Source organism: Streptomyces sp. NPDC017056 (genome assembly GCF_044332485.1).
Classification (GTDB): domain Bacteria; phylum Actinomycetota; class Actinomycetes; order Streptomycetales; family Streptomycetaceae; genus Streptomyces.
Genome location: NZ_JBIRPD010000020.1, coordinates 113,825 through 169,069, shown reverse-complemented (window position 1 = coordinate 169,069; position 55,245 = coordinate 113,825). Strand labels below are relative to the sequence as shown.

Genomic DNA, 55,245 nt, shown 5'->3' with positions numbered 1-55,245 from the left:
TACCAGATCCGTTCGGCGTTTCCGCTTTCCGTTTCCGGCCCCCTGTTGGAGCGGGGTGGCCGTCCGGCTTTCGCTTTTCGGCCTTTCCGACTCTAGCAGATCCGATTTGCAGTCCGTTGCCGGGCTGAATTCGTTTCCGATGATGTCGGAGGGGGTTTGCCTTTCGGCTGTTCCGACTTTATCAGAAGTGTTTCGCCGATCTGAATCGGCTCACATTTTCCGGATAAAGGTTCGGAAGTGCTTCGCGGAAGTATTTTCCGGCGGAAGCAGACGAGAGACTAACTGTTGCGCTCGAACATGTCTAGTCCGTGGCAACCGTTCGAATCTACCTCCCCGCCTCACCCGTGTCAACGGGTTTCTTGGGGCGATGAGGAGATTAGCAGGTCAGAGGGGGTGCCTGCACATCAGGCGGCCGTCGGGAGGAAGGCTGCGCGATCCGACTCGTCGACATCCCCCGTTTCGCCTGTTCGGACGGCACGGCCGCCGAGCACGTACACGTAGACGAGGAACGCCACCTCTGCTGCGGCACCGATGGATATGCGGGCCCAGGTGGGCAGACCGGAGGGGGTTACGAAGCCTTCGAGGGCGCCCGCGACGAACAGGACGGCGGCCAGGCCGATCGCGACGCCGAGGGCGGTGCGGCCCTCCTCGGCCAAGGCGGTGCGGCGGGTGCGCGGGCCCGGGTCGACGACCGTCCAGCCGAGACGCAGGCCGACACCGGCCGCGACGAAGACTGCGGTGAGTTCCAGGAGGCCGTGCGGGATGAGCAGGCCGAGGAAGGTGTCGAGGCGGCCGGCGGCCGACATCAGGCCGAGGCCGATGCCCAGGTTGAGCATGTTCTGGAAGAGGACCCAGAAGACGGGCAGGGCGAGGAAGGCGCCGAGGACCAGGCAGAGGGCGACGGCTTGTGCGTTGTTCGTCCAGACCTGGGCCGCGAAGGAGGCGGCGGGGTGGCTGGAGTAATACGTCTCGTACTCGCCGCCCGGGCGCGTCATGGCGCGGAGGTCTTCGGGGGCGCCGATGGCGGCCTGCACCTCGGGGTGGGCGGCTACCCACCAGGCGATGAGCGCGCCGGCCGCGATGGACAGGAGGGCCGTCGGTATCCACCAGTGGCGCAGGCGGTAGACCGCGGCGGGGAAGGAGACCGTGAAGAACCGGGCGACGTCGCGCCAGGATGCCTTACGTGCGCCGGTGACCGTACTGCGGGCGCGCGCCACCAGAGAAGTGAGGCGTCCGGTGAGGACCGGGTCCGGGGCGCTGGTCTGGAGGAGGGACAGGTGGGTGGTGGTCCGCTGGTAGAGGGTGACCAGTTCGTCGGCCTCGGCGCCGGTGAGACGGCGTCTGCGGCGCAGCAGTTCTTCGAGCCGGTCCCACTCCGCGCGGTGGGCCGTGACGAAGACATCGAGGTCCATGGGGTTTCGCTCCTGGCGGCGCCGTGAGGTGAGTGTCTTGTCAGCTTGGCAGACTGGGCGGGTCGGCAGTGGGGCGGGCAGCGGTACGGAACGGTTCGTACGGCCCGGGGTATGGGAGGACGGCGCGTGAACGAGCTCGTAACGGGCGAAGCGGTGGTGTTGGGGCTGCGGCCTGCCCGGTTGCCGAGCCGGGCGCTGGCGGTGCTCGTGGATCTCGCCGCGGCCTGGAGTACCTACCTCCTGGTGTCGGTGCTGATGCTGAATGCCACGGGGTCGATGGACGAGGCGGCGGTGGCCGCCGTCCAGGTGGCGTTGTTCGTGCTGGTGCTGGTCGGGGTGCCGATCGCGGTCGAGACGCTGAGCCGTGGCCGGTCGCTGGGCAAGCTGGTGTGCGGGCTGCGGGTGGTGCGCGAGGACGGCGGGCCGATCCGGTTCCGGCACGCGCTGGTGCGGGGCGCGATAGGTGCCGTGGAGATCGTGATGACGATGGGCGTGGTGGCGTGCATCGCCTCGCTGGTGTCGGCGCGGGGGCGGCGGCTCGGCGACGTGTTCGCGGGGACCGTGGTCGTACGGGAGCGGATACCCACGCCGCGCGGGATGCCGGTGCTGCCGCCTCCGCCGCCGTGGCTGGCGGCGGAGCTGGGCGCGCTGGACCTGTCGCGGGTTCCGGACGGCTGGTGGCTTACGGTGCGCCAGTTCCTGAGCCGGATGGGCCAGCTGGATCCGCAGGTCGGCGGGGGGATGGCGGCTCGGCTGGCGGGGGATCTGTGCGGTTGGACGGGGGCGTCGGTGCCGGCGGGGATGCCGCCGGCGGTGTATCTGGCCGCGGTGGCGGGTGAGCGGCAGGCGCGGGAGGCGCAGCGGGCGTTCGGCGCGCCGCTGGGGGCTCCGGGGCCGGTGGCCGCCGGGCCCGGGGGTGGGGACGGACGTCCGGGCGGTGGGCCTGCGGCGGCTTGGGGCGGGCAGCAGGGTACGTGGGCTCCGGCGCCTGGTCCCATGGCAGCCCCGTATGCGGCGCCTGGGCCCACGGCAGCGCCGTACGCGGCTCCTGCGCCCTCGGTGGCGCCGTACGCGGTGCCTGCTGCCGGGCATGGGAGCGGCGCTACGGCCGGGCCGGTCGGTGGCGGCGAGGCCGGGCCGGTGCGGTCCGAGCGCGGGCCGGAGGGTGGCGGCGAGCGTCGTTCGGGGTTCGCGCCGCCGGCGTGAGGGCCGGCGTGAGGGGGCCGGTGTGAGGGGGCCGGTGTGAGGGGGCCGGTGTGAGGGGGCCGGCGGGCTGGGGGTCGCCGGTCAGGTGAAGGTCGAAGGCGGGGTTTCCAGGTCTTCGAGTTCGATGCCGGGTGCGGACAGGACGACGTCGCCGGCGAGGTGTACGGCGTGCTGTTCACCGGTCTCCAGGTCGTTGACCTGGTATTCGTCCGCGGTCAGCGGGCCGTTGTCAGTGGCGTGTGCTGTCCTTTTCACCAGGGCCCAGGACTGGTCGAGCGTGCGGGGCGCGAGGACGGGGGGTGTGAAGGCCACGAGGCGGGTGCGGACGGCTCCGGCGCCGGGGGCGGGGCGGAGCAGCCGGGCGGTGGCGACGAGAAACGCGGGGGACGCGCCGGTGAAGGCGTGGGCGGGGACGTTGCCTTCGGTGGCGTGGTCGCCGGCCGGGTCGGTGCGGACCCAGGTGACGCCTTCGAGGGCGGCGCCGCGGACCTGCCAGCCGCCGGCGTGGAGTTCGAGACGGATGGGGCGGCCGAGGTCGTCGAGGGTGAGGTCGACGGAGCCCGCGTGGTCTCCGGAGGGAGTGGTGAGCTGGGAGACGTAGCGCCAGCCCGACGGGCCGGTGGCGCAGTGGAAGTGTTCTTCGCCGAGGGGGGTGTGGTCGTGCGGGTCGTGCAGGGAGTATCGGCCGCGGGGCATGGGGGTCCTTGGTCGGGTCCGGTAGTACGGGTCAGGCCCCCGCCGTGGTGCTGGACGGGGGCCTGGTTCACCGGCTGCCGGTGGTGGTGCCCGCCGTGCGCGGTGGCAGGGCGGGCGCCGGGGTCACCGGGATCAGTAGCGGTAGTGGTCGGACTTGTACGGGCCCTCGACCGTGACGCCGATGTAGGCGGCCTGCTCGGGGCGCAGCGTGGTGAGCTTGACGCCGAGGGCGTCGAGGTGGAGGCGGGCGACCTTCTCGTCCAGGTGCTTGGGCAGGACGTAGACGTCGGTCGGGTACTCCGCCGGCTTGGTGAACAGCTCGATCTGGGCCAGGGTCTGGTCCGCGAAGGAGTTGGACATCACGAAGGACGGGTGGCCGGTCGCGTTGCCGAGGTTGAGCAGGCGGCCCTCGGACAGCACGATCAGGACCTTGCCGTCGGGGAAGGTCCAGGTGTGGACCTGCGGCTTGACCTCGTCCTTGACGATGCCGTCGATGGCGGCGAGGCCGGCCATGTCGATCTCGTTGTCGAAGTGGCCGATGTTGCCGACGATCGCCTGGTGCTTCATCTTGGCCATGTCGGAGGCCATGATGATGTCCTTGTTGCCCGTCGTGGTGACGAAGATGTCGGCGGTCTCGACGACCTCGTCCAGGGTGGTGACCTGGTAGCCGTCCATCGCGGCCTGGAGCGCGCAGATCGGGTCGATCTCGGTGATGATGACGCGGGCGCCCTGGCCGCGGAGCGACTCGGCGCAGCCCTTGCCGACGTCGCCGTAGCCGCAGACGACGGCGGTCTTGCCGCCGATGAGGGTGTCGGTGGCGCGGTTGATGCCGTCGATCAGGGAGTGGCGGCAGCCGTACTTGTTGTCGAACTTCGACTTGGTCACGGCGTCGTTCACGTTGATCGCCGGGAAGAGCAGCACGCCGTCGCGCTGCATCTCGTACAGGCGGTGCACGCCGGTGGTGGTCTCCTCGGTGACGCCGCGGATCTCCGACGCCAGCTTGGTCCACTTCTGCGGGTTCTCGGCGAGGGTGCGGTTGAGGAGCTCCAGGATGGCGCGGTGCTCGTCGTTCTCCGCGGTCTCGACGGCGGGGGCCTTGCCGTCCTTCTCGTACTCGACGCCCTTGTGCACCAGGAGGGTGGCGTCGCCGCCGTCGTCCAGGATCATGTTCGGGCCGCCGGTGGGCGAGTTCGGCCAGGTCAGCGCCTGCTCCGTGCACCACCAGTACTCTTCGAGCGTCTCGCCCTTCCAGGCGAAGACCGGGACGCCCTGGGGGTTCTCGGGGGTGCCGTTCGGGCCGACCGCGATGGCGGCGGCGGCGTGGTCCTGGGTGGAGAAGATGTTGCAGGAGGCCCAGCGGACCTCGGCGCCGAGGGCGGTGAGGGTCTCGATCAGCACGGCGGTCTGCACGGTCATGTGCAGCGAGCCGGTGACGCGGGCGCCGGCCAGCGGCTGCGCGGCGGCGTACTCCTTGCGGATCGCCATCAGGCCGGGCATCTCGTGCTCGGCGAGGGTGATCTCCTTGCGGCCGAAGGCGGCGAGGGACAGGTCGGCGACCTTGAAGTCCTGGCTGTTGGCTGCGGTCGACATTCGGGCTGCTCCCGTGGTCGAGGGTGGTTGGCTGGCAGTCTGCGGCGCGGGCAGGTGGGGACGTTACCGCCCGGTGGGCCGCGCGCGGACACACCGCGTCGGCGGCGCACCGCTCGGAGCGGCGTGCCGTTCGGGCGGTGCCGCGTGCGCGGACACACTTCTCCCCTGGCCGCAGCGCAGTCCGTCGGAGGCCCTCTCTCCCTCGGCCGGTCCGCGGGGCGGGCCGCCCGACCGCCATCAGCAGCGACGTCTGGCACTGCTCTCGAATCTACACCGGACGCCCGGGGGAACCCCAGCCCGCCCTTGGAGTCGGTGGCCGTCCGGGCCTGGGGCCGGTGGCCGTCCGGGCCTGGAGCCAGTGGCCGTCCGGGCCTGGAGCCAGTGGGTGTCCGGCCTTGGGGCCGGTGGGTGTCCGGCCTTGGGGGCGGCGGGTGTCCGGCCTTGGGGGCGGCGGGTGTCCGGCCTTGGAATCGGTGGGCGCCCGGCCTTGGGGGCGGTGGGCCTCCAGGTGGGCTCGCGGGCCGCCCGCCGGCGCGGGCTCGCAGGTCGGGGCGGCAGGCCGGGGCAGCAGGTCGGGCGGCCGGCCCGTGGGCCGGAGTGGCTTCGGGCACTGTGCACGGGTCCTTCTCTGTTGCAGGATGCGAGGAGCGCGGGAAAGCTCGCACGTCACCTCGTACGTCACCTCGTACGTCACTGTGCACATCACCTCGTACATCACCTCGCGCGCTCGTTCGTTAGGAGAACCACGTGACCACCAGTCCAGCTGATCCCCCCGAGGGCGTGGGGAGGAGCGGGCGCGGGCTGAGGCTGCTCGCCGTGACCGCCTGCCCGACCGGTATCGCCCACACGTATATGGCTGCCGAGAAGCTGAGCCAGGCTGCCGAGTCGCTCGGCCATGTGATGAAGGTCGAGACGCAGGGCTCGATCGGGGCCGAAAACGTCCTGTCTGACAACGATGTCAAAGAGGCTGACGGCATCATCGTCGCCGCGGACAAGGACGTCGATCCGGCGCGCTTCGTCGGCAAGCGGCTGCTGGTGGTCGGGGTGGCCGAGGGCATCCGCCACCCCGAGGAGCTGATCGAGCGGGTGCGGAGCGCGCCCGTGTACGGCGGCAGCGGTGACGCGAGCGGCGGCGGCACGGGGGCGCCGAGCGCGCGGTCCGGCGGTTCCGGCGGCGGCAAGGAGCGGAGCCTCGCGTACAAGGCGCTGATGAACGGCGTCAGCTACATGATCCCGTTCGTCGTGGTCGGCGGCCTGCTGCTGGCGCTGTCCCTGGCGGTCGGTGGGGAGCCGACGCCGAAGGGGCTGGTGATTCCCGAGGGCTCCTTCTGGGCGCACGTCAACGACATCGGCACCATCGGGTTCCAGCTGATGGTGCCGATCCTGTCCGGCTACATCGCGTACGCGATCGGGGACCGGCCCGCGCTGGTGCCGGGCATGATCGGCGGCTGGATCGCCAACACCGGCGAGCTGTACGACTCCAAGGCGGGCGCCGGGTTCATCGGGGCGATCGTCACCGGCTTCCTGGCCGGCTACCTGGTGATGTGGATCAAGAAGGTCCGGGTCCCCCGGTTCGTACGGCCGATCATGCCGATCATCGTGATCCCGATCGTGGCGACGGCGGCGCTCGGGCTGTTCTTCATCTATGTGCTGGGCAAGCCGATCTCGTGGGTCTTCACACACCTGACGGACTGGCTCAGCGGCATGACCGGCACCAGCGCCATCGCGCTCGGCGCGGTCCTCGGCCTGATGATCGCGTTCGACATGGGCGGGCCGGTCAACAAGACGGCGTTCCTCTTCGGTGCGGGGCTGATCGCGTCCGGCAACCAGACCGTCATGGGCATGTGCGCCGCCGCCATCCCGGTGATGCCGCTCGGCCAGGGCCTGGCCACGCTGATCCGCCGTCGGCTGTACTCCGAGCAGGAGCGGGAGACCGGCATGGCGGCGCTGTTCATGGGGCTGTTCGGCATATCGGAGGGCGCGATCCCGTTCGCGGCGGCGCGGCCCGCGCAGGTCATCCCGGCGAACATGCTCGGCGGCGCGGTCGCCGGTGCCGTCGCGGGCATGGCCGGGGTGACGGACGCGGTGCCGCACGGCGGGCCGATCGTGGCGGTGCTGGGCGCGGTCGGCGGGGTGCCGATGTTCTTCGTGGCCGTGGCGGTCGGCTCGGTGGTGACGGCGCTGGCGACGGTGGCGCTGGTGAACGTGTCGGACCGCGGGAAGGGCGGCGCGGCGGGCGCGCGCGTGGCCGCGGCGCCGGAACCGGTGCTGGCCGGGGTCGGCGCGGCCGTGGCCCCCGTACCGCCGACGGCCGGGGCGACCGCGGCGATGGCGGAAGCCGGAGCGATGGTGGCGGGAGCCGGAGCGATGGTGGACGGGACCGGGGCATCGCCGGCCGGGGCCGGGGCGACCTCGGCCGGGGTGTCCTCGGCCGGAGCCGCGTCGGCCGAGGAGCCGGTGGTGCTGTCCGGCCATCTGACGCGGGAGACCGTGCGGGTGCGGCTGGCGGCCACGGAGAAGGAGGCCGCGATCCGCGAGATGGCGGAGCTGGCGGCGCGTTCCGGCAAGGTGACGGACGTGGAAGAGCTGGTCAGGGTGGCGCTGGCGCGGGAGGCGCAGGGCACCACCGGGCTCGGCGAGGAGATCGCGATCCCGCACGCCAAGACGGACGCGGTGACCGCTCCCGTCGTCGGGTTCGCGCGTTCGGCGGCGGGTGTCGACTGGGACTCGCTGGACGGTACGCGCGCGAAGCTGGTCTTCCTGATCTCCGTGCCGGAGGCCGCGGCGGGTGACGAGCACCTGCGCATCCTGGCGCTGCTGTCGCGGAAGCTGATGGACCCGGACTTCCGGGCGCGGTTGCAGGGCGCGCCGGACGAGTCGGCGGTCCTGCGCGTGCTGGGCGAGGTCGGGTAGCCGTACGGCCGTCGGGTAGCCGTACGGCCGCAGAGGCCGCCGGGATCCGCCCGGTACGCGGCGGGGCCCCGCGCCCTCGCCGGTACGCGGCGGGGCCCCGCACCGGCAAAAGTGCGGGGCCCCGTCGCGTACCGCAGGTCAGGCGCCGCCCGGGGTCTTGGCCGGGTTGCCGCCCGCGGCTGCCGCGGACTCGTTGAAGATGTCCGGTTCCAGGTAGATCACGCGGGCGATCGGCACGGCCTCGCGGATGCGGGCCTCGGCGGCGTTGATGGCGTCCGCGACCTCCTTGGCGGTGTCGTCGTGCTGCACCGCGATCTTGGCGGCGACGAGCAGTTCCTCCGGGCCGAGGTGGAGGGTGCGCATGTGGATGACGCGGGTGACGGTGTCGCCGTCGACCACGGCCGCGCGGATCTTGGCGACCTGTTCGGGGCCGGCCGCCTCGCCGAGCAGCAGGGACTTGGTCTCGGCGGCGAGGACCAGGGCGATCAGGACGAGGAGGGCGCCGATGCACATCGTGCCGATGCCGTCCCACACGCCGTTGCCGGTGGCGAGGGTGAGGCCGACGCCGCCGAGGGCGAGCACCAGGCCGACGAGCGCGCCGAAGTCCTCCAGGAGGACGACGGGGAGTTCGGGCGCCTTGGCGCGGCGGACGAACTGGGGCCAGGTCTGCTTGCCGCGCAGTTCGTTGGACTCCTTGATGGCCGTACGGAAGGAGAAGCCCTCGGCGATGATCGCGAAGACGAGGACGCCGACCGGCCAGACCCAGTTGTCCAGCTCGTGCGGGTCGTGGATCTTCTCGTAGCCCTCGTACAGGGCGAAGACGCCGCCGATGGTGAACAGGACGATGGAGACGAGGAAGCCGTAGATGTAGCGCTCGCGGCCGTAGCCGAAGGGGTGTTCCTCGGTGGCGGCGCGCTTTGCCTTCTTGCCGCCGAGCAGCAGCAGTCCCTGGTTGCCGGAGTCGGCGACGGAGTGGACGCCTTCGGCCAGCATCGAGGACGATCCGCTGAAGGCGAAGGCCACGAACTTCGCCGCCGCGATCGCGAGGTTGGCGCCCAGCGCCGCGACGATCGCCTTGGTTCCGCCTGATGCACTCATGGGTGGCGCATGTCCCTTCCGTCGACCGGCTGCGGTGCGCAGCCTGCTCCGAGGCCGCTCCGAGGGCCCTCTTTACGAACCCTTTAGGCGGGTCATTGTTGCAGCCCGGTCGCCGGGGCGCGCACGGGGCCGCCGGCCGGACGCCATGGGGGCTCCCCGACTCCGCCCGTACCGCCCTGCCCCCGCCCGTACCGCCCCAGCCCCACCCGTACTGTCCTGTCCCGCCCGTATCGTCCTCAGGCCGTCACGGTGGCCCGGAAGACCGTGCCCTCCCCCGTGAGTCCGACGCGCTCGCCTGCCGGTACGTAGGCCGACTCGCCGGGTGCGAGTGTCAGCTCCCCGCCGGCCGCCTCCCGCAGCGCGACCGTTCCGGCGGTGCACAAGAGGATCTGCGGCGTGCGGTCGCCGGGTGTCCGGGGCTCGGCGCCGGGGGCCAGGACGTACCGGGAGAGCCGGAATTCGCCGGTCGGTGTGTCGTAGACCTCCTCGCCGGACGCCGTCGCCTCCTCAGGGCGCAGCACCTCCGCGTCCCCCGCCTCGAAGCGCACCACGCGCAGCAGTTCCGGTACGTCCACGTGCTTGGGGGTCAGTCCGCAGCGCAGCACGTTGTCGGAGTTGGCCATCAGCTCGACACCGAGGCCGTCGAGGTAGGCGTGCGGCATGCCGGCGCCGAGGTAGAGGGCTTCGCCGGGCTGGAGCCGTACGTGGTTGAGGAGCATGGCGGCGAGCACGCCGGGGTCGCCCGGGTAGTGGTGGGCGATGGCGGCGTAGGCGGCGCAGGCGTCGGCGTGCGGGCCGCCCTCGGCGGCGAGGCGCCGGGCGGCGGCCGCGGCCTGTGTGACGGTTTCGGCCGTCTCGTCGTGGCCGGCGCCCAGTACGGCGGTGAGGACCTCGCGCAGCGCGGCGTCCTCGGGGGCGGCGCGCAGGATGTCGGCGTACGGCTTGAGGCCGGCCACGCCGAGTGCGTCGAGGAGGTCGGCGGTCCCGGCCGGGTGCCGGAAGCCGCAGAGGCCCTCGAAGGGGGTGAGGGCGCAGATCAGTTCGGGTTTGTGGTTGGCGTCCTTGTAGTTGCGGTGCGGGGCGTCGAGCGGGATGCCGCGCCGCTCCTCGTCCGCGTAGCCCTCCTTGGCCTGTGCCAGGTCGGGGTGGACCTGGAGGGAGAGGGGGGAGCCGGCGGCGAGCAGCTTGAGCAGGAAGGGCAGGCGGGGGCCGAAGGCCCGTACGGTGTCCGGGCCGAGTTCGCCTTCCGGGTCGGCGGCGATGACGTCGGCCAGTGAGACCGGCCCGGTGTCGCGGTCGAGGCGGGAGGGGGCGCCGGGGTGTGCGCCCAGCCACATCTCGGCCTGGGGTTCGCCGGTCGGCTCGGTGCCGAGGAGTCGCGGTATGGCGGTGGTGGAGCCCCAGGCGTAGGGGCGCACGGTGTTCGTGAGGCGGTCCATGGTGGCGGTTCCTGATTCTTCGCTCGGGGCTGCGCGGGGCGCCGCAGCCGCGCCGGGTCTAGGGCGTGCGGTGCCGGCGGGCCGTGCCTCGGGGCGGTGCGGTGGGCGCCGGCCGGGGCCTCATGCTCCCCCGGTGCCGGCGAGCGCCAGGTAAACGGCGGCGAAATCCGTGACGGCGAGCAGTTCGGCGGCCTTCTCCAGGGCGCTGCCGTCCTCCGGTTCCAGCTCGCTGACCGGCGTGTCGTCCTGTAGCGCCAGGTCGCGGGCGGCGGGCGCGGCGGAGAGCGGGCCCGGGGCTTCCTCGCGGAGCAGGACGACGCGGGCGTGCAGGGCGGTGGGCTGGTCGACGCGGTCGCGGAAGAAGTCGTCCGGGTCGGCGCCGGCCGCGAACGGGCCGGCGAGCAGCGCGCCGTGCGTGGTCATCGCCTCGGGCAGTTCGCCGGCGAGCGCGGGCCGGCCGGCGAGTGCGGCCAGTACGGTCGCGAAGTGCCGGCCGACGGCGCCGGCGACGGTGCCTTCGGTCCAGATCAGCGGGAGCGCGTCGGCGAGTTCGGCGGCGAGGGTCTTGGCGGGGTTGGAGTACGTCTCGATGGCGGGGCCGCAGCGTTCGGCGACCTGGTCGAGGCGGTCGGCGAGCTGCCCGAGCAGCTCGGCCGGGGCGTTGAGCAGGCCGATCCGGTCGGCGAGCGCGAGCATCGGGATGAGCAGCGACCAGAGGGTGCCGGGGGCGGCGGGCGGTGCGCCGGCCACGTCGAACTCGGCGTCGTACGGGGTGGTGGCCAGGGGGACGGTCAGGCCGCGTGCCTGGACGACGGCGTCGGCGAGCGGGCCGCCTGCGGGGGTGACGGCGACGACGGAGCAGCCGCGGCGGTACGCCTGCTCGACGAGCTGGGCGAGGCCGGGGTCGGTGCCGTCGGGGCCGGCGATGAGCAGCAGGTCCAGCGGGCCCGACCAGCCGGGCAGGGTCCAGCGCAGCGCGCCGGGCCGGGCCGCGACGCCGGTGGGCCGGATGAGGGTGACCGGGCAGGTGCCGCCGCCGAGGGCGCCGAAGAGGTCGGCGACGCAGGCGGCGGCCGGTGCGGGGCCGGCCACGAGGACGGTGCGGGGCCGGCCGTCGGGCCGCAGGTCGCCGATGCCGGATTCGGCGGCGTTGCGGGCCGCGGTGCGGACCCGTGCCCCGGATTCGGCGACGCCGCGCAGCAGTCCGTAGCGGTCGGCGCCGGACAGCGCTTCGGGTGTGTCCAGAAGGGACTCGTCGAGCATGGTGAGCGCTGCCTCCGATCGCCGGTGCGGGCGGGGTGGGGTCCGGGTCAGGCGGGGCGCCGGGCCTCGTCCACCAGGAGGACGGGGATGCCGTCGCGTACGGGGTAGGCCAGGCCGCATTCCTTGCCGGTGCACTGCAGCTCGGCCGGGTCGGCGTCCGACCGGTCCGCCAGCGGGGCGTGGCACGCCGGGCAGGCGAGGATCTCGATCAGGCTGGCGTCGACCGGCATGGGGGCTTCTCCTTCGGCGTGGCTACGGCACTGCCAGCGTACCGCCGGGCGGGGCGCGGGGACGCGCCGCAGGGGCCCGGCGGGGTGGGCGGGGGCGCCGGGCCGGGCCCGCGCGCCCCCGTCGGGTGGGCGTCCGTGCCGCGTCAGGCGCGGACGATCGCCAGGACCTCGTCGCGTACCCGCTCGACCGTCGCGCTGTCCCGGGCCTCGACGTTCAGGCGCAGCAGGGGTTCGGTGTTGGAGGCGCGGAGGTTGAACCACCAGTCGGCGGTGGTGACCGTCAGGCCGTCCAGCTCGTCCAGTGCGGTGTCCTCGCGGCCCTCGTAGGCGGCCTTGATCGCGTCGAGGCGGCCGGTCTGGTCGCCGACGGTGCTGTTGATCTCGCCGGAGGCGGCGTACCGGTCGTACTGGGCGACCAGTTCGGACAGCGGGCCGTCCTGGCCGCCGAGTGCCGCCAGGACGTGCATGGCGGCGAGCATGCCGGTGTCGGCGTTCCAGAAGTCGCGGAAGTAGTAGTGCGCGGAGTGTTCGCCGCCGAAGATGGCGCCGGTCCTGGCCATTTCGCCCTTGATGAAGGAGTGGCCGACGCGGGTGCGCACGGCCGTGCCGCCGTGCTCCTTGACGACCTCGGGGACGGACCAGGAGGTGATGCAGTTGTGGATGACCGTGCCGCCGGGGTGCTTGGCCAGTTCGCGGGCGGCGACCAGGGCGGTGATGGCGGAGGGGGAGACCGGGTCGCCGTTGCCGTCGACGACGAAGCAGCGGTCGGCGTCGCCGTCGAAGGCCAGGCCGATGTCGGCGCCGGACTCGCGGACGCGGGCCTGGAGGTCGGTGATGTTGGCCGGGTCCAGGGGGTTGGCCTCGTGGTTGGGGAAGGTGCCGTCGAGTTCGAAGTACAGGGCGTCGAGGTCGATGGGCAGGCCCGCGAAGACGGTGGGGACGGTGTGGCCGCCCATGCCGTTGCCGGCGTCCACCACGACCTTGAGGCGGCGGATGCCGGAGAGGTCGACGAGGCCGCGCAGGTGGGCGGCGTAGTCGCCGAGGACGTCGCGCTGCGTGATGGTGCCGGGGGCCGCGGCGGGCTCCGGGGCGCCGCCGTCGCGCCACTGCTCGACGAGCGCGCGGATGTCGGCGAGGCCGGTGTCCTGGCCGACCGGGGCGGCGCCGGCCCGGCACATCTTGATGCCGTTGTACTGCGCGGGGTTGTGCGAGGCGGTGAACATCGCGCCGGGCAGGTCCAGGGCGCCGCTGGCGTAGTAGAGCTCGTCGGTCGAGCACAGCCCGATCTCGGTCACGTCCACGCCGAGGGCCGCGGCGCCGCGGGCGAACGCCCGGGACAGGCCGGGCGAGGAGGGCCGCATGTCGTGCCCGGTCACGATCGCGGTCGCGCCGGTGACGCGGGCGAAGGCCGCGCCGAACAGCTCGGCCAGTGTCTCGTCCCACTGGTCGGGGACCACACCGCGCACGTCGTACGCCTTCACGATCTGCGACAGATCAGTCACAGCCAGCCCTCCTGATGTCATTACGGGGTTCCCAACCTACCCGTAGGAGCCCGTGGGGAGGCCGGTGCGGGCGCGCCCCGGTCAGGGCAGCATCCACCCCAGTGCCGCCGTGCTCTGTCCCACCACGATCAGGCACATCACCAGCAGCAGTCCCAGGCTCCACGGCAGCACCTTGCGCAGCAGGTCGCCCTCGCGTCCGGCCAGTCCGACCGCCGCGCAGGCGATGGCCAGGTTCTGCGGGGAGATCATCTTGCCGAGGACGCCGCCCGAGCTGTTGGCGGCGGCGAGGAGGGCGGGCGAGAGCCCCGACTGGCGGGCCGCGGTGACCTGGAGGGCGCCGAAGAGGGCGTTGGCGGAGGTGTCGGAGCCGGTGACGGCGACGCCGAACCAGCCGAGCACGGGTGACAGGAAGGCCAGTCCGGCACCGGCGGCGGCGACGAAGTGGCCGATGGTGGCGGCCTGTCCGGAGAGGTTCATGACGTAGGCGAGCGCCAGGACCGAGGTGACGGTCAGGATCGCGTGGCGCAGTTCGCGTACGGTCGCGGCCCATTCCCGTACGGCGGTCCCGGCCCGCACGCCCAGCACCGCGGCGCTCAGCGCGCCGGCCAGCAGCACCAGCGTGCCGCCGGTGGCGAGCAGCGGCAGCGTGAAGACGTTGCCGGCGACCGGTGCGCCGTCCGGGCCCGCGACGTCCAGGAAGGGCCAGTCGACGGTGCGGGTCGCGTGCGCCGACAGGTCTTTGACGGGCGGGGCCTGGGCGAGGGAGAAGACGGTGACGATGAGGGCGTAGGGCGCGTAGGCGCGTACGACGTCGGCGCGGGAGTCGCGGACGTCCAGGTCCTCGCTGCGTGCGCCGGTCAGTACGGCGGCCCGTACCGGCTCGGAGGCGGGCCTGCGGGAGCTGGGGACCGCGACCAGCGCGGCGGCTCCGGCGAGTGCCGCGCCGATGTCGGCGAGCTGCGCCGACACGTAGTTGGCGGCGGCGAACTGCACGGCGGCGAAGGCCAGTCCGCAGGCCAGCGCGGGCGCCCAGGTCTCGCGCAGGCCGCGCCGCCCGTCGACCAGGAACACCAGCAGCAGCGGTACGACCAGGGCGAGCAGCGGCGTCTGGCGGCCGACGACCGCGGCGACGGTGTCCAGTGGCAGGCCGGTGACCTGGGCGAGCGTCACGACGGGGGTGCCCATGGCGCCGAAGGCGACCGGCGCGGTGTTGGCGACGAGGGCGACGACCGCGGCTTTGACCGGGGCGAAGCCGAGCGCGACGAGCATCACCGCGCTGATCGCGACGGGGGCCCCGAACCCGGCGAGGGCTTCGAGCAGGGCGCCGAAACAGAAGGCGATGACCAGGGCCTGGACGCGGGGGTCGGCGGAGAGTCCGGAGAAGGAGCGGCGCAGTACGTCGAAGTGGCGGGTGCGGACCGTCATCCGGTACACCCACAGGGCGTTGACGACGATCCACAGGATCGGGAAGAGGCCGAACAGCGCGCCCTGGGCGGCGCCGGAGAGGGCCTGGCCCGCGGGCATGCCGTAGCCGAGGCAGGCGGTGGCGAGGGCGACGGCGAGGCCGGTGAGCCCGGCGTGGTGGGCGCGCATGCGTACCGCGCCGAGCAGGACGAGGACGGTGACCAGCGGAGTCGCGGCGACGAGCGCGGACAGGGCGAGCAAGTCGGCTACGGGCTCCAGTTGCTGTACGAACACACGGCCTCCCGGTGGACAGCTCCCCCGTCACCTTCCGCGATACGGAAGCGGATCATTCGGGAGTGGAGGCATGGTGGTGTCCGCGCGGAGGCGGCGTCAATGCTCAGGGAGAAAGTGACCGCCCGGCGGACGGGCCCGGCGGCGGCCGTCCGCGCGCGGGTCAGGAGTCCGGCGACCGCAGGACGCGCAGGTGGCCACGGCGGGCGACCTCCATCGGGTGCGCGTCGCGCCCGTTCGGTCCGCTGACCTGGGGGCCGTTGCCGCCCGCCGCGCGTTCCTGCGGACGGGCCGCCTCGCGCACCGCGTTGGCGAGCGCTTCGAGGTCGTCGCCGCTGGGGCGGGCGGGTCCGGTGTCGGTGGCCAGGCGCACGACCTCCCAGCCGCGCGGCGCGGTCAGCCGCTCGGAGTGCTCGGCGCACAGGTCGTAGCAGTGGGGCTCGGCGTAGGTGGCGAGCGGTCCGAGCACGGCGGTCGAATCCGCATAGACGTACGTCAGCGTTGCGACGGCGGGGCGGCCGCACGCAGTGCGCGAACAGCGACGTACAGGGCTCACGACGTTGGACGGTACCGCACTCTTGAGCGGGCCGCGATGACTCTCCACGACCTCACCCGACCGTGTCGTCCCGGTTCGTCCGGTGCGCCTGACCTGCGGGCGCTCGGGCCGGCCTGCGCCGGGAACGCTGCGCCGGACGGCGGAGCGTCCCAAAAATCGTTACGACTGTGTGCATTCCGTGTCATTCCTCATGCGATTCCTGGTCCGATGCAAGGTCACAAACGAACGTAACGAGACTCTGACCGGTCAGTCGACGACATGGCACCGGATCCGCCGCTCTCCCGTCCCCTACGGGCCCGGACGGTTACGCTCGGTCCTGATGGACAGCCCCGTACCTGCCCCCGGCGACGACGCCGCGGGACCTCCCGTACCGACGGAACCGCGCCCGCGCCACCGCGACCGCCACGGCCGCGGCATGCGCGGCCCGGTCGCGCCGCCCCAGGTGCCGCTCTCCGTGAGCCGAGCGGACGCGTTCGTCGACCTCGTCTACGACTCGCGGGACCGGCTGGAGCGACGCTGGCCGCAACTCGCGGACGTCGACTTCCTGGTCGTGGAGGTACCCGGGTTCGGGCCCGGCGGGCCCGCGGAGGACGAGGACACGGTGCCGCTGGGCCGGCTGCTGCCCGCGTCCGGCGACCAGCGCGACCGCGTGGTCGTCTACCGCCGCCCCGTCGAGATCCGCACGAAGAACCGCGACGAGCGCGCCCTGCTGGTGCACGAGGTCGTCGTCGAGCAGGTCGCCGAACTCCTCGGCCTGGCCCCCGAGTCGGTCGACCCGCGCTACGGACAGGAGTGAGGCCGCCGGGCCGTGACCCGGCGGCCCGCCCGCTCACCGCGTCAGCAGCGACAGGTCCTCGCCCGCCGTCGGCACGACCACCGTCCCCCGGTCGTCCGGCAGCGTCTGGACGGTGAACGCCGGCAGGCCGCCCTGCGGCAGCGCCAGCGTCCGCGCCGCGTAGACCGGGCCGGTGCCCGCCGCCGGTTCGACGGTCAGCGCGTAGGAGCCCTTGAGGCCCTGGGGGCGCGGTGGTTCGACGGCGAGGGTGCTGCCGCCCTTGACGGTGTACGTCTTCGAGACCGGCTCGCCGCCCTCGCTGCCCGCCGACGCCGTGACCGTGACCTTGGCGTCCTTGCCCTTCTCCGGCGCCACCAGGGACAGCGTGCTGCCCTTGTCCCGGTTGTCGGCGGCGGTGGCCCGCTGCCCGACCGGCCGGGCCGCCGGGATGAAGGCCGACTCCTGCTTGTCGCCCTTGCCCCGTACGACGCGCAGGGCCGCCGCGACCGGCGCCCCGGAGCCGTTCGCCGGCGTCAGCACCAGCGAGCCGGCCTCGCCCTTGGTCACGTCCTTGAGGTCGACGGACGCCGTCATGCCGCTCTTGACGTGCAGCGTCTCCACGCCGGCCGGGGTGATCAGGCCGTTCGGGGTCGCCAGCCGCACCGTGAGGTCGGCGTCCGACCGGCCGGGCGCCACGGCGACGAGGCGGACGGAGGTGGCGTCGGCGGGGATGCCGGGCAGCACCGCGCCGGGCGCGGGGTCGGCGGCGGCCGGCAGCCAGTCGCCGCCCAGCTTCGCGTCGGCGGCCTGTACGGAGGCGCCGACCCGGCCCTCGCGGGCGATCACGTGCAGCGCCGCGTCCGGGGTGGGCGTGCCGGCCAGCGTGGAGAGGAGCACCGGCACGGTGGAGTGCGGCGGCACGGTGATGTTCTCGCCGGAGGCCGACTTCAGGGGCCCCTCCTTGCCGCGCAGGTCGAGGTCGACGACGGCCGGGGTGTTGTCGGGGTTGGTGAGGTGGACGTAGTCCTGGCGGTCCTTGTCGGTGCTCACGCCGGGGAACCAGAAGTCGGTGTCCGGCGCCGGGCAGGTCAGGCCCAGCAGACCGCGCCCGCTGCCGGCCGCGACGCTGGTGGTCTGCTGGACGGTCCAGCCGGGCGCGAGGGCGCCGTCGGCGGACCCGACGAGGGCGGGTGCGCCCGCCTTGTCCGTGCTCACGGTGACCGGCTTGCCGGCCTCCTTCAAGGGCGCGACGGGCTGCACGCCCGGCGCCGCCTGCGGGTTCTTGCCGTCCTGCGGCTTGCCGCCCGGCTGCGCGGGCAGCAGCCCCGCGGTGCCCTTGGCACCGGCCTTGCCGCCCGCCGTCCTGGGCGTGAAAGCGGTGTACGCCGTGTCGCCAACCTCCGAAGAAGTGGGCGGCGGGCACAGCAGCGCGGAGCGCTCGACGGGCAGCCGGGAGGCGCCCTTGGACGCGGTGTCCCGCGGCCCGTCCGGGGCGGTGACGGCGGCGACGCCGGTGACCGCGCCGAGCGCCGCGGCCGCGCCGATCAGGGAGATGATGGTGCGCTTCACTGCTGGTCGCTCCCGTCGCGGCGGGGCTCGGGGTAGGAGCCGCGGTACGTCGTGCCGTCGTCGTAGGGCTGCTGGTGCGGCGGCTGCGGGGGTTGCTGCTGCCCGTAGTGGTACGGGTCGTAGGCGCCCGCCTGGTAAGGGTCGGCGGCCTGGTGGGGATCCACCTGGTAGGAGTCGGCGCCGGGATACGGCTGCCCGTACTGGTCCTGACCGTACGGCTGCGCGCCCTGGTAGGGGTCGCCCGGCGCGTAGGCGGGCTGCCCGGCCGGGTCGGCCTGCGGCTGGTCGGTTCCCTGCGTCTGCCACTGGTCGTACAGCTGCTGCTGCCCGAACGCGTGCGACGGGTCGTAGCCCTGCTGCTGCGGGACGGCCGCGTACGGGTCGGCGGCCGGTGCGGCCATCGGGTCGGGCAGCGGCTCCTCGCCGGCCCGCGCGCCGGGGACGCCCGGCCCGTCGCCGCCCTCGGGCGCGTCGGCGGCCTGTGCCGCCCGCAGCCGCCGCGCCCGGCGGCCCTCGCCCGCGACGGCCTCGGCCGGCACCGCGGCCACGCCGTCCTCCGGCAGGTCGTCGTCGATCTCGCGGCGGCGGCCCGGCAGCGCGAGCACCACCAGGAACACCGCGAGCAGGCCCTGCGCCCACATCCACAGGGTGTGGCCGACGGGGTCGTCGTAGGTGAGGTCGAGGCGGCCGCCGCCCGCGGGCAGCTGGAAGCCCTGGGCCCAGCCGTCCAGCGTGACGGGCTTGAGCGCCTTGCCGTCCAGGGTGGCCTGCCAGCCGGGGTCCGCGGTGTCGGCGATCCGCAGCACCCGGCCGTCGGCGCCGTTGGGCAGGTCGGTGTGTGCCTCGACCGGTCCGGCGGCGACCGGGACGGGTGCCGCCGCGCTGCCCGCGCGCGTGCCGTCCTTGGTCTCGCCCGGCACGATCGACACCCGGGAGACGCGCTGGTCCACGCGCCACAGGGCGCTGCCGTCGTCCTGGCTGAGCCGGGTCAGGCCCGGCGTCGCGTCCAGGACGCGGCCCATCTCGCGGGACGCGCCGTCCCTGACCAGGACGTAGCGCACCGCGTAGCCGCCGAGCTGGTTGGTCTGGTCGGCGCCGGAGCCGGCGACGAGGTGGGCGACGATGCCGCCGAGCCGCTTGTCCTCGCCGGTCGCGGCGGCGATGTCGGCGTCGCCGAGGCTCGCGCCGGAGCCGCGTACCAGCGTGTAGGCGACGTGCCCCGCGCCGCCGTCCAGGACGAGGGTGCGCGCCCGGTCGGTGGAGCCGGAGTCCTCCGCGACGAACGCCGGGACCTGTACGGGGTCGCGGCGCTCCAGCGGCCCGGCCGCGCCGGTGATCATCCAGCCGGCCGCCGCGTACAGCGGGGCGAGCAGCGCGGACAGCGCGATCAGCACGGCGACCGGCTGCTTCCAGCCGAAGCCGAGGGCCTCCATGCGCGAGCGGATGCCCTCGGCGCCGACGGCGGCGGCGCACAGCAGCGCCAGCCCGTAGACGAGGACGGCAGGCCCCGCCCACGCGGAGCGGTTGGCCAGCGCCGCGAACAGCAGTCCGGTCACGGCCACGGCCCAGGCGGTACGGATGGCGAGCTGCCGGTCGTCGCGGAGCGTGGCGGCCAGCGCGGCCAGCACGATGCCGAGGAGCAGCACCCCGCCCGCGGCCTTCGGGCCGCCGGGGCTGATGCCGACCAGGTCCAGTACGGAGGCCGGGCCCGCGCCGAGGTCCAGCCCGGCTTCCCGGAAGAAGCGGGAGGGGTGGGCCAGCAGGGACAGCGACCAGGGCGCCAGGACGACGAGCGGGGTGCCCGCGACGGCGAGGAAGCGCAGCCCGTACGCCAGGAGCAGGCCGCGGTTGCCGTCCAGGGCGCGCAGGACCAGCAGCGCGACGCCCAGCAGGACCGCGACCGGCCAGACGACGGGGGTGAAGGCGGTGGTGAGGGTGAGCAGCAGCGCGTACGCCCAGGCGGCGCGCCAGCTCGGCCGGGTGCCGGGGTTCAGCCGCAGGCCGCCGGCGGCGATGGCGGCGCGCGCCATGAGCGGCAGCAGGACCGCGAGGACCGCGGTGCCGATGCGGCCGCCGGCGAGGGCGCCGGTGGCGGCGGGCAGGAAGGCGTAGACGATGCTCGCCCAGGCGCGCAGCAGGCGGGAGCCGACCAGCGGCCGGGAGGCGAAGTAGGCGCTCAGTCCGGCGAGCGGCACGGAGCAGACGAGCAGGACGGTGACGGCCGTGCCGGTGCTGCCGAGGAAGAGGGTCGCGACCAGGGCGAGGACGGCGAGGTACGGGGGCGCGGCGGCGGTGCTGCCGGTGCCGGTGCCGTGCCAGCCGTCGAGGTAGGCCGACCACAGGTCGGAGGCGCCGGCGGGGGCCGGGAGCAGGGCGCCGCCGAAGAGCGCGCCGGAGCCCAGCAGGGAGCGGCAGGCGATCAGCGACACCACGAGCAGGACGAGGAAGAGCACCGGGGCCGGTTTGCGTGCGATCCGCTTGAGCCGGGCGAACTGCTCGATCTCCAGGTAGTCGGCGTCGTCGCCGCCGGGCCCCGACTCGACGGCGCCGTGCCGGCCGGCCGAGGCGGCTTCGGGCGCCGAGCGTCCGGCGAGGTTGCCCGCGACCTGTTCGACGGTGACCCGTACGGTCGCGCCGGGCGGCGGGAAGAGCGGCCGCAGCTCGCTCGCCTCCACGGCGGGGCGGCCTCTCTTCTTGCGCGCGGCGAGGATTCTGCCGGGGCGCAGCAGGGTGCCGAAGAGGCCGGCGAGTTCGTCGAGGGCCTGTCCGGGGACCTTGCCGACGAGGTAGGCGAGGACGCGCAGCAGCGTGCCGAGGACGATGCGCAGGGCGACGTACGGGAGCAGGGCGCCGCGGGTGTTGGCCAGGAGGGTGTAGACGGCGCCGGCCTTGTCGACGCGGTGGGGGCTGGCGACGGAGCGGCCGACGCAGTCGATGGGGCGGCGTTCGCGGGCGGACGCCTCGGCGTGCCGCAGCACGGCGTCCGGGGCGACGAGGACCTGGTGCCCGGCGGCCTGGGCGCGCCAGCACAGGTCCACGTCGTCGCGCATCAGGGGCAGTCTGCGGTCGAAGCCGCCCAACTGCTCGTACACGTCGCGCCGCACGAGCATGCCGGCGGTGGAGACGGACAGTACGGGACGCACCTGGTCGTGCTGTCCCTGGTCCTGTTCGCGGCGGTCCAGGCCGGTCCAACGGCGGCCGCTCCGGGCGATGCTGACGCCGGTTTCGAGGAGCTGGCGGCGGTCGTACCAGCTGCGCAGCTTCGGCCCGACGACGGCGGTGGAGGGGCTGGCGTCCGCGACCCGCAGCAGTTCGGTGAGGGCTCCGGGTTCGGGCGCGCAGTCGTCGTGGAGCAGCCACAGCCACTGGACGGGCTCGCCGTGCGGGAGTTCCGGCAGGTCGTAGGCGTCGTCGCGCCAGGTGCGGCCGACCGGGTCCCAGCCGCTGGGGCGGCGCAGGTAGGGCAGGTCGTCGGGGCCGAGGAGGGGGGCGGCGCGGACGGCTTCGTCGACGGCGGTGCCGAATCCGGAGCGGCGGGCGAGGTGGAGTACCCGGTCGTCACCGAGCGCCTCGCCGAGCAGCCGGGCGGAGGCGTCGGCGCTGCCGGTGTCGGCGCCCAGGATCTGCTGGGGCGGGCGTTCCTGGCCGAGCAGTCCGGCGAGGGCGTCGGGCAGCCAGCGAGCGCCGTCGTGGGAGACGATCACGGCGGTGACGACGTGCCGGGGGAACTCGGGGGTGCCGTCGTGATATTGGGCGGCGGCTTGCGCGGCCTGCGCGGCCGGCTGACTGTGCACGGACATCGAGGTAGGGGCCCTCCCCGGGGGTCTCGGGGTCCTCCCCCGGCATAGCGCTGCGCTGTTGACTGCGGCTGACGGCGGCACGGTGCGGCCGGCGGCACGTCCCGCGGCCTGGGTGGACGCGGGTGCTCACGGGAACGCCGGTGCGTCCCGGACGCGGCCCCACACTAATGGTTCCCGGCGGCCCCGCCGCCTGCCGCATGCGCAGCGGTCCGCCTCCTGTGCCACGGGCACTGGGGCGGACCGTTGTCTATAGGGGGATATAGGGAGATGCGGTGGCCCGGCAGCCGGGCCGTCTCACTGGACGTCAGACCGCTGCCTTCTTGAGCCGGCGCCGCTCGCGCTCGGACAGTCCGCCCCAGATACCGAAGCGTTCGTCGTTGGCGAGGGCATATTCAAGGCATTCGGAGCGGACCTCGCACGCGAGGCAGACCTTCTTGGCCTCGCGGGTGGAGCCACCCTTCTCCGGGAAGAAGGATTCGGGGTCGGTCTGGGCGCACAGCGCGCGCTCCTGCCAGCCGAGCTCCTCGTCCGCCTCTTCGACCAGCAATTCCTGGAACAGCTCGGTCATGTGCGCCCCTCGTCTGTCTTTGCGTCCCCGTGATGCAGCCGTTACCGATGACGGCTGAACGACACGAGTGAAATTACAAGTGTGCCGATCCGGGCCAGTCAAGCCGAGATCTGCTATTGGGCCCCTTATTCACTCTGCGGAACCAAGCCTATGCAGAAAGTGTTCAAATCGGCAAAAAACAGGACACTTCCTCAACCGCATCACCCGTAACTTCCCTTTCACACCCAAGGACGCGACGAGGGGCGCAGCCGTTGCACCACGCGCCCCGAAGCGGGCCGGATCACATTCAGGTCACGAGACCGCAACGACGCCGAGGGGCGCGCCGGTGCCGTCCGCCTTCTCCGGGCACCGCCTGCACAAACCTTTCGCCGGACGCGGTAACCGGATGAGGTGAAACATTTCCCCCAAAACAGACACCCAGTTGACATGGGGGCGAGTACCCGGTCTCCTTGCATGCATGCCAGCGATTCCTGCGCTCCGCCTGACCCGTGCCTACGGGTCCCGCTGCGCTGCCCAGGCCCGCTGTCGCTGTTCCAGCTGTTGAAGCCACCCGAGCTCCAGCTTTCTTCTCCCGCAGCACCTCGCAGTACCCCGCACGGCTCCCGCGCCCGCTGACCGCTTCCCGCGTCGCGGCGCACCCCATCCGCGCCACTTCAGCACCTTGCCGAGGAATCTCCGCACATGAACAGCGATGTCCAGATCGCCGGCGACCCGCTGGCCGTCCCGCACCTGCTCCCGCCCGTCCCCGCCCACCCCGTCACCGTCGCCGGCTTCGCCGGCCTCGCCCGCACCATCGCCGCCGACCGGTCCGGCTGGGCCCCGCTCGTCCGCTACGACGCCACCACCCGCTGGTACCACCGGCTGCGCACCGGCCCCGGCTACGAGGTCTGGCTGCTGAGCTGGCTGCCGGGCCAGGGCAGCGGACGCCACGACCACGGCCCCTCCTCCGGCGTACTGACCGTGCTGGAGGGCGAGTTGAGCGAGCGTACGGCGAGCGGGCACCGCGCCCTGGCGGCCGGCGCGCAGCGGGTCTTCGCGCCCGGCTACGTCCACGAGGTCGTCAACGACACGCTGGCGCCCGCGGTCAGCCTGCACGTGTACTTCCCCGGCCTGACCGACATGCCGATGCACAGCGCCCGGTGCGCGGCGGGCGCCTCCCACGAGGCGGTCGCCCCCTGACATGCTGGGGCCATGCGCATTGTGGTTCTCGCCGGCGGTATCGGCGGCGCCCGCTTCCTGCGGGGTGTGAAAGCAGCGGCTCCGGACGCAGACATCACGGTCATCGGCAACACCGGTGACGACATCCATCTGTTCGGGCTGAAGGTCTGCCCGGACCTGGACACCGTGATGTACACGCTCGGCGGCGGCATCAACGAGGAGCAGGGCTGGGGGCGTACCGACGAAACCTTCCGGGTGAAGGAGGAGTTGGCGGCGTACGGGGTCGGGCCCGAGTGGTTCGGGCTCGGCGACCGGGACTTCGCCACCCACATCGTCCGTACGCAGATGCTCGGCGCCGGCTACCCGCTCAGCGCGGTGACCGAGGCGCTGTGCGCGCGCTGGAAACCCGGCGTGCGGCTGCTGCCGATGTCCGACGACCGGGTCGAGACCCATGTCGCCGTGGACGTCGACGGCGAGCGCAAGGCCGTCCACTTCCAGGAGTACTGGGTACGGCTGCGCGCCTCGGTGGAAGCGCACGCGGTGGTGCCGGTCGGCGCCGAGCAGGCCAAGCCCGCGCCGGGCGTGCTGGAGGCGATCGCCGAAGCCGACGTGGTGCTCTTCCCGCCGTCCAACCCGGTGGTGAGCGTCGGCACGATCCTGGCGGTGCCGGGCATCCGCGAGGCGATCGCGGACGCCGGGGTGCCGGTGGTCGGGCTGTCGCCGATCGTCGGTGACGCGCCGGTGCGCGGCATGGCGGACAAGGTCCTCGCCGCGGTCGGCGTCGAGTCGACGGCGGCCGCGGTGGCCAAGCACTACGGCTCCGGGCTGCTGGACGGCTGGCTCGTGGACACGGTCGACGCGGGCGCGGTGCCCGAGGTCGAGGAGGCGGGCATCCGCTGCCAGGCCGTACCGCTGATGATGACGGACCTGGACGCGACCGCCGCGATGGCCCGCGCGGCGCTGGCGCTGGCCGAGGAGGTGCGCGCGTGAGCGACCCCGGGCCGGCTCCCGCCTCGTACCGGGTGTGGGCGCTGCCCGGCATCCCCGAGGTGCGGGCGGGCGACGACCTCACCAAGATCATTGCGGCCGCGGCGACTGCGGGCGGGCTGCCCGGACTCGCCGACGGCGACGTCCTGCTGGTGACCTCGAAGATCGTCAGCAAGGCCGAGGGCCGGATCATGGAGGCCACCGACCGCGAGGCGGCGATCGACCAGGAGTCCGTGCGCGTCGTGGCGCGCCGCGGCACGCTGCGGATCGTCGAGAACCGGCAGGGCCTGGTCATGGCGGCGGCGGGCGTCGACGCGTCGAACACTCCGGCCGGCACCGTCCTGCTGCTGCCCGAGGACCCGGACGCCTCGGCGCGCGCCCTCCGCGACGGACTGCGGGCGGCACTGGGCGTACGGGTCGGCGTCGTCATCAGCGACACCTTCGGGCGGCCGTGGCGCAGCGGGCTCACGGACGTCGCGATCGGCGCGGCCGGGGTGCGGGTGCTGGACGACCTGCGCGGCGGCACGGACGCGTACGGCAATCCGCTCGCCGCGACGGTGGTCGCCACCGCGGACGAGCTGGCCGCGGCGGGCGACCTGGTGAAGGGCAAGGCCGCCGGGCTGCCGGTGGCGGTGGTGCGCGGGCTGCCCCACGTGGTGCGCGAGGACGGCCCGGACGACGGGGACGACGCGGGGGCCAGGGAGCTGGTGCGGTCCGCCCCCGACGACATGTTCCGGCTGGGCACCTCGGAGGCCGTGCGGGAAGCGGTGACCCTGCGGCGCACGGTCCGGGAGTTCGCGGACGACCCGGTGGACCCGGGCGCGGTGCGGCGCGCGGTCGCGGCGGCGGTCACGGCGCCCGCGCCGCACCACACCACGCCCTGGCGGTTCGTCCTGCTGGAGTCCGAGCGCTCCCGTACGGAGCTGCTGGACGCGATGCGGGACGCGTGGATCGCCGATCTGCGCGGGGACGGTTTCAGCGAGGAGTCGATCGCCAAGCGGGTGCGCCGGGGCGATGTGCTGCGCAACGCGCCGTACCTGGTCGTGCCGTGCCTGGTCATGGACGGTTCGCACACGTATCCGGACGCGCGGCGCAATGCCGCCGAGCGGGAGATGTTCGTCGTCGCCAACGGCGCGGGCATCCAGAACTTCCTGGTCGCGCTGGCCGGGGAGCGGCTGGGGTCGGCGTGGGTGTCCTCGACGATGTTCTGCCGCGACGTCGTACGGGAGGTGCTGGACCTGCCCGCCGGGTGGGACCCGATGGGCGCGGTGGCCGTCGGCCGCCCGGCGGCGCCGCCCCGTCCGCGGCCGGACCGCCCGGGGGACGACTTCGTGGTGGTGCGCTGAGCCCGTACCCGCCGGGGCATCGCCCGGCCGTCGTCACAGGCGGGCGATGTCCCCGACGGGAAAGCGCGGGGCGCGGCGCGGCAAGGTACGGCCCGACAGCAGGACGAAGCGGGCGGCGCGGTGCCGCTGGCCCTCGTAGGGGGCGAGCAGTTCGAGCATCTGCTCGTCGGTGCCGTCGCGCCGGCCGGTCAGCGCGTAGCCGACGATGCGCGGCAGGTGCAGGTCGCCGACGGTGATCGCGTCGGGCGCGCCGTTGGAGCGCTGGAGCGCCTCGGCGGCCGTCCACGGGCCGATGCCCTGGACCAGCTGGAGCCGGTGCAGGGCGTCCGGCAGGTCCATGGCCGCGGCCTCTTCGAGCCGGCGGGCGACGCGTACGGCACGCAGGATCGTGGCCGAACGTTTGTGGTCGACGCCCGCGCGGTGCCACTCCCACGACGGGATCAGCGCCCAGCCGCGCGGGTCGGGCATGACGCGCAGCCGGTCGAAGGGGCCGGGCGCGGGCTCGCCGTGCCGCTGGAGCAGCAGCCGCCAGGCGCGGTACGCCTCGTCGGCGGTGACCTTCTGCTCCAGGATCGAGGGGATCAGCGATTCCAGTACCAGGCCGGTACGGGCGAGCCGGACGCCGGGGTGGCGGCGCCGCGCCTCGTGGACGAGGCGGTGCCGCGGGGTGAACGCCGCCGGGTCGTCGCCCTCCCCCAGCAGGGCGGGCAGCCCGTCCAGCATCCATTCGGCACCCGGCCCCCACGCCTCGGCCTCGACCTCCCCGGCGCCGGGCCGGGTCCGTACGCACAGCGTGGCCGGGCCCTCGGGTGTACGGCTGGCCCGCCGGACGGCGCCGTCCGCCACCCGGAACGCCGGGTCGCCGGGGCCGCGACCGAGCACACCGAGGGTGCGATGCAGGTCGTACGGGCCGGGCGGGACCCAGGTACGGCGGAGGGGGGCGGGCATCCGGCAAGGGTAAGTGATACGGGTGTCCGGTCGCGGGGCCCGTGGGGTCCGGGCCCGCTCGGGACCTGCCGGAAGCGCGACCGCGCGGCCCGCCGGTCCGCCGGTCCGCCGCTGGCTACTGGTCCGAAGAGAAGCGCACCGACGCCGCCGGTATCTCGGCCTCGCACCACACCCGTATGCCGTCACGCAGCTCGTTGTCGGCGCCTATGCGGGCGCCGTCGCCGATGACCGCGCCCTCCAGGACCGTACGCGCCCCGATGTGCGCCCCGGCGCCGATCAGCGAGTCGCGCACGCGGGCGCCCTGCTCGATCACGGCGCCGTCCAGGACCGTGCTGCCGTCGACGCGCGCGCCCGCGCCGATCCGGGCGCGGGCGCCGACGGCCGTGCCGCCGGTGAGCTTCGCGTCCGGGGCGACGTCGGCGGTGTCCAGGACCAGGCGGTCGCCGCAGCGGCCGGGGACGGCCGGGGACGGCGCGCGGCCCAGGACCAGGTCGGCCGAGCCGCGCACGAAGGCGTGCGGGGTGCCCAGGTCGAGCCAGTAGGTGGAGTCGACCATGCCCTGGAGGTGGGCGCCGTCGGCCAGCAGGCCGGGGAAGGTCTCGCGTTCGACGGAGACCGGGCGGCCGGTGGGGATGGTGTCGATGACGGAGCGGTTGAAGACGTACGCGCCCGCGTTGATCTGGTCGGTGACGATCTCCTCGGGCGTCTGCGGCTTCTCCAGGAAGGCGGTGACCCGGCCGGTCTCGTCGGTGGGCACCAGGCCGAAGGCGCGCGGGTCGGCGACCTTCGTCAGGTGCAGGGAGACGTCGGCGCCCGTGGTGCGGTGGGTGTCCACCAGGGCCTCGATGTCCAGTCCGGTGAGGATGTCGCCGTTGAAGATCAGGACCGGGTCGCCGGGGGCCGAGTGCAGGCGGGAGGCGACGTTGCGGATGGCGCCGCCGGTGCCCAGCGGCTCGTCCTCGGTGACGTACTCCAGGTGCAGGCCCAGCGAGGACCCGTCGCCGAAGTACGGCTCGAAGACCTCGGCGAGGTAGGACGTGGCCAGCACGATGTGCTCCACACCGGCGGCGCGGGCGCGCGCCAACTGGTGGGTGAGGAACGGGACACCGGCGGCCGGGACCATGGGCTTGGGCGTGTGCACCGTCAGCGGGCGCAGTCGGGTGCCCTTGCCGCCGACCAGGAGGATCGCTTCAGTCACCTTGTCTTCTCTGCTTCCTGCTGGGGTCGGCCGGTCGGCGGACCAGTGTAGGCAGATACTTTCGAACGGGCTTTCAGCGGCCCTGGAGGCGCGCCGCGGAGCTGCGTACGGTGCCGAGCTTGTCGTAGAGACGCGCGCCGGGGCACTGGGTGACGAAGCCGTCCCGGTGTCCGGAGACGACGTTGAGCCGGGCCCTGGTGCCCTTCCTGAACCGGTTGCCCCCACCGGACACCAGGGTGGTGGTGCCGCGCGGGTCCACGCCGTACAGCCCGAGTTTCCACGCTGTCAGCTGGGCCACGGCGGAAACGGCCGAGGATGGCGGATTTGCATTCCCGAACGTCCCGAGAACTGCGATGCCCATGCTGTTGCCGTTGAAACCGCGCGTGTGGGCACCCATCACCGGCTTGGCCACGCCGCCCGCGCGGCCTTCGTAGACCGTGCCGCACTTGTCGATGAGGAAGTTGTAGCCCATGTCCCGCCAGCCGCTGCTCTTGACGTGGTAGCGGTAGATGCCGCGCAGGACCGAAGGCGCCTGCGCGCACGAGTAGTTGTTGCCGGTGGCGCTGTGGTGGACGAAGGCCGCCCGGATGGTCCTGGTGTAGACGAAGTTCCGCTCGCGCAGCCGCTCGTCGGCGCCCCAGCCGGCCCGGGTGACGATGGCCGGGCGCGGCCCGACGTGGGACCGGGACCCGGTGGGGCGGCGCGCCGGGTCGTCGACGTCGTCATCGTCGTCGGACCTGGTGGCGGCCGGGCCGCCGAGCGCCGGGAGGCGGAGGGCGCCGAGCAGGGAGCCGACGGCGGAGCTGACGGATCCGGCGAGGCCGCCGGGCGGGTTCGGGTCGCCCGAGCCCGCCCGTGCCGCGCGCACCCGGGCGGAGTCCTCGCCGGGGTCGACGAGTTCCAGGCGCATCCCGGAGGGGAGCGTACGGTGGCCCGCCTCCGGGGCGACGCGCAGTTCGGCGGCGTCGGAGGCGCCGACCCACAGGGGCGCGGTGCTGCCGCGCACGGAGCCGCGGTCGGGCGCGTCGTCGCCGTGCGTCCGGATGTCCTGCCAGTCGGACCAGCCGGTGCCGCCGGCCGGGCGGGTGCGGACCTGGGCGCGGCCGTGCAGTTCGGCGGCCGGGTCGTCCCATACGACGCCGACCAGCGAGAACGGGGCGACGCGCCGCGTGGACAGGCCCTGGGTGCCGGGCGCCGCGCTGCGGGCCGAGGCGCGCAGGGGGCGCAGCGGCAGGGACCGGGTGCTGCCGGGGACGCCGGCGGCCGCGTCCCGGGGGGCGGCCGCGGGGGCGGCGGCCCGGCCGGTGGCGGCGGTTGTGGCAGCGGTCGTGGCGGGGGCCGCGCCGGCGGGCAGCGCGAGCGGGAGGGTGAGGGCGGCGGTGCACGTCACGGCGATCGAGGTAGCAAGAAAGGCACGCATGAAGTAAGAGTGAACGAAACGGACATAACACGCCATTCGCTATCTGACGGATCGTCGGCCCGTACCGCCGGCGGGCGCCCGCCGTCCGGCTGACCGGCGAGCGCCCCCGCGCGTACTCTGGCGCCGATGAACACCACCGATCGCACCCCCGCCGACCTGCTGCGTTCCGCGCTCGCCGCGGACCCGGCCCGCCCTCTCACGACCTTCTACGACGACGCCACCGGCGAGCGCGTGGAACTGTCCGTGGCCACCTTCGCCAATTGGGTGGCGAAGACCGCCAACTACCTCCAGGGCGACCTCGCCGCCGAGCCCGGCGACCGGCTGGCCCTGCTGCTGCCCGCGCACTGGCAGACCGCGGTCTGGCTGCTGGCCTGCTCCTCGGTCGGCGTCGTCGCGGATGTCGGCGGCGACCCGGCCGCGGCCGACCTGGTGGTGAGCGGCCCGGACACGCTGGACCGGGCGCGCGCCTGCACGGGCGAGCGGGTCGCGCTGGCGCTGCGCCCGCTGGGCGGCCGCTTCCCGCAGCCGCCGCAGGGCTTCGCGGACTACGCGGTCGAGGTGCCGAGCCAGGGCGACCGGTTCGCGCCGTACGCGCCGGTCTCCCCGCAGGACCCGGCGCTCGCCGTGGAGGGCCGGGAGCTGACCGGCGCCGAGGCCGTGGCGGCGGCGCTGGCCGACGCCGCGGAGCGCGGGCTCACCGGCGGCTCCCGGCTGCTGTCCGGCCTGCCGTACGACACCTGGGCGGGGCTGTCCGCCGGCCTGCTGGCGCCGCTCGCCGCGGGCGGCTCGGTCGTCCTGTGCCGCAACCTGGACCGGCTGGACGCGGACGGCCTGGCCAAGCGCGAGGAGAGCGAGCGGGTCACGCACCGGGCGCTCTGACCGGCCGCCGCTCCCCCGTCCGGCGGACGGCGGGCCCTTCGTGAGGGGCCGGTGCGCCACGGGCGGGCCATGATCTTGGGGTACGGACGACCTTGCGCGGGTCCGCACGTCCGCCCGGCGGACGGCGGTCCGCGCGGGCGCGACGCCGACTCCGGAGGGACGGGGACGCACACGTGAGCGACAGCCCGGAGAGACCTTCCCGCCGCCCGTTCCGGGCCCCGCCGCTGGACCCCGCGGCGGAGAGCGGCGCGACGGCCACCGGGCCGTCGCCCAGGCGGCGGTGGCTGCGCCGGACCGCGCTCGCGGTCTCCGTGCTGGTGCTGGCCGCGGCGGGCCTCGGCTGGCTGCTGTACAACAAGCTGGACGGGAACATCCGCGCCGACACCGACACCCGTAACGAGCTGGAGAAGTACGAGGCGGAGCGGCCGAAGGCGACGCCCGGCGGCGCGCAGAACGTGCTGCTGATCGGTTCCGACAACCGGGCCGGGCGGAACAACGGCAAGTACGGCGAGGACAACGGCACCCAGCGCTCGGACACCACGATCCTTTTGCACGCCTCGGCGGACCGCAGAAGCGCGACGGCGGTCAGCATCCCGCGGGATCTGATGGTGCGGATTCCCGGTTGCAAGCGTTCCGACGGAAAGCAATCCCCACCGCAATTCACTCAGTTCAACTGGGCGTTCGAGTTCGCGGGCGCGGCCTGCACGATCCGTACGGTCGAGAAGATGACCGGCATTCGCATCGATCACCACATGATCGTGGACTTCGCCGGCTTCAAGAAAATGGTGGACGCGGTGGACGGCGTCGACGTGTGCCTGGAACGGCCCGTCAATGACGACGAGGCGCGGCTGCGGCTGCCCGCCGGGTGGCAGACGCTGCGCGGCGAGGACGCGCTCGGCTACGTCAGGGCCCGGAAGACCCTCGGCGACGGCAGCGACACCATGCGCATGGAGCGCCAACAGCAGTTCCTGGCGGCGCTGGTGAACAAGGTCCAGAGCAATGGCGTGCTGCTCAATCCCGGCAGGCTCTATCCGCTGCTGGACGCGGCGACGAGTTCGCTCACCACCGACGAGGACCTGGCGTCGCTGCGGGGTCTGTACGAATGGGTGCGCGGCATGCGCAGCATTCCGACCGAGAAAGTGCAGTTCCTGACCGTTCCGCGACAGGAGTACCGGTACGACGCGGACCGCGACGAACTCGTCCAGCCCGACGCCGACCAGCTCTTCCGGCAGCTGGGCAGGGACCGCCCGGTGACCGTGCGGTCCGCCTCCGCCGCGCGCCCGCCCTCCCCCGCCGCGTCCGACGCGTCGGACGGTCCGCCTTCTCCGTCCGCGGCGCCTACGTTCCGGGGGACCACCGCAGAACGCGGGATCTGCCGATAAAAGCTCTGCAAAGGTACGCTCGGCTGCTCGAAAGTTGTCGAAAGGATTGGGTGAATTGCCCAGTTGTAGGGAAGTGGAATGTGTCACGGGCGTCGCTCGACGCTGAACTTGGCGGATAGTGTGAGCGATCCGGTCCGCACGATCAGGCTGACCGCGCATTGCACAACCGACCGACCGAGCGCCTTGAGGGGGAGGCGCCGCGTGGCACCGACGGAGGACACAAGGCACCGTGGACGCGCAAGGCCGTGGGCGAGCGGACGACATCGACCCCGCTGATCAGTGGGTGTTGAATCCGAACACCGGCAATTACGAGTTGCGGCTGAACCCTGGCGGCGCGCCGGCATCCCAGCCGGCCGACCGCGGGGCTCCCGCGCCCAGACGCGGCACCGGTGCGTCCGAACCCGGGTCGGCTCGGGGCGCGAGCCCCCGCGGCGGCACGGGGCAAAACGGTTCTGGACGCGGCGCAGCGCGCAAGGACTCCGACACCCGCGAGCTGCCCGCCCAGCGTGACCGGCGCGCCGGCAACCGGTCCGCGCCGCCCGGCGGCGCGTCCAGCCGCCGCAAGCCGAAGCCGAAGAAGTCCGCCAAGAAGAAGGCGCTCTACTGGACGTCCGGCACGCTCGGCTTCGTCCTCGTCGCGGGCTGCGGCGGCGCGTTCTACCTGTACCAGCAGCTCAACGGGAACATCTCCAAGGTCGACGTCGGCAAGGAGAACCCCGCGGTCAAGGACGGCCCGGTCAACATCCTGATCATCGGTACGGACGCCCGCTCCGGCAAGGGCAACGAGGGCTACGGCGACGCGGGCAGCGTCGGCCACGCCGACACCACGCTGCTGATGCACATCTCCAAGGACCGCTCCAACGCGACGGCCCTGAGCATCCCGCGCGACATGATCACCGACATCCCGGACTGCCCGACCAAGAAGAACGGCACGACCAAGACCATCCCGGGCCAGCGCAACGTCCGGTTCAACACCAGCCTGGGCCAGGAGGACCGCGACCCCGGCTGCACGTGGCGCACCGTCGAGAAGATGACCGGCCTGTCCATAGACCACTTCATGATGGCCGACTTCAACGCCGTCAAGGAGCTGTCGGAGGCGGTGGACGGCGTCGAGGTGTGCGCCGCCAAGCCGATCAACGACCCGAAGTCCCACCTGCATCTGCCGGCGGGCAAGAGCGTCGTCAAGGGCGAGCAGGCGCTCGCGTTCGTCCGTACCCGGCACTCCGTCGGCACCGGCAGCGACCTCAGCCGCATCCAGCTCCAGCAGCAGTTCCTCAGCTCGATGATCCGCAAGATGAAGTCCGGCGACACCCTCACCAGCGTCCCCAAGCTCTACGACCTGGCCCAGGCCGCCACCAAGGCGCTGACCGTGGACACCGGAATCGGCAGCGCGGGCAGGCTCGTGGACCTCGCCAAGGACCTCAGCCGGGTCGACATCAAAAACATCACTTTCGCCACAGTGCCCGTTCTGGACAACCCGAAGGACCGTGCGACCGTCGTACTGGACGAGGCGAAGGCCGGACCGCTGTTCCAGATGATCCGCGCCGACCACTCGCTGTCCAAGACGAAGGAGAAGAAGAACAAGGGCACGTCGGACGACAAGAAGGTTCCCCAGGCACCGGCCGACAAGGTCCGGGTCGATGTCACCAACGGCGGCGGGCCGTTCGGTGCCGCGCAGGAAACAGTGGACTGGCTGCAGAACACCAAGGCCGCGAAGCTGTCGACGAACGCGGGCAACGCCCCGACGAAGCTGGCCGCGACCCGGCTGGAGTACGCGCCGAACCAGGCCGACCAGGCAGCCACCCTGGCCGCCTGGATGGGCCTGCCCAAGAGCGCGCTGAAGAAGACCACGGCGGACGCGGGACCCAAGGTCCCGATGAAGCTGATCCTGGGCAAGGACTTCGAGGGACCGGGCAAGTCGATCGAGGCGCCGACGAAGACGCCGGACGGCGTGCAGAACGTCAACGCCGACGACCAGAACATCTGCGCCAAGTAGCCGCTCGCCGGCCGGGTGACCCGGCCGGGCCCGCGGCTGCACGGGGCAACCGGACCATTCAAGCGAGCCCCGGCCGCCGTGACGGCGCCGATTTACGGGGGAGAAGCCCAATGCGGCAGAGCAGTGTGCGTGGCGACGGCCCACGCCGGCGCCGTCCCAATGCCAGAGAACTGGGCTGGGACGACAGCCTGTACGAGGAGAAGGAGGCGGCGGCGGACGGCACGGGCCGCCCGGACGAGGCGGCACGCAAGGCCCCCGCGCCGTCCGCCGACGGCGGCGCGCCCGGCGCCCCCGGCGTCGTCGGCACACCGGTGGCCGGCGGCGGCACCACACCACCGGTGATCAGCGGCGGCGTCTCGGGGCCGCCCGTGATCACCGGTGGTGTCGCGGGTCCGCCCGCGGCCGGTGGCGCGGCGGGTACGGCCCCGGCGTCGGCCACCGCCACGAGCGCCCACGCCACCGCCGCCCAGGCGACCGCGTCCGCATCCGACTCCCCCGGCGGCTCCCCGGCGGACACCGCCCCCGAAGCCAAGGGCACCCGCCGCGCCGGCAAGCCGCGCAGCAAGACCCGCCGCGTGCTGCGCTGGAGCGCGATAACCCTGGCCGTACTGATAGTCGGTACGGCCGGCGCCGGATACTGGTACTACGAGCACCTCAACGGCAACCTCCGTAAGGACGCCCTGGACCTGGGCTCCGGCGGCCTGCAGAAGCCCGAGCCGAACGCCTTCGGGCAGACCCCGCTGAACATCCTGCTGCTCGGCTCGGACGGCCGGAACAGCGAGAAGAACATCGAGCTGGGCGGCGCCCGCCAGGACGCGGACCGCAAGCCGCTGGCCGACGTGCAGATGCTGCTGCACGTCTCCGCCGACCGCAGCAACATGTCGGTCATCTCGATCCCCCGCGACACCCGCGTGCCGATCCCCGAGTGCAAGGACCCGGACGACGGCAAGGTCTACCCGCAGTCCACCGCGGCCATCAACACCTCGCTCCAGCACGGCGGCCCCGGCTGTACCGTCGCCACCTGGAAGGAGCTGACCGGCATCTACATCGACCACTTCATGATGGTCGACTTCGCCGGGGTGGTGGACATGGCGGACGCCATCGGCGGCGTCCCGGTGTGTGTGGACAAAAACGTTTACTCGCATGACAAGAAGGGCCACGGCAGCGGCCTGAAACTCACCGCGGGCACCCACTCGGTCAAGGGCGTCCAGGCCCTCCAGTGGCTGCGCACCCGCTACGGCTTCGAGGACAACACCGACATCGGCCGGGCCAAGGCCCAGCACATGTACATGAACTCGATGGTCCGCGAGCTGAAGGCGGGCACCAAGCTCACCGACCCGATGAAGCTGCGCGACCTGGCCGAGGCCGCCACCAAGGCGCTGACCGTGGACGAGGGCCTGGGCAGCGTCAAGAAGCTGTACGACCTGGGCGGCGACCTCCAGCGCGTACCGACCGAGCGCATCACCATGGTCACCATGCCGTGGCAGTACGCGGCGGGCGGCGAGTACGTGGTGCCCAAGCCCGGCGACGCCGAGCAGACCTTCTCCCTCGTGCGCAACGACACCGCGCTGGACGGCAGGGACAAGAAAAAGAAACCGGCGCCCGACCCGAAGCCGTCCACGGCCAAGGACAAGCTGGACGTCATCGTCCAGAACGGCACCAACAGCACGGTCCAGGGCCCGGTCTCCGGCCGCGCGAACGTGCTCCAGAACCACCTGGCCTCCCTCGGCTACAGCGGCGCCGCCACGGATTCGCGCCTCACCACCCAGGCCGACACCACGATCACCTACCCGGGCAAGGAGCAGCGCGGCGACGCCCTCGCGCTCGCCAAGGCGCTCGGCCTGCCCAAGGAGGCGGTCAAGGAGTCGCGTTCGACCACCCGGCTGCGGCTGGTGATCGGCAACGACTGGCGCAAGGGGACGTCCTACCCGAAGCCGCCGGCCGGCGAGAAGGAGGCCGACAAGGCGCCGGAGAGCGCCGACGCCCTCAACGGCGAGGACAAGAAGGCGTGCATGAAGGTGAACCCCGCCTACACCTTCTGACCCGGCCGCCCCTGGGCCTGGGCGGGCACCGCGGGGCCCGGGGCCAGGGTGCAGTTCGCGCCGTGCGGCCCGGCCGGGGCGGTGGCGTACGCCGTGGTCCGCACCTCGTCGTCGACGCGCCGGTGCAGCGAGGCGGTGAAGGGCGAAGCGGGGGCGAGCGTGTCCAGCAGCGCGTGGGCGCGCCGGTGGATGTCCGCGAGGAAGCGCTGGTAGGAGGCCAGGGTGGCCGGGTCGAGCAGCATGGCGGCCAGTTGCCGGCGGCTGGCGTCGGAGTCGGCGGACCGGCCGAGGAGTTCCACGGCGCGCTGCCTGGTCGCCGCGGGGGCGGAGTGCAGCAGCCGGACCAGGAGGTAGGTGGCGGTCCGGTTGCCGAGGTCCTCGTTGCCGCCCGAGCGCAGGTCGTCCTCGTCGTTGCGGAACTGCGCGAGCATGCCGAGGGCCTGCCCGAACTCCCCCCAGGAGGTGACCCGCCGGTCGCCCGCGCCGTCCGCGCCGAGGGCAAGCCGGGCCGCCATCGTGGCGGCCATGGCGTAGACCGCGCCGCTCTTGTGCCGGTAGACCGTCAGGACTTCCTCGGGGCTCGTGCCCGTCGGCGAGCCGAGGATGTCGCCGATCTGCCCGTCGCAGGCGGCGGTCCAGCCGTCGAGGTAGTCGGCGGTCAGGCGTTCGCGCAGCGGCGCGGCCGCCGGCAGCGCGGCCAGGGCCCGCAGCGGCAGGGCGTAACCGCACTCCAGGGCCGCCGTCATGACGGCGCCCGGGTCGCTTCCGTACAGGCGGGTGCCGCGGTCGCCGTCGGTCACGTCGTCGAAGGCGTTGGCGGCCCGCCACCACAGGGCGTGCACCGCGGCCACCGGTACGGCCGGTGCGGGGTCGCCGTCCACGGCGGCGTGGACGAGGAAGGGCAGCGCGCACTCGTGGGGCGCCCGGCGGCCGTCGGCGACCAGCCGTTCGAGCATGGGCCGCAGGTGGGCGTACCGGGGCCGGTACGCGTCGAGGAGTCCGCCGAGGTACTGCCGTACCCGCGGGAAGAGGTCGGCGATCCGGGCTTCGAGGTCCGGCTGCACGGTGCTGGGGTGGGCGGTGCTGGGGTGGGCGGACAAGCGCTTCTCCGTACGGTCAGGGTGGAAACGTGCTCGGTCACATCGGCAGGTCCCGCGGCTCCGGTGCGCCGGCGCGGTCCTCGGTACGGGCGGGGGACCCGGCGGCCCGGGGCAGGCCGCAGGCGAGGACACCGGCGGCCGCCGACGTCGTGGTCAGTGCGGCGGTGGTGACGGCGAAGGCGCCGACGACGTCGGCCGTGATGCGCACCTGGGCGAAGAAGACGAAGCCGAAGACGCAGACGCCGAGCGCGGCGCCGAGTTGCTGGGCGGTGGAGACCACGCCGGACGCCGCGCCCGCGATGCCGCCCGGCACGGTGCGCAGGGTGACGGACAGGGCAGGGGTGACGCACAGCCCCAGCGCGGCGCCGACGGCGCACACCGTGCCGAGCAGCCGGCCGGTGTCCGCGCCGAGGGCGCTCACGGCGCAGGCCGCGTAGCCGGCGGTGGCGGCGAAGGCGGCCAGGGCGAGCAGCCGGGGCTCCGCGCCGCGCGCGAGCCGTGGCGCGAGCAGCGAACCGGCCGCGAAGGCGACCGCGGCCGGCACCATGCCCGCTCCCGTGTCGAGCGGGGACCAGTGCAGGCCCGTCTGGAGCAGCAGGCCGAGCATCAGGACGTACGCGCTGAGCCCGCAGTTGACCAGGACGATCACCGCGATGCCACGGCGGAACCCGTCGAGCTTGAGGAGCGCGGGCGGCACGAGCGGGGAACCGCCCCTGGCGTCCAACGCGCGCTCGTGGCGCAGGAAGCAGGCCGCGACCGGCACGGAGGCGACCAGGCAGGCCGGGCCCCACCACACCATGCCGCCGGTGCCGCTCGCCACCAGCGGGACGACGAACAGCCCGAGCGCGGCCGCCGCGAGGCCCGCTCCCGGCAGGTCGGCGCGCACCGGCCCGCGGGGAACGGCCGTCCGGTGCCCGCCCGCCGCCCAGGGCAGGACCGTCAGCGCGAGGACGCCCACCGGTACGTTGACGAGGAAGACGGCGCGCCACCCGAGCCCGAGGGTGTCCGCCGACAGCAGCCAGCCGCCGAGCAGTTGGCCGCCGATCGCGCCGAGGCCCATCACCGCGCCGATCGCGGCGTACGCCCTGCGCTGCGCCCGGCCGGTGAACAGGGTCTGGGCGGCCCGGTACACCTGCGGCACCATGAACGCCGTGCCCGCTCCCTGGAACAGCCGTGCCACGACCAGGAAGGCGGTCGAGGGAGCCGCGCCGCAGGCGGCCGAGGCGGCGGTGAAGACGGCCAGGCCGGCGCCGAAGACGCGCAGGGAGCCCAGCGCGTCGCCGAGGCGGCCGCCGACGGCCAGGCCCAGCGCGTACACCAACTGGTATCCGGCGAGGACCAGTTGCTGCTGCCCGCCGTCCGCTCCCAGGTCCGCTTCGAGCGCGGGCATCGCCACCACCACGATGAAGACGTCGAGGTTGGCGAGGAAGGTGCCGCACAAGAGGACAACCAGCGCCGCCCATGGACGCACGGCGGCACCTCCAGCCGATCGGCAAGCACGCACCGTATCCGGCGCGTGACGCATCGTAACCACAACGGGCGGGCCGTGCCCAGCCCGCCCGAACCACGGTGACGGAAGGGTCGGATGTGACGCTGGTGGGTGGCGGCGGCTACGCAAACGGGCGCCTCGGTGAGGCGCCCGTTCCCTGCTCGTCCGCGTTCGCGCCTATTCGGCGGCGACCGGCTCCGCCGTGACCGCCGGGCGGCGGCTGGCGATGACCTTCTTGGCCAGCGACCGCGGGCTGGTCAGGAAGCCCCAGCCCCAGGACATGTGCATGGTCGCCAGCGCGACCGGGATCTGGGCCCTGGCCTTCACCGGCAGCCCCTTGCCCGCCGGAGCCGAGCCCGCCACGATGGCGGCCAGGTAGCCGGCCGGGACGACGAAGCCCCACGGCGTGACGAAGGCGCCGACCACGATGCCCGCCGCGATGGCACACACGGCGGTCGGCGGCGCCAGGTAGCGCGCGTTGATCGAACCGGGGTGGTAGCGGGCCACGACGTGGCGCCAGCGGCCGTAGTCCTTGTACTGCTTCGCGAGCGCGCGGACGCTGGGCCGCGGCCGGTACTGCACCTTCAGCTCGGGCGAGAACCAGATCTGCCCGCCCGCCTCGCGGATGCGGAAGTTCAGCTCCCAGTCCTGGGCGCGGATGAACTCCTCGTTGTAACCGCCCTGCCGCTCCAGCACCTCGCGCCGGAAGACGCCCAGGAAGACCGTCTCGGCCGGGCCCGCCTGGCCGCCCGTGTGGAACGCGGCGTTACCGACGCCGATCTTGGAGGTCATCGCGGCGGCCACCGCGTCCTCCCAGGCGTTCTCGCCCTCGGCGTGCATGATGCCGCCGACGTTCTGCGCGCCGGTCTCCTCCAGGAGGCGCACGGCGGTCGTGATGTAGTTCGGCGAGAGCATGCCGTGGCCGTCGACGCGCACCACGACCGGGTGGCGGGACGCCTTGATCGCCGCGTTCAGGGCGGCCGGGGTGCGGCCGGTGGGATTGGGCACGGTGAGCACGCGGGCGCGCGCGTTCCCGGCGTTCTCGGCGACCAGCTCGGCGGCGATCTCGTCCGTACGGTCGGTCGAGGGCCCGAGCGCGATCACCACCTCCATCTCACCGGCGTACTCCTGCTCCAGGATGTGCTGGACCGAGCTGCGCAGATGACGTTCCTCATTGAGCACCGGCATGATCACGGAGACGGCCGGGAGCTGCTGCGGGGGCGTGGCGTTCATCGCGGTCACGTTACCGCGTATGGGGGACGGGGGCCGACGGCAGGCGGGTGGCCCTGGGAGCGGTGCCCGGCGTGTGGTGCTTTACAGCCGATCATATGGGCCTACGGTGACCCGGCCTGCTTCGTCCTCATCCGTGGACGATTCGTCCCCATCCGTAAACGACCCGTCCCGTCCCGTTCCGCGGCCTCCCCGTCCCTGCTTCGCCCCGCCCCCGGACCCCCGTCCCCTCCCGCAGACGACCCGTTCCCGTACGGAGCCGCCCCGCCCCTTGCCCCCACCCCGTCCGACCGGCCCACCGCGGAGGTGTCCCCCTTGCCCGCAGCGCACCGCTCGCCCCGCCCGCCCGCTCGTCACCGGCGCCCGGACGGGCGGCCCCGCTGGGGGTTGCGCATCACCGCGGGCGCCTCGCTCCTGCTGCTGGCAGCGGGCGGCATCGGGCACGCCATGGTCACCGGCGTCGAGGACGGCATCTCCCGGGTGGACGCCTTCAAAGGCATGGGCAACCGGCCGGACAACAGCGGCGGCGACGGCATGAACTTCCTGGTGGTCGGCACCGACGGCCGGGACAAGCTCTCCCCGCAGGAGAAACGCAGGTACCGGCTGGGCGGGGAGCCGTGCCACTGCACCGACACGATCATGGTGGTGCACCTGTCCGCCGACCGGGACCGCGCCAGCGTGGTCAGCCTGCCGCGCGACTCCTACGCCGTCACACCCCCGCACACCGACGCGACCACCGGCCAGAGACACCACGGCCACCCCCTGAAGCTGAACGCCGCGTACGCCGAGGGCGGGCCCAACCTGACCATCCGGACCGTCGAACGCATGACCGGGGTGCACATCGACCACTACCTGGAGGTCGACTTCACCAGCTTCATGAAGACGGTGGACGCGGTCGGCGGCGTGCAGGTCTGCACCACCCGCCCCCTCAAGGACAGCTACACCGGCCTGGACCTGCCCGCCGGGCGCACGCAGCTCAGCGGCGGCCAGGCCCTCCAGTACGTCCGCGCCCGGCACCTGGACAGCGCCTCCGACCTCGGGCGGATGCAGCGCCAGCAGCGCTTCCTCGCCGCGCTCATGCACAAGATCACCAGCTCCGGCGCCCTGCTGCACCCGGTCAAGCTCAAGGACATCACCGACGCGCTCCTGGAGTCCGTACGGGCCGACGAGGGCTTCGGCGCCGACGAGATGGTCGACCTCGGGCAGGCGCTGCGCGGCTTCAACCCGTCGTCGTCCGAGTTCGCCTCCGTGCCGCTGGGCGACATCGACTTCGAGGTGCCCAACGTGGGCTCGACCGTGAAGTGGAACGAGGCCAAGGCGCAGAAGCTCTTCCGGGCACTGCGCGAGGACCGGCCGCTGGCCGTGCGCAAGCCCGGCCGGCAGCGCGCGGCGGTCGTGGAGGTACCGCCGGCCACGATCCGCGTGCAGGTCGACAACGGCGCCGGCCGGATGGGCCTGGGCCGCGCGGTCGACAAGGCCCTGCGCGCCACCGGCTTCGACACCACCGGCACCGCCGGCAACGCCCCCGCCCGCGTACGGCGGACCGTGATCGCCTACGACCCGCGCTGGAACCGCTCGGTCCGCTCGCTCGCCGCCGCCCTGCCGGGCGCCGCCCTGCGCCAGGTCCCCGGCCAGGGCGCGGTGCTGCGCGTCACCGTCGGCAAGGACTTCACCGCCGTGCGCAAGGTCCGCTCCGACGACCCCACCCAGCCGTCGGGCTCGGGCGAGTTCGCCACCCTGACCGGCGACGAGGCGGGGTGCCCGGGGTCGACGCACACGGAGTGAACCGTGTTGTGCGGAACGCTGTGTACTGAGTACATTCCCCGGCCATGGGCGAAAAACGAGCATGACTCAGCGACCGATGGCTCATCGACCAGGTCACCGCCGTCACCCAGCAGTTCCTCCGCTCCCTGCCCGGCCACAACACACCGGACACCCCCGGCCCCTCCCCGGCCGCCGGCCCTGGATTCAGTGCGGAGACCCTCACCCTCGCCGAGGCGGGGCGGATCCGTCGCGCTTACAAGATCACCGAGGCCGCGCTGCCGCGGCTCGTCCTGGAAGCAGCCGAGGACGGCAGGGAAGCCACCGCGATCGCCCGCGACCTCGCGGTCACCCCGTCGTACGTCTACCGCATCCTGCGGGAACGGGTCCGCTACACCTGGCGTGTCGACGTGCTCGCCGACGACGCGTGGGCGGAGCGCGGCGCCGGCCTGTCCGTTGTCGAACGCGCCCTGGGCAGCAAGGCCGCCCTGGCGGAGAAGATCCTCGCCGAAACCGCCCCGCCGCACCCCGCCCGCGTCCTCGTCTGGGAAGGGCGGCGGGCGGCCGACGAGGACGCGACGCATACGCTCACCCGGCCCGAGCCGGGGCCGTGACCGGGGTGCCCGCCGGCGGGGGCGCCCCTATTCCGCGATGCCGTCCGCGGCCCGCTGGGCGCGCAGCTCCTTGATCGCGCGGCGGCGCGCCAGGCGGTGGGTGCGGCGGATCTGGGCCTCCTGGTAGCGGCGCTTGTCGCGCTCGGTCTCCGGGACGACCGGCGGTACGGGGCGCGGCTTGCCCTCCTCGTCCACGGCCGCGAAGACGAGGTAGGCCGAGCCGACCTGGGTGGCGGGCGTGGACTCGTTCCAGCGCTCGGCCATGACGCGCACGCCGATCTCCATGGAGGAGCGGCCGGTCCAGTTGCACTGCGCGCGTACGTGGACGAGGTCGCCCACCTTCACCGGCTCCAGGAACGCCATCTCGTCCATGGAGGCGGTGACCGCGGGACCGCCGGAGTGGCGCCCGGCCACCGCGCCCGCCGCGTCGTCGACGAGTTTCATGATCACGCCACCGTGCACGGTGCCCAGCAGATTGGTGTCCCCCGCCGTCATGATGTGGCTGAGGGTGGTGCGCGACGCCGAGGTGGGCTTGCCCGGAAGGTCGCCCTCCGGGCCGGTGGTGACGAGATCGGTCATGCGCCCACCTTAAGCGCGGGCCGCACGCCCCTCCCTGGCACCCGCCCTCACGCCCCCCGCACTCCTGGCCGTGTCACAACACCTCCGCGCGCGCCCCCATGCGCCTTCTCCTCCCTGACCAGCGGCAACATGCCGGAATCGACACCTACGCACGGATTCCGCAAGCGACGCCCCGCGTCACTTTGCATCAGCTCTGCAACAGCGACGGCCCGATCCCGTACCCGCCCTGTATGACAGGCCCGTACTACAGGCAGACTTCCCCCATGAACGAGTGGCCTGGGTCCGACAACAGAGACCGGTACGGGCGCGGCAGCGGCGCCGACCCGGAGGGCGCGCGCGCCATGCCGCACGTACGGCGCGGCGGCCCCGGGGGTCCCGGCGGCCCCGGCCCGAACCCCGGGCAGCAGCCCGAGCCGCCGCTGCCGCCGCACCTCTCGCCGCGCCGCCCCGGCGTCCCGCACCAGGGGCAGGACAAGGGCCAGGGCCAGGACCCGTACGGCAACGGCTACGGGCAAGGGCACGACGACGGCTACAACACCGGCCAGGTGTACGGCGGGGGCCGCGGCGGCGGCCAGGGCGGCGGCCGTGCCCCGCGCCCCGCGCCCAACTGGGGCCGCCGCATCAAGTGGACCGTCCTGACGGTCGTCGCCGTGCTCCTCGTCACCTCCGTCGCCACCTACTTCTGGGCCGACGGCAAGCTGCGCCGCGAGGTCGACCTGAGCAAGGTCATCGACCGCCCGGAGGCAGGCGACGGCACGAACTACCTGATCGTCGGCTCCGACAGCCGCGAGGGCATGTCCGACGAGGACAAGAAGAAGCTGCACACCGGCTCCGCCGAGGGCAAGCGCACGGACTCGATGATGATCCTGCACGACGGGAGCAACGGCCCGACGCTGGTCTCCCTGCCGCGCGACTCGGACGTGGAGATCCCCTCGTTCGTCGGCTCCAAGTCCGGCAAGAAGTACGCCGCCAAGGGCCGCCACACCAAGCTCAACGCGGCGTACGCGGAGGACGGTCCCGAGCTGCTGGTGCGCACCGTCGAGCACAACACCGGGCTGCGCATCGACCACTACGTCGAGATCGGCTTCGCGGGCTTCGCCAACATCGTCGACGCGATCGGCGGCGTCGAGATGGACATCCCCAAGGCTTTCAAGGACAAGAAGTCCGGCGCCGACTTCCAGGCCGGCAAGCAGACCCTCAACGGCGAGCAGGCCCTCGCCTTCGTCCGCACCCGCTACGCCTTCGCGGGCAGCGACCTGGACCGTACGAAGAACCAGCAGAAGTTCCTCGCCGCGCTCGCCAGCCAGACGGCCACTCCCGGCACGATCATCAACCCGTTCAAGCTCTACCCGACGCTGGGCGCGGGCCTGGACACCCTGATCGTCGACAAGGACATGGGCCTGTTCGACCTCGGCTCGATGTTCTTCGCCATGAAGGGCGTCACCGGCGGCGACGGCAAGTCGATGAACATGCCCGTCTCCGGCACCCGCGGCGGCAACCTCCTCTGGGACAAGGCCAAGGTCGCCAAGCTGGTCTCCCAGTTGAAGAACGACGAGCCGGTGACGGTGAGCGGGAACGAGTAGCCGGGACGGCGGAAAAGGGAAAAAGGGAAAATGAAAGCCCCCGCCTCGGCGGGGGCTTTCTCGCGTGCCGGGCGTTTGCCGGGCGTTACGGCAGGTTCCGCGCCATCACGATGCGCTGGACCTGGTTGGTGCCTTCGTAAATCTGCGTGATCTTGGCGTCGCGCATCATGCGCTCCAGCGGGTAGTCACGGGTGTAGCCGTAACCGCCGAGGAGCTGGACCGCGTCGGTGGTGATCTCCATGGCGGCGTCGGAGGCGTAGCACTTGGCGGCGGCGCCGAAGAAGGTGAGGTCCTCGGCCTTGCCGCCGGCGGAGATGCGCTCGGACTTGGCGGCCGCCGCGTAGGTCAGCTGGCGGGCGGCCTCCAGCTTCATGGCCATGTCGGCCAGCATGAACTGCACGCCCTGGAAGTCGCCGATCGGCTTGCCGAACTGCTTGCGCTCCTGGACGTAGCCCTTGGCGTAGTCCAGGGCGCCCTGGGCGATGCCGAGGGCCTGGGCCGCGATGGTGATGCGGGTGTGGTCCAGGGTCTTCATGGCGGTGGCGAAGCCGGTGCCCTCGGCGCCGATCAGGCGGTCCGCGGGGATGCGGACGTTGTCGAGGTAGACCTCGCGGGTCGGCGAGCCCTTGATGCCGAGCTTCTTCTCCGGGGCGCCGAAGGAGACGCCCTCGTCGCCCTTCTCCACGACGAAGGCGGAGATGCCCTTGGAGCGCTTCTCGGGGTCCGTCACGGCCATGACCGTGTAGTACTCGGAGACGCCGGCGTTGGTGATCCAGCGCTTGACGCCGTTGAGGACGTAGTGGTCGCCGTCGCGTACGGCCTTGGTCTTCATGCCGGCCGCGTCGGAGCCCGCGTCCGGCTCGCTCAGGCAGTACGAGAACATCGCGTCGCCCTTGGCGAGCGGGGCCAGGTACTTCTTCTTCAGCTCCTCGGAGCCGGAGAGGATCACGGGCAGGGAGCCGAGCTTGTTGACGGCCGGGATCAGCGAGGAGGAGGCACAGGCGCGGGCGACCTCCTCGATGACGATGACGGTGGCCAGCGCGTCGGCGCCGGCGCCGCCGTACGCCTCCGGTACGTGCACGGCGTGCAGGTCGTTGAGGGTCAGCGCGTCCCGGGCCTCCTGCGGGAAGCGGGCCTCCTCGTCCACGGCGGCGGCGAACGGCGCGATCTTCGCCTCGGCGAGCGAGCGCACCGACTCGCGGAGCATGTCGTGCTCCTCGGACGGCCGGTACAGATCGAAATCAGCGGTTCCCGCCAATGTTTCTCACTCCCCTGAGAGCTGGCTACTTGCTAACTACCGTTAAGTAACCCAAATTCTAGGGGCCGCGCGGCGGGCGGGGTACGTGAGTTAGCCGACAGCACCCGAGCGGATCTCGGCCACCGGGCCGAAACCGCTCGGCACCGCCCGGACTATGCTCAGGCTGCGCAGCATTTCCCGTCAGCACCTGGAGCATCCATGGCCTTGAAGATCACCGTGATCGGCACCGGCTACCTCGGCGCGACCCACGCCGCGGCCATGGCGGAGCTGGGATTCGAGGTGCTGGGGCTGGACATCGACCCGGCGAAGATCGCGATGCTGGAGCGGGGCGAGACCCCGATGTTCGAGCCCGGCCTGGAGGAGCTGCTGCGGGCGCACGTCGCGGGCATCGAGGGCGCCAGCGGCCGGCTGCGCTTCACGACCTCCTGGGAGGAGCTGGCGGACTTCGGCGACGTGCACTTCGTGTGCGTCAACACGCCGCAGAAGCACGGCGAGTACGCCTGTGACATGTCGTACGTCGAGTCCGCCGTCGAGTCGCTGGCCCCGCTGCTGCGGCGCCCGGCGCTGGTGGTCGGCAAGTCGACGGTGCCGGTGGGCAGCGCGGCGCGGCTGGCCGGGCGGCTGGCGGAGCTGGCGCCGGCCGGTGAGGACGTCGAGCTGGCCTGGAACCCCGAGTTCCTGCGGGAAGGTTTCGCCGTACAGGACACGCTGCACCCGGACCGCATCGTCGTCGGTGTCGACGGCGGCCGGGCCGAGGAGCTGCTGCGCGAGGTCTACGCGAAGCCCGTCGCCGAGGGCTCCCCGTTCGTCGTGGCCGACTTCCCCACCGCCGAGCTGGTCAAGACCGCCGCCAACTCCTTCCTGGCCACCAAGATCTCGTTCATCAACGCCATGGCGGAGGTGTGCGAGGCGGCCGGCGGCGACGTGGTGAAGCTGGCGGAGGCGATCGGCCACGACGAGCGGATCGGCAAGAAGTTCCTGCGGGCCGGCATCGGCTTCGGCGGCGGCTGCCTGCCCAAGGACATCCGGGCGTTCATGGCGCGCGCCGGCGAGCTGGGCGCCGACCAGGCGCTGACCTTCCTGCGCGAGGTCGACTCGATCAACATGCGGCGCCGCGGCCACATGGTCGAGCTGGCCCGGGAGGCGGTCGGCGGGTCCTTCCTCGGCAAGCGGGTGGCCGTCCTGGGCGCCACCTTCAAGCCCGACTCGGACGACGTACGGGACTCCCCCGCGCTCAACGTCGCCGGTCAGATCCACCTCCAGGGCGGACAGGTGACGGTGTTCGACCCCAAGGGCATGGAGAACGCGCGGCGCGTGTTCCCGACGCTGGGGTACGCGGACACGGCGGCGGAGGCGGTGCGCGGCGCCGACGTGGTGCTGCACCTGACCGAGTGGCGGGAGTTCCGCGAGCTGGACCCGGCCGCGCTGGCCGAGGTCGTGGCCACGCCGCACATCCTGGACGGGCGCAACGCGCTCGACCCCACGCTGTGGCGCAAGGCGGGCTGGACGTACCGGGCGCTGGGCCGTCCGCAGGCCTGATCCGACGAGCGAAGAGGGGCCGGACTCCGCGGAGTCCGGCCCCTCTTCGCGTTGCGGCGGGATGCGCGCCCCTCAGGAGGTGCGCGCCCGTCAGGGGATGCGCGTCCCTCAGGGCCGGCGCCTCAGCCGTCCAGCTGCTCGATCGTCGCGATGGACGGGCCGCGCTCCGCGCGCAGGGTGCGCGCGACGTCCTCGGCGCCGCGCAGCACGCGCACCGCGTTCTGCCAGGTCAGCTTGGCCAGGTCGGCTTCGGACCAGTTGCGGTCGAGCAGTTCGGCGACCAGGTTCGGATAGCCGGACACGTCGGCGAGGTCGGCGGGCGTGAAGGCGGTGCCGTCGAAATCGCCGCCGATGCCGAGGTGGTCGATGCCGGCGGCCTCGCGCATGTGGTCGAGGTGGTCGGCGACGGTCGCGGCGGTGGCGAGCGGGCGGGGGTTCGCCGCCTCGAAGGCGCGGTGCACGGCCATGCCCTCGGCGGTGGTGTCCAGGTGGTGCAGCCCGTGCGCGCGCATGTTCGCGTCCGCCCGCAGCGTCCAGTCGACGGCCTCGGGCAGGATGAACTTCGGCACGAAGGTGGCCATCGCGATGCCGCCGTTGGCGGGCAGCCGCTCCAGCACGTCGTCCGGGATGTTGCGCGGGTGGTCGCAGACCGCGCGGGCGGAGGAGTGCGAGAAGACGACCGGCGCGACGCTGGTGTCCAGCGCGTCGCGCATGGTGTCGGCGGAGACGTGCGAGAGGTCCACGAGCATGCCGAGGCGGTTCATCTCGCGGACGACCTCGCGGCCGAAGGCGGTGAGGCCGTGCGCGCGCGGCTCGTCGGTGGCCGAGTCCGCCCAGTCGATGTTGTCGTTGTGGGTGAGCGTCATGTAGCGCACGCCCAGTTCGTACAGCGCGCGCAGGGTGGCCAGCGAGTTGTTGATGGAGTGGCCGCCCTCGGCGCCCATCAGGGAGGCGATCCGGCCGTCGGCGCGGGCCGCTTCCATCTCGTCGGCGGTGTACGCCAGGCGCAGGTCGTCCGGGTAGCGGGCGGCGAGCCTGCGCACCACGTCGATCTGTTCGAGGGTGGCGCTGACCGCCTGGTCGCCCGCGTAGTCGGACCGTACGTACACCGACCAGAACTGCGCGCCGACGCCGCCGGCGCGCAGCCGGGGGATGTCGGTGTGCAGGTGGGCGGTCTGGTCACCGGCGATGTCGCGGCGGTCGAGGTCGTAGTGGACCTGTTCGCGCAGGGCCCAGGGCAGGTCGTTGTGGCCGTCGACGACGGGGTGCTCGGCGAGGAGCGCGCGGGCCGCTTCCAGGGAGGCGCTCACTTGCCGCTCCCGAACCCGAAGGCCGGCGAGGCGACCTTGTTGCGCAGCCGCTTGCCCTTCTCGGTGGCCTGTTCGTTCAGGTGCTGCTGGAACTCACGCATCCGGGCCTGCAGCTCGGGGTCGTGCGCGGCGAGCATGCGGGCGGCGAGCAGTCCGGCGTTGCGGGCGCCGCCGACCGAGACGGTCGCGACGGGCACACCGGCCGGCATCTGGACGATGGACAGCAGCGAGTCCATGCCGTCCAGGTACTTGAGGGGTACGGGCACGCCGATGACCGGCAGCGGGGTGACCGAGGCGAGCATGCCCGGCAGGTGGGCCGCGCCCCCGGCGCCCGCGATGATCGCCTTCAAGCCACGCCCCGCGGCCTGCTCGCCGTACGCGATCATCTCGTGCGGCATGCGGTGGGCGGAGACGACGTCGACCTCGTAGGGGATCTCGAACTCGTCGAGGGCCTTGGCGGCGGCCTCCATGACGGGCCAGTCGGAGTCGGAGCCCATGACGATGCCGACCGTGGGGGAAGTGCTCGCTGTCATTCGGTGATGGTTCCTCGCAGATAACCGGCGGCGTGCGCGGCGCGCTCGCGCACGTCGGCCAGGTCGTCGCCGTAGGTGTTGACGTGTCCGACCTTGCGGCCGGGCTTCACGTCCTTTCCGTACATATGGATCTTCAACTGCGGGTCCCGTGCCATGCAATGGAGGTACGCGTAATACATGTCCGGGTAATCGCCGCCGAGGACGTTGGCCATCACCGTCCACTTGGCGCGCGGGCGCGGGTCGCCGAGCGGGAGGTCGAGGACGGCCCGGACGTGGTTGGCGAACTGCGAGGTGACCGCGCCGTCCTGGGTCCAGTGGCCGGAGTTGTGCGGGCGCATCGCCAGCTCGTTGACCAGGATGCGGCCGTCGGCGGTCTCGAACAGCTCGACCGCGAGGTGGCCGACCACGCCGAGTTCCCGCGCGATACGCAGCGCCAGCTCCTGGGCCCGGCCGGACAGCTCTTCCGGGAGGCCGGGCGCGGGCGCGATGACCGTGTCGCAGACGCCGTCGACCTGGACGGACTCCACGACCGGGTACGCGACGGCCTGGCCGTGCGGCGAGCGCACGACGTTGGCGGCCAGTTCCCGTACGAAGGGGACCTTCTCCTCGGCCAGAACCGGCACTCCGGCGCGGAACGGCTCGGCGGCCTCCTTGGAGGATCGTACGACCCACACACCCTTGCCGTCGTAGCCGCCGCGGACCGTCTTCAAGACGACGGGGAAGCCCTCCCCCTCTTCCGCGAACCGCTCCACGTCCGCCGGGTCGGCGACGATGCGGTGCCGGGGGCAGGGGGCGCCGATCGCGTCCAGCTTCGCGCGCATCACCCCCTTGTCCTGGGCGTGCACCAGCGCGTCGGGGCCGGGGCGGACGGGGATGCCGTCGGCCTCCAGGGCCCTCAAGTGCTCGGTGGGCACGTGCTCATGATCGAAAGTGATCACGTCACAGCCACGGGCGAAGGCGCGCAGCGTGTCCAGGTCGCGGTAGTCGCCGATGACGACGTCGCTGACCACCTGGGCCGCCGAGTCCTGCGGAGTGTCGCTGAGGAGCTTGAATCTGATGCCGAGGGGGATGCCCGCCTCGTGGGTCATACGGGCGAGCTGACCGCCACCGACCATGCCGACTACCGGGAACGTCACGCCCCCAGGGTATCCGCCCGCCCGCTCCGCCCCGTCGCCCCCTTGGATGAACGTACGAACGCAAGTGCGCCAGCTTGGTGGTTTACGGCCCCCGAAGATCACCCCGGACGGTAGGCTCGCCGCGCCCGCGGAGGGGGGACACATGAACGACGGCGGCGCAGCGCGGCCCGCCCGGACCGTTGGGGTCGTCGTCGCGGTGCTGGCCCTGATCGCCGCCGGGTACGCGGTGGTCACGCTGCTGACCGCACCGGTCGTCTTCGACGAGGGCGACCGCGAGATATCGGTCACCTCCGGCACACCGTTCTCGATCCGCCTCAAGGACAACCCCTCGACGGGGTTCCGATGGGTTCTCGCGGCACCGAAGCCGGATCCGGCCATACTGCAGGAGACGGGCGGCCACTACGTCCCGGACGAACCGGTACGCGCGGGTTCGGGCGGCATCCGCTACGTGGATTTCAGGGCCCGGGGCGCCGGACGCACCGAGGTTACTCTTAAGTACTGCTTCCGCTGCGGCACTCCGCAGGCCGACGAGCAGGACGAAAACACCAGGACCAGACGGTTTCAGGTGTCCGTGGACTGACAAATTCCGACCGCTTCCGCGCCCCCGGATGGCAGGCAACCCACAGGTCCCCTGGTTAGCATGAGCGAGCGGATGCACGTTGACGACCGCACAAAGACGCCCAAGAACGCCCACCATCAGGAGCTGAACGATCACTATGAGTGAACGGAGCGCACTGCGGGCCCGACTGGACGCGCTGACACGCGAATTCGTGAAGTTCGGCGCCGTCGGCGGTGCGGGGGTGCTCGTCAACTTCGCGGTGTTCAACCTCGTACGGCACCTCACCGAGCTGCCCGTCGTCCGGGCCAGCATCGTGGCGACCGTCGTGGCCACCGGCACCAACTACCTCGGCTACCGCTACTTCACCTACCGGGAGCGCGAGAAGAGCGGGCGCACGAAGGAGCTGACGCTCTTCCTGCTCTTCAGCGTCATCGGCCTGGTGATCGAGAACGGCACCCTGTACGTGGCGACCTACGGGTTCCACTGGGACACCCCGCTCCAGAGCAACTTCTTCAAGTTCTTCGGCATCGGCCTGGCCACGCTCTTCCGCTTCTGGTCCTACCGCACCTGGGTGTTCAGGGCACTGCCCGCGCGCAAGGCCGTGGCGACCGCGGAAGCCTTCCTGGCCGAAGGCGCACAGGCAGAGGCAGAGCGCGCGCCGAGCGCGGCCGCCGCAGAGCGGGCCCGCAAGTAGCGCGGCGACCGCTCACTCCGCGGGCGGCTCCGCCTCGCGGGCGAGGAACAGCGCGAAGACCGGCGGGTACTGCTGGAGGAGCTCCAGCCGGCCGCCGTCCGCCTCCGCCAGGTCACGGGCGACCGCCAGCCCCAGCCCCGTCGAGTTGCGGCCGCTGACCGTGCGCTCGAAGACCCGCGAACCGAGATCCGGCGCCACGCCCCGGCCGGCGTCCGTGACCTCGACGACCGCCTGGTTGCCGGTGACCCGGGTGCGCAGCGCCACCGTCCCGTCCCCGTGCATCAGCGAGTTCTCGATCAGGGTGGCGAGCACCTGGGCCACCGCCCCTGGCGTGCCGACCGCCCGCAGCCCCTTCTTGCCCGAGCGCACGATGGCCCGGCCCTCGCTGCGGTAGGCCGGGCGCCACTCCTCGACCTGCTGCTTGACCACCTCGTCCAGGTCGAAGGCGACGGCGGAGCCGGAGCGCGGGTCGCGGGAGTTGGTCAGCAGCCGCTGGACGACGTCGGTCAGCCGCTCCACCTGCCCGAGCGCGATGGTGGCCTCCTCCTTCACCGTGTCCGGGTCGTCGGTGAGGGTGATCTCCTCCAGCCGCATGGAGAGCGCGGTCAGCGGCGTACGCAGCTGGTGGGAGGCGTCGGCGGCGAGCCGGCGCTCGGCGGTGAGCATCCGCGCGATCCGCTCGGCGCTGGCGTCCAGCACGTCCGCGACCCGGTCCAGTTCCTGCACCCCGTACCGGCGGTGGCGCGGGCGCGGGTCGCCGGAGCCGAGGCGTTCGGCGGTCTCGGCGAGGTCGGTCAGCGGCGCGGTCAGCCGGCGGGCCTGGCGGACGGCGAGCACCACGGCGGCCAGGATCGCCAGGATCGCGACGGCCAGGATGACCAGCAGCGTCCGGCCGATCTCGGCGCTGACCGCGGAGCGCGGCTCCTGGACCGTGACCGTCTCGCCGCGGTCGCCGTGCTGCGTCGACTCGATGACGTCGCCCGCGGGCCGGGTGCCGATCTCGATGCGCGGCCTGCCGGGCACCTCGATCTCGGCGTACCGCTTGGCCGTGATCTGTTCCGAGAGGATCTCGGGGGTCAGTTTCTCGCCGCTGCCCAGCCGGCTCTCGACGATGCCGACCAGCCGTACGGCCTCGGCGGCGACACTGTCCTGCGCCCCCGACTGGATGGTGCGGGTCTCGACGATGACGAGCGAGACGCCGAAGACGGCGATCACGACGAGCACCACGGCGAGGGTGGAGTTGATCAGACGGCGGCGCACGGTGTCCTCCGGGCGGGATGCGTTGGTTCTTCTACTTCTTCCCGCCCGGCGGCGGTCAGCTCTTTTCGAAGCGGAAGCCGACGCCGCGGACGGTGGCGATGTAGCGCGGGTTCGCCGCGTCGTCACCGAGCTTCTTGCGCAGCCAGGAAATGTGCATGTCCAGCGTCTTCGTGGACGACCACCACGTCGTGTCCCAGACCTCGCGCATCAGCTGGTCGCGGGTGACGACCCGGCCCGCGTCGCGCACCAGCACCCGCAGCAGGTCGAACTCCTTCGCCGTGAGCTGGAGTTCGTCGTCCCCCATCCAGGCGCGGTGCGACTCGACGTCGATCCGCACGCCGTGCGTCGCGGGCGGCTGCTGCGGCTCCACGGTCGAACCGCGGCGCAGCAGGGCCCGTACGCGGGCCAGCAGCTCGGCGAGCCGGAAGGGCTTGGTGACGTAGTCGTCGGCGCCGGCGTCCAGGCCCACGACGGTGTCCACCTCGTCGGCGCGGGCGGTCAGGACCAGGATGGGGAAGGAGTGGCCTTCGTTGCGCAGCCGGCGGGCGACCTCCAGGCCGTCCATGCCGGGCAGGCCCAGGTCGAGGACGACCAGGTCGATATTGCCCTGGAGACCGGCGTCGAGCGCCGTGGGTCCGTCCTCACGCACCTCGACTTCGTAACCCTCGCGGCGCAGGGCGCGGGCGAGCGGCTCCGAGATGGACGCGTCATCCTCGGCGAGCAGTACACGGGTCATGGGCCGATGGTAGTCCGATGTCGTACCTTCACGGGCCGGGGCCGGTGCGCCCGGAGCCGCCCGGAATACGCCGCGCGTACGGGGTGGCGGCGGCCGGAAAGCGACCGGCGCGCGACGGCGGGGTACGCGCCCCGCCTCGCCCGTGACCCCTCCAATGGTTCCCGGTCACACATGTGACCGTTGTCTCACTGGCCCCAACCGCGGGGTCGCTGGACGTATGGTGTCCCAACGTCCGTAGCACAGCCATGGGACCAGTGACTCTCGAACGAGGTCATCGGTCCCTGTTGTGTGCGGGGCTGGAACCACCAGCCCTGATACACAGTGAACGACCTGTCGACCGGGTCCACCGCGCAAGCAGCACGGGGGGCGTGGATCCCGGTGTCACGAATGTCCTGCCGATTCCTCTTCCAGTGGCGTCGACCCCCAGGGACGTGGGGTGGGCAGCGTGACGCCGGTGCCGGTCAGCCGACCCGGGCGCGCTGCGGTCACCCACAGGCGTCCCGAGCACACCTAGGAAGCACCATGGCGTCCAGCCTGACGAAGGACGCGGCCGCGCAGGGGAACCCTGCCAGCGGCGGCAAGACCTTCTTCGGCCACCCCCGCGGACTGGCCACCCTCTTCATGACCGAGATGTGGGAGCGGTTCAGCTTCTACGGCATGAGGGCGCTCCTCGTCCTCTACCTGATCTCGGGAGGCGCAGACGCGGAGACCGGCTCGCAAGGTGGCGGCCTGGCCATGACCGCGGCGAGCGCGAGCGCGATCTACGCGGTCTACATGGCCCTGGTCTACCTCCTCGCCATGCCCGGCGGCTGGTTCGGCGACCGGGTCTGGGGCCCCCGCAAGACGGTCATCGTCGGTGCGTCCGTCGTCATCGCGGGTCACGTGGTGCTCGCCATCCCGGGACCGTCGTTCTTCGTCGGCCTGGCCATGGTCGCCTGCGGCTCCGGCCTGCTGAAGTCCAACATCTCCACGATGGTCGGACACCTCTACAACGGCCCGCAGGACCCGCGCCGCGACGGTGGTTTCACCGTCTTCTACATGAGCATCAACCTCGGGTCGCTGGTCGCCCCGCTGCTCTTCGGCTGGGTCGGCCAGAGCATCAACTGGCACCTGGGCTTCGCGCTCGCGGCGATCGGCATGGCGCTGGGCCTGACCCAGTTCCTGTTCGGCACCAAGCACCTGGACGCGAAGAGCAGCCAGGTGCCGACCCCGCTGACGGCCGAGGAGCGCAACGGCTGGCTGCGCAAGTGCCTGCTGTGGGCGGGCGTCGCCGTCGTCTTCTACGGCATCGTCGCCGGCACCGGCCACTTCACGCTCAACTGGGCGCTGGTCCCGATCGGCGTCATCGGCATCGCCATCCCGTTCGCGGTGCTGTTCCGCATCAAGCGGGACAAGGAGCTGACGCCGTCCGAGCAGGGCAAGGTCAGCAGCTACCTGTGGTTCTTCGTCGCGGCCGCCGCCTTCTGGATGATCTTCGACCAGGCGGGCTCCACGCTCAGCCTGTTCGCCGAGAAGAACACCGCGAAGACCATCTTCGGTCTGGGCTTCCCCTCGACGTGGCTGCAGTCCGTCAACCCGATGTGGGTGCTCGCCCTGGCCCCGGTCTTCGCGACGATGTGGCTCTCGCTGGCCCGGCGCGGCAAGGAGCCGAGCACCACGGTGAAGTTCGCGATGGCGATGGTCGCCATCGGCGCCTCGTACTTCTTCTTCATCGTCCCGATCATGATGTCCTCGGGCGGCGACAAGGTCAGCCCGATGTGGCTGATCACCGTGTACTGCATGCAGACCATCGGTGAGCTGTGCCTCTCCCCGGTCGGCCTGTCGGTGACCACGAAGCTGGCCCCGGTGAAGTACGCCAGCCAGATGATGGGCGTCTGGTTCCTCGCCAACACCGCGGGCGACAGCGTCGTCAGCCTCCTGGGCATCGCCGGGGCCGACCTCAGCGGCGTCGGCGTACTGGTGGCGGAAGCCGCGCTCGCCACGCTGGCCGGTGTGGCGATCTACCTGAACCGCAAGCGGATCAACGCGCAGATGGGCGACGTGCGCTAGCCGGACACGGCGGCGTCGCAGCGAACCGGAGGGCCCGGCACCGAGCGTGCCGGGCCCTCCGGCGTACCCGGGGGCGGTCACCGCCGCGTACGCCGCCACGGGGTGAAGGCGAACACCGCGCCGCCGAGCAGCACCGCCGTACCCGCG

The 55,245-nt window shown here is 72.8% G+C and carries 43 protein-coding genes and 1 pseudogene (1 of these 44 running past the window's edge); 17 read left to right on the top strand and 27 right to left on the bottom strand.

The features are described from left to right. Positions 1 to 404: 404 nt before the first annotated feature. On the bottom strand, positions 405 to 1,412 hold the full coding sequence (locus ACH4OW_RS31005) for a stage II sporulation protein M (protein WP_398031104.1): 1,008 nt from the start codon (positions 1,410 to 1,412) through the stop codon (positions 405 to 407). Between the two features lie 126 nt (positions 1,413 to 1,538). Between ACH4OW_RS31005 and ACH4OW_RS31000 the strand changes: the two genes are divergently transcribed. After that, on the top strand, positions 1,539 to 2,618 hold the full coding sequence (locus ACH4OW_RS31000) for an RDD family protein (RefSeq protein ID WP_398031102.1): 1,080 nt from the start codon (positions 1,539 to 1,541) through the stop codon (positions 2,616 to 2,618). Positions 2,619 to 2,699: 81 nt separating this feature from the next. Here the strand turns inward: ACH4OW_RS31000 and ACH4OW_RS30995 are convergent, their stop codons facing one another. Both ACH4OW_RS30995 and ahcY read right to left on the bottom strand, forming a co-directional pair. Next, the gene (locus ACH4OW_RS30995) at positions 2,700 to 3,314 is read right to left on the bottom strand and encodes a hypothetical protein (RefSeq protein ID WP_360126829.1); all 615 of its coding nucleotides are present in this window, start codon (positions 3,312 to 3,314) and stop codon (positions 2,700 to 2,702) included. A gap of 132 nt (positions 3,315 to 3,446) precedes the next feature. Further along, on the bottom strand, positions 3,447 to 4,904 hold the full coding sequence (ahcY, locus tag ACH4OW_RS30990; protein ID WP_360126832.1) for an adenosylhomocysteinase: 1,458 nt from the start codon (positions 4,902 to 4,904) through the stop codon (positions 3,447 to 3,449). An 816-nt stretch (positions 4,905 to 5,720) separates the two neighbouring features. Between ahcY and ACH4OW_RS30985 the strand changes: the two genes are divergently transcribed. Then, entirely contained in the window at positions 5,721 to 7,817 is a 2,097-nt protein-coding gene (locus tag ACH4OW_RS30985; protein ID WP_398031110.1) for a fructose-specific PTS transporter subunit EIIC, read from the top strand. 138 nt (positions 7,818 to 7,955) lie between these two features. Here ACH4OW_RS30985 and ACH4OW_RS30980 read toward each other — a convergent pair whose 3' ends face one another. The 7 genes from ACH4OW_RS30980 to ACH4OW_RS30950 form a co-directional block, all read right to left on the bottom strand. After that, complete coding sequence (locus ACH4OW_RS30980; protein WP_360126838.1) at positions 7,956 to 8,915, bottom strand: cation diffusion facilitator family transporter; 960 nt, start codon at positions 8,913 to 8,915, stop codon at positions 7,956 to 7,958. 236 nt (positions 8,916 to 9,151) lie between these two features. Further along, positions 9,152 to 10,354: a mannose-6-phosphate isomerase, class I gene (gene manA, locus ACH4OW_RS30975; RefSeq protein ID WP_398031101.1), complete on the bottom strand. Its 1,203-nt coding sequence runs from the start codon at positions 10,352 to 10,354 to the stop codon at positions 9,152 to 9,154. 120 nt (positions 10,355 to 10,474) lie between these two features. Then, positions 10,475 to 11,617, bottom strand: a complete 1,143-nt coding sequence (locus ACH4OW_RS30970) for an SIS domain-containing protein (protein ID WP_398031099.1) — start codon at positions 11,615 to 11,617, stop codon at positions 10,475 to 10,477. Between the two features lie 47 nt (positions 11,618 to 11,664). After that, entirely contained in the window at positions 11,665 to 11,847 is a 183-nt protein-coding gene (locus ACH4OW_RS30965; protein WP_360126846.1) for a Trm112 family protein, read from the bottom strand. A 143-nt stretch (positions 11,848 to 11,990) separates the two neighbouring features. Continuing rightward, the gene (locus tag ACH4OW_RS30960; RefSeq protein ID WP_398031097.1) at positions 11,991 to 13,349 is read right to left on the bottom strand and encodes a phosphomannomutase/phosphoglucomutase; all 1,359 of its coding nucleotides are present in this window, start codon (positions 13,347 to 13,349) and stop codon (positions 11,991 to 11,993) included. Between the two features lie 81 nt (positions 13,350 to 13,430). Beyond that, complete coding sequence (locus ACH4OW_RS30955; RefSeq protein ID WP_398031095.1) at positions 13,431 to 15,047, bottom strand: L-lactate permease; 1,617 nt, start codon at positions 15,045 to 15,047, stop codon at positions 13,431 to 13,433. Positions 15,048 to 15,207: 160 nt separating this feature from the next. Next, positions 15,208 to 15,648, bottom strand: a complete 441-nt coding sequence (locus ACH4OW_RS30950; protein ID WP_360126855.1) for a DUF3499 domain-containing protein — start codon at positions 15,646 to 15,648, stop codon at positions 15,208 to 15,210. A gap of 271 nt (positions 15,649 to 15,919) precedes the next feature. On the opposite strand from ACH4OW_RS30950, the gene ACH4OW_RS30945 reads away from it, so the two are divergent. After that, complete coding sequence (locus tag ACH4OW_RS30945) at positions 15,920 to 16,396, top strand: metallopeptidase family protein (protein ID WP_398031093.1); 477 nt, start codon at positions 15,920 to 15,922, stop codon at positions 16,394 to 16,396. Positions 16,397 to 16,429: 33 nt separating this feature from the next. On the opposite strand, the gene ACH4OW_RS30940 is transcribed toward ACH4OW_RS30945, so the two are convergent. From ACH4OW_RS30940 to ACH4OW_RS30930, 3 genes are all read right to left on the bottom strand, one after another. After that, the gene (locus ACH4OW_RS30940) at positions 16,430 to 17,944 is read right to left on the bottom strand and encodes a DUF5719 family protein (RefSeq protein ID WP_360126860.1); all 1,515 of its coding nucleotides are present in this window, start codon (positions 17,942 to 17,944) and stop codon (positions 16,430 to 16,432) included. After that, positions 17,941 to 21,744, bottom strand: a complete 3,804-nt coding sequence (locus ACH4OW_RS30935) for a glycosyltransferase (RefSeq protein ID WP_398031091.1) — start codon at positions 21,742 to 21,744, stop codon at positions 17,941 to 17,943. Before ACH4OW_RS30935 ends, ACH4OW_RS30940 begins: the two co-directional genes overlap by 4 nt. A 304-nt stretch (positions 21,745 to 22,048) precedes the next feature. After that, complete coding sequence (locus ACH4OW_RS30930) at positions 22,049 to 22,312, bottom strand: WhiB family transcriptional regulator (RefSeq protein ID WP_003983763.1); 264 nt, start codon at positions 22,310 to 22,312, stop codon at positions 22,049 to 22,051. 681 nt (positions 22,313 to 22,993) lie between these two features. On the opposite strand from ACH4OW_RS30930, the gene ACH4OW_RS30925 reads away from it, so the two are divergent. From ACH4OW_RS30925 to ACH4OW_RS30915, 3 genes are read left to right on the top strand one after another with little or no spacing between them, the layout of a single operon-like run. Continuing rightward, the gene (locus ACH4OW_RS30925; RefSeq protein ID WP_360126867.1) at positions 22,994 to 23,491 is read left to right on the top strand and encodes a cysteine dioxygenase family protein; all 498 of its coding nucleotides are present in this window, start codon (positions 22,994 to 22,996) and stop codon (positions 23,489 to 23,491) included. 12 nt (positions 23,492 to 23,503) lie between these two features. Beyond that, positions 23,504 to 24,460: a 2-phospho-L-lactate transferase gene (gene cofD, locus ACH4OW_RS30920; RefSeq protein ID WP_360126870.1), complete on the top strand. Its 957-nt coding sequence runs from the start codon at positions 23,504 to 23,506 to the stop codon at positions 24,458 to 24,460. After that, positions 24,457 to 25,803, top strand: a complete 1,347-nt coding sequence (locus tag ACH4OW_RS30915) for a coenzyme F420-0:L-glutamate ligase (protein WP_398031089.1) — start codon at positions 24,457 to 24,459, stop codon at positions 25,801 to 25,803. Before cofD ends, ACH4OW_RS30915 begins: the two co-directional genes overlap by 4 nt. A gap of 33 nt (positions 25,804 to 25,836) precedes the next feature. Here ACH4OW_RS30915 and ACH4OW_RS30910 read toward each other — a convergent pair whose 3' ends face one another. From ACH4OW_RS30910 to ACH4OW_RS30900, 3 genes are all read right to left on the bottom strand, one after another. Next, a complete protein-coding gene (locus tag ACH4OW_RS30910) occupies positions 25,837 to 26,751 on the bottom strand; it encodes a DNA-3-methyladenine glycosylase 2 family protein (RefSeq protein WP_360126875.1) in 915 nt (304 codons plus the stop codon). A gap of 115 nt (positions 26,752 to 26,866) precedes the next feature. Then, the gene (locus ACH4OW_RS30905; RefSeq protein WP_360126878.1) at positions 26,867 to 27,949 is read right to left on the bottom strand and encodes an NDP-sugar synthase; all 1,083 of its coding nucleotides are present in this window, start codon (positions 27,947 to 27,949) and stop codon (positions 26,867 to 26,869) included. 73 nt (positions 27,950 to 28,022) lie between these two features. Continuing rightward, a complete protein-coding gene (locus ACH4OW_RS30900; protein ID WP_398031087.1) occupies positions 28,023 to 29,369 on the bottom strand; it encodes a peptidoglycan recognition protein in 1,347 nt (448 codons plus the stop codon). Positions 29,370 to 29,495: 126 nt separating this feature from the next. On the opposite strand from ACH4OW_RS30900, the gene ACH4OW_RS30895 reads away from it, so the two are divergent. The 4 genes from ACH4OW_RS30895 to ACH4OW_RS30880 all read left to right on the top strand — a co-directional run bounded on the left by ACH4OW_RS30895 (position 29,496) and on the right by ACH4OW_RS30880 (position 35,668). Further along, positions 29,496 to 30,248, top strand: a complete 753-nt coding sequence (locus tag ACH4OW_RS30895) for a TIGR03089 family protein (RefSeq protein ID WP_360126884.1) — start codon at positions 29,496 to 29,498, stop codon at positions 30,246 to 30,248. 173 nt (positions 30,249 to 30,421) lie between these two features. Further along, complete coding sequence (locus tag ACH4OW_RS30890) at positions 30,422 to 31,630, top strand: LCP family protein (RefSeq protein WP_398031085.1); 1,209 nt, start codon at positions 30,422 to 30,424, stop codon at positions 31,628 to 31,630. A gap of 229 nt (positions 31,631 to 31,859) precedes the next feature. Beyond that, on the top strand, positions 31,860 to 33,626 hold the full coding sequence (locus ACH4OW_RS30885) for an LCP family protein (RefSeq protein WP_360126887.1): 1,767 nt from the start codon (positions 31,860 to 31,862) through the stop codon (positions 33,624 to 33,626). A gap of 110 nt (positions 33,627 to 33,736) precedes the next feature. Continuing rightward, positions 33,737 to 35,668, top strand: coding sequence for an LCP family protein (locus ACH4OW_RS30880; RefSeq protein ID WP_398031082.1), 1,932 nt, complete (start codon positions 33,737 to 33,739; stop codon positions 35,666 to 35,668). Here the strand turns inward: ACH4OW_RS30880 and ACH4OW_RS30875 are convergent. From ACH4OW_RS30875 to ACH4OW_RS30865, 3 genes are all read right to left on the bottom strand, one after another. Beyond that, a complete protein-coding gene (locus ACH4OW_RS30875) occupies positions 35,656 to 36,768 on the bottom strand; it encodes a hypothetical protein (RefSeq protein ID WP_398031080.1) in 1,113 nt (370 codons plus the stop codon). The two genes, ACH4OW_RS30880 and ACH4OW_RS30875, sit on opposite strands and share 13 nt — an antisense overlap. Before the next feature lie 37 nt (positions 36,769 to 36,805). Continuing rightward, positions 36,806 to 38,239, bottom strand: a complete 1,434-nt coding sequence (locus tag ACH4OW_RS30870) for an MFS transporter (protein ID WP_398031079.1) — start codon at positions 38,237 to 38,239, stop codon at positions 36,806 to 36,808. A gap of 195 nt (positions 38,240 to 38,434) precedes the next feature. Continuing rightward, positions 38,435 to 39,490, bottom strand: a complete 1,056-nt coding sequence (locus ACH4OW_RS30865) for a glycosyltransferase family 2 protein (RefSeq protein WP_398031077.1) — start codon at positions 39,488 to 39,490, stop codon at positions 38,435 to 38,437. A gap of 312 nt (positions 39,491 to 39,802) precedes the next feature. Here ACH4OW_RS30865 and ACH4OW_RS30860 point away from each other — a divergent pair, with 312 nt between their 5' ends. Beyond that, positions 39,803 to 41,272 (top strand): LCP family protein, encoded by a 1,470-nt coding sequence (locus tag ACH4OW_RS30860; protein ID WP_360126901.1) that lies wholly within the window; start codon positions 39,803 to 39,805, stop codon positions 41,270 to 41,272. 386 nt (positions 41,273 to 41,658) lie between these two features. Further along, complete coding sequence (locus ACH4OW_RS30855; RefSeq protein ID WP_398031075.1) at positions 41,659 to 41,862, top strand: hypothetical protein; 204 nt, start codon at positions 41,659 to 41,661, stop codon at positions 41,860 to 41,862. A gap of 27 nt (positions 41,863 to 41,889) precedes the next feature. Here the strand turns inward: ACH4OW_RS30855 and ACH4OW_RS30850 are convergent, their stop codons facing one another. After that, positions 41,890 to 42,441: an acyl-CoA thioesterase gene (locus tag ACH4OW_RS30850; protein ID WP_360126907.1), complete on the bottom strand. Its 552-nt coding sequence runs from the start codon at positions 42,439 to 42,441 to the stop codon at positions 41,890 to 41,892. 263 nt (positions 42,442 to 42,704) lie between these two features. On the opposite strand from ACH4OW_RS30850, the gene ACH4OW_RS30845 reads away from it, so the two are divergent. Beyond that, positions 42,705 to 44,024, top strand: a complete 1,320-nt coding sequence (locus ACH4OW_RS30845) for an LCP family protein (protein WP_398031074.1) — start codon at positions 42,705 to 42,707, stop codon at positions 44,022 to 44,024. Between the two features lie 85 nt (positions 44,025 to 44,109). Here the strand turns inward: ACH4OW_RS30845 and ACH4OW_RS30840 are convergent, their stop codons facing one another. Next, positions 44,110 to 45,282, bottom strand: a complete 1,173-nt coding sequence (locus tag ACH4OW_RS30840; protein ID WP_360126913.1) for an acyl-CoA dehydrogenase family protein — start codon at positions 45,280 to 45,282, stop codon at positions 44,110 to 44,112. A gap of 198 nt (positions 45,283 to 45,480) precedes the next feature. Between ACH4OW_RS30840 and ACH4OW_RS30835 the strand changes: the two genes are divergently transcribed. Beyond that, on the top strand, positions 45,481 to 46,821 hold the full coding sequence (locus tag ACH4OW_RS30835; protein WP_360126916.1) for a UDP-glucose/GDP-mannose dehydrogenase family protein: 1,341 nt from the start codon (positions 45,481 to 45,483) through the stop codon (positions 46,819 to 46,821). A gap of 122 nt (positions 46,822 to 46,943) precedes the next feature. On the opposite strand, the gene ACH4OW_RS30830 is transcribed toward ACH4OW_RS30835, so the two are convergent. The 3 genes from ACH4OW_RS30830 to ACH4OW_RS30820 are packed head-to-tail and all read right to left on the bottom strand — an operon-like array spanning position 46,944 to position 49,779. Next, complete coding sequence (locus ACH4OW_RS30830) at positions 46,944 to 48,131, bottom strand: dipeptidase (RefSeq protein ID WP_398031071.1); 1,188 nt, start codon at positions 48,129 to 48,131, stop codon at positions 46,944 to 46,946. Then, positions 48,128 to 48,664 (bottom strand): 5-(carboxyamino)imidazole ribonucleotide mutase, encoded by a 537-nt coding sequence (gene purE / locus ACH4OW_RS30825; RefSeq protein ID WP_398031069.1) that lies wholly within the window; start codon positions 48,662 to 48,664, stop codon positions 48,128 to 48,130. The genes ACH4OW_RS30830 and purE overlap by 4 nt, the downstream gene beginning before the upstream one ends. After that, entirely contained in the window at positions 48,661 to 49,779 is a 1,119-nt protein-coding gene (locus ACH4OW_RS30820; protein WP_360127326.1) for a 5-(carboxyamino)imidazole ribonucleotide synthase, read from the bottom strand. Before ACH4OW_RS30820 ends, purE begins: the two co-directional genes overlap by 4 nt. A 163-nt stretch (positions 49,780 to 49,942) precedes the next feature. Between ACH4OW_RS30820 and ACH4OW_RS30815 the strand changes: the two genes are divergently transcribed. Beyond that, entirely contained in the window at positions 49,943 to 50,380 is a 438-nt protein-coding gene (locus ACH4OW_RS30815) for a protease inhibitor I42 family protein (RefSeq protein WP_360126925.1), read from the top strand. A gap of 136 nt (positions 50,381 to 50,516) precedes the next feature. After that, complete coding sequence (locus ACH4OW_RS30810; RefSeq protein WP_360126928.1) at positions 50,517 to 51,053, top strand: GtrA family protein; 537 nt, start codon at positions 50,517 to 50,519, stop codon at positions 51,051 to 51,053. 12 nt (positions 51,054 to 51,065) lie between these two features. Here ACH4OW_RS30810 and ACH4OW_RS30805 read toward each other — a convergent pair whose 3' ends face one another. Together ACH4OW_RS30805 and ACH4OW_RS30800 are read right to left on the bottom strand one after the other, a co-directional pair. Next, a complete protein-coding gene (locus ACH4OW_RS30805; RefSeq protein WP_360126931.1) occupies positions 51,066 to 52,313 on the bottom strand; it encodes an ATP-binding protein in 1,248 nt (415 codons plus the stop codon). A gap of 55 nt (positions 52,314 to 52,368) precedes the next feature. Beyond that, the gene (locus ACH4OW_RS30800) at positions 52,369 to 53,049 is read right to left on the bottom strand and encodes a response regulator transcription factor (RefSeq protein ID WP_360126934.1); all 681 of its coding nucleotides are present in this window, start codon (positions 53,047 to 53,049) and stop codon (positions 52,369 to 52,371) included. A 522-nt stretch (positions 53,050 to 53,571) separates the two neighbouring features. On the opposite strand from ACH4OW_RS30800, the gene ACH4OW_RS30795 reads away from it, so the two are divergent. Next, positions 53,572 to 55,098: an oligopeptide:H+ symporter gene (locus ACH4OW_RS30795; RefSeq protein ID WP_360126937.1), complete on the top strand. Its 1,527-nt coding sequence runs from the start codon at positions 53,572 to 53,574 to the stop codon at positions 55,096 to 55,098. 77 nt (positions 55,099 to 55,175) lie between these two features. Here ACH4OW_RS30795 and ACH4OW_RS30790 read toward each other — a convergent pair. After that, positions 55,176 to 55,245: pseudogene (locus ACH4OW_RS30790) on the bottom strand (hypothetical protein) (it continues 1,261 nt past the right edge of the window).

Coding starts and splice junctions, on each gene's coding strand:
- ACH4OW_RS31005 (WP_398031104.1), bottom strand. CDS start 1,412: ATGGACCTCGATGTCTTCGTCACGGCCCACCGCGCGGAGTGGGACCGG.
- ACH4OW_RS30995 (WP_360126829.1), bottom strand. CDS start 3,314: ATGCCCCGCGGCCGATACTCCCTGCACGACCCGCACGACCACACCCCC.
- ahcY (WP_360126832.1), bottom strand. CDS start 4,904: ATGTCGACCGCAGCCAACAGCCAGGACTTCAAGGTCGCCGACCTGTCC.
- ACH4OW_RS30980 (WP_360126838.1), bottom strand. CDS start 8,915: ATGAGTGCATCAGGCGGAACCAAGGCGATCGTCGCGGCGCTGGGCGCC.
- manA (WP_398031101.1), bottom strand. CDS start 10,354: ATGGACCGCCTCACGAACACCGTGCGCCCCTACGCCTGGGGCTCCACC.
- ACH4OW_RS30970 (WP_398031099.1), bottom strand. CDS start 11,617: ATGCTCGACGAGTCCCTTCTGGACACACCCGAAGCGCTGTCCGGCGCC.
- ACH4OW_RS30965 (WP_360126846.1), bottom strand. CDS start 11,847: ATGCCGGTCGACGCCAGCCTGATCGAGATCCTCGCCTGCCCGGCGTGC.
- ACH4OW_RS30945 (WP_398031093.1), top strand. CDS start 15,920: ATGGACAGCCCCGTACCTGCCCCCGGCGACGACGCCGCGGGACCTCCC.
- ACH4OW_RS30935 (WP_398031091.1), bottom strand. CDS start 21,744: ATGTCCGTGCACAGTCAGCCGGCCGCGCAGGCCGCGCAAGCCGCCGCC.
- ACH4OW_RS30930 (WP_003983763.1), bottom strand. CDS start 22,312: ATGACCGAGCTGTTCCAGGAATTGCTGGTCGAAGAGGCGGACGAGGAG.
- ACH4OW_RS30925 (WP_360126867.1), top strand. CDS start 22,994: ATGAACAGCGATGTCCAGATCGCCGGCGACCCGCTGGCCGTCCCGCAC.
- cofD (WP_360126870.1), top strand. CDS start 23,504: ATGCGCATTGTGGTTCTCGCCGGCGGTATCGGCGGCGCCCGCTTCCTG.
- ACH4OW_RS30910 (WP_360126875.1), bottom strand. CDS start 26,751: ATGCCCGCCCCCCTCCGCCGTACCTGGGTCCCGCCCGGCCCGTACGAC.
- ACH4OW_RS30900 (WP_398031087.1), bottom strand. CDS start 29,369: ATGCGTGCCTTTCTTGCTACCTCGATCGCCGTGACGTGCACCGCCGCC.
- ACH4OW_RS30895 (WP_360126884.1), top strand. CDS start 29,496: ATGAACACCACCGATCGCACCCCCGCCGACCTGCTGCGTTCCGCGCTC.
- ACH4OW_RS30880 (WP_398031082.1), top strand. CDS start 33,737: ATGCGGCAGAGCAGTGTGCGTGGCGACGGCCCACGCCGGCGCCGTCCC.
- ACH4OW_RS30865 (WP_398031077.1), bottom strand. CDS start 39,490: ATGAACGCCACGCCCCCGCAGCAGCTCCCGGCCGTCTCCGTGATCATG.
- ACH4OW_RS30850 (WP_360126907.1), bottom strand. CDS start 42,441: ATGACCGATCTCGTCACCACCGGCCCGGAGGGCGACCTTCCGGGCAAG.
- ACH4OW_RS30845 (WP_398031074.1), top strand. CDS start 42,705: ATGAACGAGTGGCCTGGGTCCGACAACAGAGACCGGTACGGGCGCGGC.
- ACH4OW_RS30835 (WP_360126916.1), top strand. CDS start 45,481: ATGGCCTTGAAGATCACCGTGATCGGCACCGGCTACCTCGGCGCGACC.
- purE (WP_398031069.1), bottom strand. CDS start 48,664: ATGACAGCGAGCACTTCCCCCACGGTCGGCATCGTCATGGGCTCCGAC.
- ACH4OW_RS30820 (WP_360127326.1), bottom strand. CDS start 49,779: ATGGTCGGTGGCGGTCAGCTCGCCCGTATGACCCACGAGGCGGGCATC.
- ACH4OW_RS30815 (WP_360126925.1), top strand. CDS start 49,943: ATGAACGACGGCGGCGCAGCGCGGCCCGCCCGGACCGTTGGGGTCGTC.
- ACH4OW_RS30810 (WP_360126928.1), top strand. CDS start 50,517: ATGAGTGAACGGAGCGCACTGCGGGCCCGACTGGACGCGCTGACACGC.
- ACH4OW_RS30800 (WP_360126934.1), bottom strand. CDS start 53,049: ATGACCCGTGTACTGCTCGCCGAGGATGACGCGTCCATCTCGGAGCCG.
- ACH4OW_RS30795 (WP_360126937.1), top strand. CDS start 53,572: ATGGCGTCCAGCCTGACGAAGGACGCGGCCGCGCAGGGGAACCCTGCC.